We start from the raw sequence: 48,908 nt of genomic DNA, 5'->3' as shown, positions 1-48,908 counted from the left end.
CTGCGCTGGCCAGTGCCACCCCACGCCCGCGCTGGCCGAGCCCCAGAGGGTGCCCCGCTCGCCAGTGCCACCGAGCCGAATTGCGTTTTTCCTCGCCAACCGCTAACTTCCGGGGCTGGCGACGAACTCGGCGAGCGGAGGACGGCACGATGCAAGGTTGGCTTTATCTGTTGGCGGCGATCGTGATGGAGGTCTCGGGCACGACCTGTCTGAAGCTGTCCGAGCAATTCACACGGGTTTGGCCTTCGCTGTTGATGTTCGTGTTTTACGGCCTGTCGCTCGTCGGGTTGAATTTCGCGCTCAAGACGATTGATTTGAGCGTGGCTTATGCCGTTTGGTCGGCGCTGGGGATCATGCTCGTTTCCGTGATCGGCATGGCCTGGTTCCAGGAGCCGGTTTCGGCCTTGAAGCTCGGGTGCCTGCTCTTGGTGGTCGTCGGCGTGGTAGGATTGCAGTTGTCCCAAAAAGGGGTCAGGACTCATTAAATCGAGAGTCGATTCGAGGGCGATCCGCACGCGGCGATTTAATGAGTCCTGACCCCTTTTTCCAGCCGCTGCGGGCGACGCTGCTTTCCGTGCTGATGCCGATCTACAACGAGCGGAGCACGCTAGCGGAAATCGTCCGGCGCGTGTTTCAATCCCCGGTCGATTTGGAGATCGAATTGATCGCCGTCGACGATCATTCCACGGACGGCTCGTGGGAATTGCTCATTGAGTTGGCCGGCCTGGAACCGCGAATCAGGGCCCTGCGTCATCCGGCCAATCGCGGAAAAGGCGCCGCGGTGCGGACCGGACTTGTGCATGCCCGCGGGCAAGTCGTCGTGATTCAAGACGCCGATCTGGAGTATGATCCGGCGATTTATCCGAGGCTGTTAGCGCCGCTCCTCGCCGGCGAGGCCGATGCCATGTTTGGCTCGCGGTTCGCCGGCGAGCATCCGCGCCAGATCGGCGTTTGGAACCGTCTGGCAAACCGGCTGCTCACGCGAGTGGCGAATCGGCTGACCGGGCTCGCGCTCACCGACATGGAAACCGGCGCCAAGATGATTCGCGCCGACGTGCTCAAACGGCTGAAGCTCACCAGCAACACGTTTACCATCGAGCCGGAGCTGACTTGCCGGCTGGCGCAAGCGGGCGCTCGAATCCGCGAAGTGCCGATCGCCTACTCCAGCCGCAATTACGCGGCGGGAAAGAAGATTCGTCCGCGCGATCTGTTCAAGGCCCTGGTGGTGCTGTTGCGCTGCCGATTCACTTGAACTTATTGCATGCCGCTACGGCCAGTTCGTCGCAGCGATCGTTCTCCGGGTGGCCGCTATGGCCGGCGACGCGGGTGAATTTCAGTTGGTGCTGCGCGATGAGTTCGTCCAGCCGTTTCCACAGTTCCAAGTTCTTGATGGCGCCCCCTTTGCTCCGCGGGCCCGTCGCACGCCGCCAGCCGTTGGCTTTCCATTTCGGCATCCAAAGGCTCAAGCCCTGGCGAACATATTCGCTGTCGGTGAACAGCTCGACGTGGGTTGCCCGCTTGAGGGCTTCCAGACCGCGAATCACGGCCATCAATTCCATGCGATTGTTCGTCGTGTCGGCCTCGCCGCCGGAGTGCTCGATTTCCTTGCCCGAGACCGGATGCCTCAGAATGAACGCCCAGCCGCCGGGGCCCGGATTGCCGCTGCACGCGCCGTCGGTGAAGAGCTGCACTTCGGGCGAAACGGCGTGAGCGTGTGTCTTAGAGCCCATCCGAGAACCGCCTGCGGAGAGGGGGACAGTCCCCTTTTGTTCCGAAGACTCCACAAAAGGGGACAGTCCCCGGCGGTTCTCGGATGGGCTCTTCGTCATGCGTCATTCCGGCGCGGCGGGCACGGGGCGTTCGAGCGTGCGCTGCAATTCCTGGCGACGCGGGCGGAGCAATTCGTCGATATTCTCGGCCAGCGGCGAATCCATCCGCGGTTGATCCGCGCGGACCCACGGCAGACGCACGGTGAACGTGCTGCCTTTGCCCAGCTCGCTCTTGAGAGAGACTTCACCGCCGAGCAGTTTGCACAGTTCCTTGACGATCGACAGGCCCAGCCCGGTGCCCGAGTATTCGCGAGTCATCGTATCGCCGCCGGCCAGAGCCGTCTTGCCCTGGCGGAATTTCTCGAAGATGGCGACTTGCTCCTCCTCGGCGATGCCGACGCCGGTGTCGGCGACGGTGAGCACCAGCTCGTCGCGATCGCCCCGGACTTCCGGCCGCGCGCTGACGACGATCCGGCCCCCTTCCGGCGTGAACTTGATCGCGTTGGAGAGCAGATTGTTGAGAATCTGCTGCACTTTGCCTTGGTCCTGAAACAACTCGGGCAAATCCGGGTCGACCTCGATCTCAAGGTCGATGTTCTTTTTCTCCGTGAGCGGCCGGGCCATGTCGCACTGGGCGGAGATGACGTCATCGATGCGAAAATCGCAGAGCCGCAGCTCCATCTTGCCGCTCTCGATTTTGGCCAGATCGAGGATGTCGTTGATCATGTCGAGTAGCACGCGGCCCGATTTCTGGATGTTTTGCACGTAGCGCTTCTGCTTGTCGTCGAGCGAATTGATCGCGCCGAGCACGTCGCTGAAGCCGATGATGCTGTTCAAGGGCGTGCGCAGCTCGTGGCTCATCGTGGCCAGGAAGTCGCTCTTGAGCCGGTTCAATTCGTAGAGCCGCATGTTCAATTGGGCCAGTTCGTCGACTTTCAGATCGAGGTCGGAATTGACCCCCTTCAACTCCTCCTGCACCGAGACTAAGTGACGAAGCATCTTATTGAACGCCGAACCCAACTCCTCGAATTCGTCGGACGTGTGGATTTCGGCGCGCGCCTCAAGATTGCCGCGGCTGACTTCATCGCTCACGTCGCGCAAGTGTTTGAGCGGCTTGACGATCACGTAGCGCACGACGACATACAAGGCGATCATCGCCAGGAAGACGGTGACGATGGCGATGGCGATAAAAATCGCGCGATTCTTATTGAGCGCGGATTGCGTCTCGGCATCGGGAAGCACGATCTCAACGACCGCGACCAAGTCTCCGACCTGCGGCGGGCTAGGACCGGGTAGCCCGGCGCTACTCAACACCAAGTGGGGGCTGGAAGCCGTATGGCAATCCATGCATCCTTCGCGCAGCCGCACGGCCTCAAAATACTGGTATTCGTTCTGGCCATTCAGGCGGTGATCAACGTAGTCAATTGGATCAATGGGGCCCTGTCGGCTGAAGTAATCCAGCGCCTGCATTTCAGTTGGATTTTTGGGGCGGTCATCGCTCTCGCCGGAAGAATTCAGCTTGAATACGTGCGCAGTGTAATCGCCCTGCGCTTCGATGCTTCGAGCCGCTTTGTCAATGAATTCTCGCTGGCTTCGCCGCATTGATTCCGGGACGTTCAGCGGGTCCATCTTCATCCAATGACGATGCAACATCACGGCGGTGACCAAGTCATGAGCGCCTTTGCGGGTGCTCTGGTAAAGGAGATCCTCATTCCGGCTGCCATACCACCAGAAGCTGCCCGTGATCAGGAACAGCAGACAGGCGCCGAAGAGAAAGCGGCATTTGCGCTCGAGGCTGGTCTCGCCGAGCACACGTTTGAATGACCGATAGGACATGCCGTCACGCCGCGCCAAGAGGCCGCAATGTTTGCCAAGCCCTTGCATTGTAGCGCGTCGCACCGCGCGGAACCAGAGGAATTGGGACGCGACTTCCGTCCGCGCGGCGAAGTAGTGGCACAGGCATTCGGCGCCTGTGCCACTCTCGCGTAAACAAACTGTCGCAACGGTTCACGAAACCTACCCTCGGTGTTCCTCGCGGCTAGCGGATCACGATCTGAAACCCGCCGAAGTGTAGTTGCTGGGCCGCGAACTGCGCATCCGCAAAATCGCCGTAACTGCCGTAGGCGACCCATGGGGCGTCGGGCGTCAGCCGGTAATAAACCCACCGGACCGGCGGCAAATAGACGCCGACATGAACTGGGGCAGCCCAAATCGGACCGGCGTGCCGGAAAAACTCGTGGTGTTCAAATTGCTCGTGACGGTCAAAATGATCGCGATGGTCCTCGTGTGCCTGGGCGCTGGACGCTGTTGCAAGAGGCAGCGCGAGCGCGGCGACCGGCACGATCGACAAACTCAGGGTTCGAAGCAGTGACATGGTAACTCTCCTTGCTGCAAACGCAGCATTCATCGGGAAATGTCTGTTTTGGATTCGTTCGAGGTCGCACCGCGGTGGCGTCCTCAACCATTGAATTGCCGTCGGCACGAAATGGCGGACATTTTTTTTGCGGCGCAATTGCCGAGGACAGCCGTAGATCGGTGGCGGGCGAGAATCCATGCCCACGCTAGCAGCGTCGGCCACGGGCCGATTTGGCAGCGGATCAGCCCTCAGATGGAAGGCTCGGTCGGAACGAGAGCACGCCGCTATTTGGTGTCTTGCGGCCGGCCGGCAATCGCCTTTGGTTGCTGCGAGGGAGGAACGACGCTGTCGACATATTGCTGCCATTTGCCGACGTCGTTGCCGAAGTCTCTGCCGGAGACTTCCTTGAGCGATGCGACCGCGCGGAATTGAAGGGCCGGGTTTTGGTCCTTAAGCGCGATCCCCAGGGCGCCGACCGCTCGCGGATCGTTCCTGACCTTGCCCAAGGCCCGCGCCGCGGCCAAACGCACGTCCTCATTTGTATCGCCCGCTAGAGCTTCAGAGAGAAGCCGCGCCGCGGCGTCCGTTTCGCTCGTCTGCGGTGTCGTGCCTCCGCCGGCCTTGGCCGCAATCGCGGCTCGGTCGCCCCAGGCCTTGCAGACGGCAATGCGCACTTCGGGGTCCGGGTCCTTCATGCCGTTGTAAAGCACACTGGCGGCAGATTCATTGGGGATCGTCGCCAAAGTTCGAACCATCTCCATGCGAACCAGAGGATCCTGCTCGGTTTGAATCGAGCGGGCCAAATCGTCCGCGACCTTTTGCTTTTCCTGCGGACCTCCTTCGGCGGCGTACTTGCCTTCCATCTTGATGATCTCGACCCGCTTAAAGGCGACCGGGCCATATTTTTCCAAATTAGCGGCGGCTTCCTCTTTCTCTTTCTTGCTGCCCCACCACGGCACCCCGTTCTTCGATCCCCACGTGCAGCCCTGCGCAGCGGCGATCACGACCAATAGAACGAGAAGCGGCAAGCGGATGCCGTGGGATGCGCGCATCGGTGGTCGCGAGAGTTGAGAGATCAGAAAGACGGCGAGCCAGATGAGAAAGCCATACGTGAGAGGGGCGAACTATAGCAGAATTCCCCGCTTTCGACCAAGAGCGGCTAACAGTTCGGCTGCCGCTGCCCTTATTTCGACGTAATTCCCGGCCGGCTTGATTGTTAGGGCGGCAAATCGTTTGCCAGCATGCAGGCGAAGCTGGTATGATAGCGGCGATTCGAGCGGCGAACAGGCAAGATACGTCCGCAGACTGCGAATAACTCTCGCCGGCAAGTTTGACATATTGGCGGTTGCCGATCGCTTCAATTGATTCGCTGCCAGTGAGATAATTCGTTCTCGCCCGCCGCTGGAACCTATCGCCACGTGGAGGATGCCGTGCCCGAACCTCGCCAGCACATGGAACACCGCAACGCCCTGGAGACGGTGCTCCGCCATATCCCGGGCTTCCGCGGTTATCTCGAAAAGGAATATCGCCGGGACAGCGATGCGCTCGAGCGCACCTGGTTGTCCGACCGACTTCAACAGGCGAAGCGATCGCTCGACACCATCGCATCGCAATTGGCCGACGCCGGTCGGCTCGATTTGCTGACCCAATACGATCGGCTGCGGGCGAAACTCGATTTGACGATCGCCCGCATCCGCGGAGCTTGGCAGGGATACAGCGGCATCTTCGATTTGGTTCGCGTCGACGAGGCTCGGCTCGACCGAGTCTACGAGCACGATGTGGCGCTGATGCAGCGGGTCGAGGAGTTTTCCGAATCGCTCAAGCGGCTGGCCGGATTGCCGGCCAGCAGGCCTGCCGCGGTTGCCGCTGCCGATCCCGCGGCTGCCGCCGGGACGGCAGCTTCCGCCGCGACAAGCATTCCCGCGATGCCCGTCGCGCCGAACGAGTCCGGGCCACCAGATCCGGTCGCGTTTCTACCGCGGTTGAACGAACAACTCGACGCGATTATGCAGCAATGCGACCAGCGCGCGGACGTCCTCAAAGGGCTCGAATAGAAATGACGAATGGCGAACGACGAATCAAATACTGGTAGGGCGCGTCAAGTCCGCGCAAACGCACCGGAACCAGCCCGGAGTCTGGATTGTGTCACTGGCGCGGTGCGTCTGCGCAGAGCCTTGACGCACCCTACGGCTACTAGGAAATACGTTCTCAAAACAAACAACGAGTGAAGCGTGATGGGAATCCGGCTTGAAGTCATACAGTTTTTCGATGAATCGAACCAATCGCTCGTGCAGCGGATTCCGCAGGAAGGCTCGGCGGACATCAAATACGGCGCGCAGTTGATCGTTCAACAGAATCAGGAAGGGATCTTCTTTCGCGACGGCAAAGCGCTCGACTCATTTGCCCCGGGCCGGCACACGCTCACGACCGCCAATGTGCCGATCCTCACGCGACTACTGACGATCCCCTGGGAGAAATCGCCGTTTCAGGCTTCCGTCTACTTTGTGGGCAAGCAGACGTTCGTCGATCAGAAATGGGGCACGCCTCAGCCGATCGTTTTTCGCGACAAGGATTTCGGCATGGTGCGGCTGCGGTCGTTCGGCAAATACTCGCTCCGCGTCGCGGATAGTTCCGTGCTGCTCAACACGCTGGTCGGCACGCAGGGGAAATACACGACCGACGCCGTCACGTCGTTCCTCCGCGACCTGATCGTATCGCGCCTGGCCGATTTGCTCGGCGCTGCCGGCATGAGCCTGCTCGACATGCCGGCGCACTACGAGCAAATCGCCTCCGGCGCGCGGGCGAAAGTCGCCACCGATTTCGCCAAATACGGACTGGAACTGGTCGATTTCTTCATCAACGCGATCACCCCGCCGGACGAGGTCCAGCAGGCGATCGACGCCCGCAGCTCGATGGGCGCCGTCGGCGATTTGAATGCCTTTATGAAGTTCCAAGCCGCCCAGAGCATGGCGAAGATGGCCGAGCAGGGAGGCGGCGGAATGGGTGCGCCGGCGATGGGAATGGGAATGGGCGCCGGTTTTGGAATGATGATGCCCGGCATGATCCGCGAAGCAATGGCCGCGGGCGCCGCGCAACCGCCGCAACCGCAGGCGCCGCAGGCCGCACCGCCGCAAGCCGCGCCGACGATCGCCGCGGCGACGACGAGCGCCGCCGGCGGCGCGTTGCCGAATTTCGACGATCTCGATTTGTCGGGCTCGGTCGATCCGCGGGAGTTGGTGCGAAACGTCGTCAAGGCCGGCGGTTACAAGCTCGACGAAAGCGGCGATTCCTGGCAGGTCACCGTTCCTGTCGGCACCCTGCGGAAGCAAGTCGTCACGATCACCTTTGGCCAGCACGACGAGAGCGGACATCCCACGGTGAACTTCCGCTCGACCTGCGGCGCGGCGACCGAGCAAAACGCGGCGGCCCTGCTTCGCTACAACTCGAAGCTAGTGCACGGGGCGTTCGCCTTCGATAAAGTCGGAGATCAAGAGATGGTCACGTTGCAAGGGAGCATCTTGGCCGACACGCTCACCGGCCCGCTCATTTCGCAGGTGCTCACCGCCATCGCCTGGCAGGCCGACAAGGTGGAAGAGAAACTTACTGGTAGCGATCAGTATTAGAGCCGATCCGAGAACCGCCTAGGGGAAGGGGACAATCCCCTTTTGTTCCCGACCGTCGCGGCGATGGTACCCGCTCCACAAAAGGGGACAGTCTCCGGACGTTCTTGCGCAATGGCGGACGCTCGAAGCTGGTGGCTTGTCGAAAATACGCTGCTCTTGATCGCAGGGACGCTGGCGATCAGCATTCCGCTTGGAACGGCGCTGGCGGTCGCGTTATATCGCACGGACATCTACTTCCGGCGGGCGGCGGTCGCGGTTCTCTGTCTGCTCTTGGTCGTTCCGCTCTATCTTCAAGCGGCGGCTTGGCAGGCCGGGTTTGGCGCCTCGGGCTGGTTCACGCTGCTCACCGCATCGCCATATCAGGCGGGTCTGCTCGAAGGCTGGCGCGGGGCGATCTGGGTCCATGCGGTGGCCGCGATTCCGTGGGTGACGATGATCGTCGGTGCATCGGTACGGCTGGTTGAACCCGGGTTGGAAGAACTGGCGCTTCTAGATGGCGCCCCTTGGCAGGTGTTCATGCGCGTGACGCTTCGCCAAGCGCTGCCGACAATCGGGCTCTCGGCGGTTTGGGTGGCGATCGGCGTGGCGACGGAAATGACCGTGACCGATCTGTTCCAAACCGGCGCGACTCGATTGCGAACGTACGCCGAAGAGATTTACACGCAATTTGCGCTCGGCACGGACCCCGGCCCGCCCCCCACGGCGCTCGTCGGCGTTGCCGTCACCAGTTGCCTTGCGCTGTTCGGGGTGCTGCTCTGCATGGCTGTGGGCCGCTGGCGGCCGCAACTTTCTCAGCGACCGCTGCTCGTCTTTCGATTGGGCCGCTGGCGCGGATTCGCGTCGGGACTCGTGGGGGCGGGCGCACTGGGGACGGTCGGCGTTCCCTTGGTCAGTTTGATCTACAAAGCGGGGGTGACGCTTACGCCCGCCGGCAACGAAATCTCGCGCGGCTGGTCGCTAGTGAAATGCGCAGAATCGGTGGCCGCCAGCCCCGTGCGCTACGATCGCGAATTGTCCTGGTCGCTCGTAATCGCAGTCGTGGCCGCATGCAGCGCGATGGCAGTTGCTCTGCCGCTCGGTTGGCTCGCGCGGCGCGGTCCGTGGGGCGGCCTGCCGGCGCTTATCCTCGCGGTGGCGGCCTTGTCGGTTCCAGGTCCACTCATCGGAATGGCGCTGATCGCGGTTTTCAATTGGCCGTCTTTACCGGCCCTGAATGTCCTATACGACCGCAGCATCGTCGTCGTGAGCAGCGCCCAGGCGATACGGGCGTTTCCGGTGGCGATGTTCATTGTTTGGCACGCGCTGCGATCCATTCCCAACGAATTGCTTGACGCGGCGGCCCTCGATGGCGCGGGACGTTGGACCCGCTTTTGGCGCATCGCCTTCCCGCTCCGCTGGCCTGCACTGGCGGTGGCGTGGCTCGCCGCGTTCGTCGTGGCGATCGGCGAGTTGTCGGCCACGATCATGGTCACGCCGCCGGGAGTCGATACGCTCGGCACCCGCGTCGCCCAGATGTTGCACTTCAACATTCAAAACGAGCTGGCCGCCTTGAGCCTGTTTCTGTTTTTGGCCGGCGGCATTCTTCTGGCAATCTTCTTCGGGATCGTGAGGATCGCCGGCAGGAGTCGGCTTGTGGGATAGGAATGCGAATCCTCAATGGGCCGGCTATAATCAAACGATGCCGAAGCTTTGCCCGAAGAATAACCGACGTTTCGCATGCTTCGCCGCGATTTTGTCCATCGCGCTTCTAGCTGGCAACGCTTTGGCCGCCGATCAGATCACGTTTCGGCGCGGCGGCAAGGAGACTCAAATCTCCGGCAAGCTCATGGTGACGGCCAAGGACGGCGGCGTCATGCTGCTCGCCTCCGACGGAACGCTCTGGAACATCGAGCCACAGGAGATCGTCGATCATAAGCAAGACGCCGAGCCGTTCGCGCCGCTCTCGCAATCCGAGGCCGCGAAGAAGGTTCGCGACGAACTACCCGCCGGCTTCGAGACCTATACGACCGCGCATTATGTTATCTGCCACAACACATCTCGGGCCTACGCCCAATGGGTTGGGGCACTTTACGAGCGGCTGTATACGGCATTTTTGAATTATTGGCGAAATCGTGGCTTTAAGATTCACGATCCGGACTTGCCGCTCTTGGTGCTCGTGTTCGCCACGCGTGACGGTTACGCGGCTCAAGTGCAGCCCGAATTGGGTGCCAGCGCCAGCGCGATCATCGCCTTTTATAGCCTGCGCTCCAATCGCGTGACGATGTACGATCTGACTGGCGTGGAATCGCTGCGACGGAAGGGGGATACACGCGGCTCGCCCCACGAGATCAACTTGATGCTCGCCCGACCGGAGGCCGAGGCGATGGTGGCCACGATCATCCACGAAGCGACGCACCAGCTCGCCTTCAACTGCGGACTGCAAACCCGCTTCGCCGACATTCCGCTGTGGATTCTCGAAGGGCTGGCCGTTTATTTCGAGACCCCTGATTTGGGCAACTCCAAAGGCTGGAAGACGATCGGCGCGGTGAACCGCGCGCGGCTCGATCGGTTTGGGGAGTATTATCAGACCCGGCGGCCGAAAAAATCGCTCCTCTCTCTGATTTCCGACGACACGCGATTTCGCGACCCGCAGCAGGCGGTCGACGCCTATGCAGAGGCCTGGGCGCTGAATTATTATCTAATCCACCAGAAACCGAAGGAGTTTCTGGCGTATATGGAACTGATGGCGGCCAAGAAGACGCTTGTCGTTCCACCGCCCGAACAGCGCGTCGAGTTGCGAATCAAAGAATTCAAGACGGCGTTTGGCGACGATCTGGACCGCCTGGACGCCGATTTTGTGAAATTCATGCAAAGACTTCGCTAGCCCAATCAAGGATTCTCCGCATGTCAAACACTCTCCCGCCGTCTCGCCGTGATTTTCTCAAATCTTCCAGCGTGGTCGCCGCGGGCGGGGCATTGGCCGGAACGCTCGCCATTTCGCGCGCTGCCCACGCCTCAGTCGACGACACGATCAAGGTCGGCCTGATCGGCTGCGGCGGCCGCGGGACGGAGGCTGCCCAGCAAGCGCTCCATGCCGACAACGGATCGAAGCTCGTGGCGATGGGCGATGCCTTTGACGATCGCTTGCAGATGAGCCATCGCATCATCAGCGAGAAATTCAAGGACCAGCCGAACAAATTCGATGTGCCTCCCGATCGCTGCTTCACGGGCTTCGATGCACATAAAGGCGTGCTCGGCGCGGGGATCGATGTCGTCATTTTGACGACCCCACCGCACTTTCGCCCGCTGCACTTCCAAGCCGCCGTCGAGGCGGGCAAGCACATCTTCTGCGAGAAACCGGTCGCGGTTGATGCGCCCGGCATCCGCTCGGTGCTCAAGACGGCCGAGGAAGCAAAGAAGAAAGACCTCTGCGTCGTCTCGGGGCTTTGCTGGCGTTACGATCTTCCGAAGCGAGCAATTGTCGAGAAGATCCACGAGGGCGCGATCGGCGACGTGGTGGCGATGCACTCCACCTATCTGACCGGCCTGCTCTGGCAACGCCCGCGCAAACCCGAGTGGAGCGAAATGGAATACCAGATGCGCAATTGGCTCTACTATACGTGGCTATCGGGAGACCACATCGTCGAGCAGCACATTCATAGTCTCGATAAGGCCGCCTGGATCATGCACGACGAGCCGCCGGCCAGTGCCGTCGGCGTGGGGGGCCGGCAGGTGCGGACCGAAGAGCAATTCGGCAATATCTATGACCACCACGCGGTGACCTACGAATATGCCAACGGCGTGAAGCTCTTCTCCTACTGCCGGCAAATGGGCGATTGTGAACCCGACGTGAACGACCACATCATCGGCGCCAAAGGCTCGGCCCAGCTTATGAACCACACGATCACGGGGGCGGAGAAATGGCGGTATTCCGGCCCGGCGCCGCTTATGTATCAGGTCGAGCACAACGAATTGTTCGCCGCGATTCGCGCCAGCCGGCGGATCGACAACAGCCTCTACATGGCCCGCAGCAGCCTGATGGCCATCATGGGCCGGATGGCGACCTACACCGGCCAGCGAATCACCTGGGACCAGGCATTCAACAGCAAGGAAGATCTCTCGCCGGCGGAATACGCATGGGGTTCGATCCCGGTGCCCGCAGTGGCCAAGCCGGGTAAGACGAAGTTCGTGTAGCGGCTGCCTTCGAGCGCCGAACAAATCCGGCTGGGCAAAGGGGACAGTCCCCGTTTTGCTCCGCGGACTCCGCAAAAGGGGGACAGTCCCCGCCGGATTTGTTCTTCGCTTTTACATGATCGATTTGAGGAAGTCGTCGAGATCGTCGTCTTCGCCCCCCACTTCACTGGACTTCGTGCTCTCTTTCGGCTGAGGAGGAGGGGATTGCTTTTTTGCCTTGGATTTGTCGGTATGGTTCGCGGCGGCGGCGCCTTTCGCGATTTTCGCCACCGTCTCCTGCCGCAGGGTGCCGCTAGCGCCGATCGTCTTGTCCAGCTTGGTGGCGGCCGGAGGTGGCACGCGGTCGATGTCTTTGCCGTAAACCAGGCGGAACATGACCGTGCCGATCATTACGGTGGCGCCGGAGGGGATGGCCGTGTCCACGTCGATCCGCTGCTGGTCGACGAAGGTGCCGTTGAGTGATTCGAGGTCGCGGATCATCAGCTTGTCGCCGTCGACGAACAACTCGCAATGCAAGCGGCTTACCTGGGGATGAACGAGCTTGAGCTTCGCCTCGTGGCCGCGGCCGATTTTGGTGGGCAGCGCAACGTCGTACTCGTTGGGCTTCACCTCGGGCGAAACGATGATCAGCTTAACCTTCATGTCATTCACTATAATGGGGCCAAATACGGGTCGCAACGGGCCGGCAAGGTTGGGAAGCCAGGGACTTGACGAGCCGATGCCGAGGGACTTAACTTGATTGGAACTAGATGATAGCGTTGCCTGCGGCGGTTGGCGGCAACTGCCCTTGCAAGCAGTCACGTCGGGCCTATAATCGCTAGATTCAAGAGTTGTCAACGGACCTGACAATCGCGGATACATCGCAGGACGTGGTCGCGGGTGTAGCTCAGTTGGCAGAGCACGACGTTGCCAACGTCGTTGTCGTGGGTTCGATTCCCATCACCCGCTCTTGAAGACTGGACAATCTCTGGTGTTCCGGCCGGCTGCCCAACGGCCTGCCGGATTTGTTTGTTATTGATCTTCGCACGGCAACAGCAAACCCAAGCGCGGCACGGCCATGGCTCCTGAAGACGCTGAACTGGAAGATGCTGAACTGAAAGACACTGGGGATGAGGCGGAAGGCGCGGAAAAAGAGGAGCGCGAGCCGCTCAAGCTCAATGTCCAGATCGACAGCCCCGGCGCCTGCCAGCGGCACGTTACCGTGACGGTCCCCCGCGACGATATCGAGCGCTATTTCGACAAGGCGTTCGCCGACATGATGCCGACGGCGACAGTGCCCGGCTTTCGCGCCGGCCGTGCTCCGCGGAAACTCGTCGAGCATCGCTTTCGCAAGGATGTGGCCGACCAGGTCAAGGGCTCGCTCTTGATGGACAGCTTGAGCCAGGTGACGGAGGAACAGAACCTGGCGGCGATCAGCGAGCCGGACCTCGATCCGGCGGCGATTGAGCTGCCCGACGAGGGGCCAATGAGCTTCGAGTTCGATATCGAGGTCCGCCCCGAGTTCGATCTGCCGCACTGGAAAGGATTGACGATCGAGCGACCCGTGCGCCAGATCAGCGCGAAGGACATCGATCAGGAATTGGGGCGTTTGCTGGCTTCGCGGGGCCGGCTAGTTCCGGTGAATGGCCCGGCTTCTCCCGGCGACTACATCACGGCGAATATTGCGGTCAAAGACGGTGACGAGACGATCACTGAGATTCCCGAGAAGACCGTGAAGCTCGCGTCGATGCTCAGTTTCCGCGACGGTAAGATCGAGAATTTCGCCAAGGGATTGAAGGGAGTCGAGGCGGGCCAATCGCGAACCCTGCCGATTCAATTCTCCGACGAAGCGCCGAATGAGCGGGTCCGTGGCCGGCAGATTTCGGCCGTCGTTGATGTGCTCGAGGTGAAAAAGCTCGCGCTCCCCGAAATGACACCCGAGTTGCTCGCCGAGTTCGACTGCAATGCCGAAGGGGATTTGCGCGACGCGGTGGAAGCGACGCTCAAGCGCCAGTTGGTCTATCACCAGCAGCAGCGCGTGCGGCGGCAAGTGACTTCGTTGTTGGTCGCCGCGGCCAATTGGGACCTTCCCCCGGAGATGCTCAAGCGGCAGAGCCGTCGCGAACTCGAGCGGGCCAAACTCGAATTGCAGCGCAGCGGCTTTAGCGACGAGCAGATTCTCGCGCACGAGAACCGGCTCCGCCAGAGCACCGCCGAGAACACGGCCCGCGCGCTCAAGGAGCATTTCATCCTCGAACGGATCGCCGAAGAAGAGAAAATCGAAGAAAGCCCCCAGGATTACGACGACGAAATCAAGTTGATCGCGCGGCAAAGCGGCGAGAGTCCGCGCCGGGTGCGCGCCCAACTTGAGCGGCAAGACCTGATGGACGTGTTGCGAAACCAAATCATCGAAAACAAGACGATTGAACTCATCTTGTCGCACGCCAATTTCAAGGATGTGCCGTTTGAGCCGGATCGGACGGACACGGAGTCCGTCGATCAAACGGCCGGCGGCGGCGAGGAAGAGGAATCGGAAATTCCCGAGGCCAAGCATGGAGGCGACGCCGAGCCGCTACGCGGAATGGACCAGCGCGCGTAGAATTAGCACGTCAGCGCCGGGTGGCACTGGCCAACCGGTGGCACTGGCCAGCAACGTCGGCCAGTGCTGGCAAGCCAGTCGGCAACGACCCGTGCAGGCGATCTGACAGCGTGCGTAACGAGTTGTCGATCCAGAGCAGGTCGATCGACCCGCGAAATGGCCCCGAACGCTGCGGCCGCGATGGCAATGGCCTCAAGCTCATTCATTTCTTTAGTTTTTAAGGGATTGTGCATGTCAAGTTTCCGCCCGCCCCGGCTCGATGCTCAGGCGTCCTCGTATCGCGACTACCAGCGGCAGCGGCAGTTGACGCTGGGTGATTTGCTGCTGGAGAACCGCATCATTCTCCTCCAGGGGGAGATCTACGACGGCAACGCCAACGAAGTCGTGATGAAGCTGCTCTACCTGCAAAGCGAGAATCGCCGCAAAGACATCCATTTTTACATCAACAGCCCCGGCGGCAGCGTCACCGCCACGATGGCCATTTACGACACGATGCAAATCCTTTCCTGCCCGGTGGGCACGTATTGCGTCGGCCTGGCCGCTAGCGGCGGGGCCGTGCTGTTGGCCGGCGGCACGAAGGGAAAACGGTTCGCCCTGCCGCATGCCAAAGTGATGATCCATCAGCCGTATGGCCAGGTCGGCGGGCAAGTCTCCGACATTGAAATCCAGGCCGACGAAATCCTCCGCACCCGCGAGGTGCTGAACGACATCCTCGCCAAGCATACCGGCCAGCCGATCGAACAGATCGCCAAAGACACCGATCGCGACCGATACCTCACGGCCGCGCAGGCCAAGGAATACGGCCTGGTGGACGACATCCTCAATCGGCCCCCCATTGCGACCGACGAAGACGAAAACGAATAGCGCCGAATTAATCCATCTCAACCGAGTTCATAGCCATGCCATTGATTCCTTATGTGATCGAAAAGAGCGGCCGCGAAGAGCGGGCGATGGATATCTACAGCCGTCTGCTGAAGGACCGCATCATCTTCCTCGGATCGGCCATCAACGACGACGTGGCCAACTCGATCGTCGCGCAGATGCTGTTCCTGCAATCGGAAGATCCCAAGTCGGATATCCATCTGTATCTCAATTCGCCGGGCGGAAGCGTCACCGCCGGACTGGCCATTTACGATACGATGCAGTTTGTCACCTGCGACGTGAGCACCTATTGCATCGGCCAGTGCGCCTCGATGGGGGCCGTGCTGCTCACGGCCGGCGCCCGCGGCAAGCGCCGGGCCTTGCCCAACTCGCGGATTATGATCCATCAACCGCTGGCCGGCATGGAAGGCACGGCCGAGGAAATCATGATCCACGCCAAGGAATTCAAGAACATCAAGCAGCGCCTGAACGCGATCCTGCTCAAGCACACCGGGCATCCGCTCGAGAAGATCGAGCAAGATACCGATCGCGATCGGTTCATGTCGGCCGAGGAAGCCATGGACTACAAGCTGATCGATCGCGTGATCGAGCACATGGAAGTGAAGGTGGATGGTAAGTAGCGGGCGAAACCAGAGGTCGGAGGTCGGATATCGGAGGTCGCTCGTTAGCCGGTTCGCTTGCGAACCGAATTCGGCGGAGGTCAGAGATCGGAAGTCGGAGATCGGAGTCGGGATTTAGCCCCGGCGTTTGCGCCGGGCTCATCGCCGAAGGATTCGGCGGCTGTTTGTGGGCGATTTTTTCGCATGAGGCGAATATGAAATCGATCCTTGTCGCGGCACTTTGTCTCGGATTTCTTGCCGCCGCTGGTTGTCGCAGCGATGCGAATCGCGAGCTGCTCGAGCGCGAGTTGCGCGATCACGAAGATCAAATCTACGAGTTGCAAGACCAGTGCGATGACCTCCATCACCAATTGGAAGCTTGCCGCCACGAGAACGAGAAGCTGAAGGGGGGCGCGGCCGCCACGGAGCCGGGCGACAGCGCCTTGCCGCCGCCCCGCGTCACGCCGCCGCCGCCCGACGTCCCGGCGATCCCCAAAATCGATCTCGGCACACCAGACGATCCGCCGCCGGTCAAAGGAAATCGCGATCCATCGGCGCCGAACGACCCGCCGCGAGCCAGGAAGCCAGCCGAATTACCCCCGCCGAGCAATGCAAAGGCTGCCTCCGCCCGGCCAGCGTCGTTGCTTACAGATTCATCCAGCAGTGAGAACGTCTCGTCTGCCGGCAGTTCGCAGAGTGACGGGAAAATCGCGCGGCTTGCCATCAGCCGGCTTATGACCGGCGGGCATTCCTTTAGCGGCAAGCCGGGAGATGACGGGCTGCTGGTCGTCTTCACGCCGCGCAATTCGTCGGGCCGGCCGGTTCGCGTGGCCGGCGATGTTTCGATCGTGGCGATCGACCCGCAAGCGGCGGGCGCCGCAGCCCGCGTGGCGCGCTGGGACTTTGCCGCGGCCGAAACGGGGGCCCATTACCGCCAAGGGGTTCTCGGAAGCGCCCTCCACTTCGAGCTGCTCTGGCCGGAGCGACCGCCCGAACATACCGAGCTTAAACTCTTCGTCCGCCTGACGACGCCCGAAGGAGACCGTTTCGACGACAACCAGACCATCCGCGTCCGCTTGGCGGGCAACCCCGAACCCGCGCAAACTTGGGCCAAGCCCGAAGCTCCAAATCGCTGGGAACGGGCAACCTTGCCGAGCGGAGCTGAATTCGATCCAAGCGGTGAATCGGCCGCGGCGAATCCTCCACCCCCCGATCGTTTGACTGCGAAGAACGGTCCGCCGATCGATGCCAATTCCGCCGATGGCGATTCAACTTCGCGCACCGCGGGCCGTCGCTCGGCATGGTCGCCGAACCGCTGACGACTCAAATCTTCGCGATCTTGGCGATCAGATCGACCGTCCGGCAGCTATAGCCCCATTCGTTGTCGTACCAGCTTACGACTTTGGCGAAGTTGCCGTCGAGCACTTGGGTCCAATCGGCCGTGAAGATCGAGCTATGGGAATCGCCGATGATGTCGCTCGAAACGATCGGGTCTTCGGTATAGGCTAGGATTCCCTTGAGCGGCCCCTCAGCGGCGGCACGCATCGCCGCGTTGATCTCCTCTTTGGTCGCGTTGCGCTTCAAGAGCGTCGTCAAATCGACGACGCTGCCGGTCGGCACGGGCACGCGGAGCGAGATGCCGGTGAGCTTCCCTTTCAATTCGGGAATCACCAGCCCGACCGCGGAGGCGGCCCCAGTCGTGGTCGGGATGATGTTTTGCGACGCGGCGCGGGCGCGGTAGGGATCGCTGTGCGGCAGGTCCTGCACGCGCTGGTCGTTCGTGTAGGCGTGAACGGTGGTCATCAGCCCCTTCTCGATGCCGAACTTTTCGTGCAACACCTTGGCAACCGGGGCGAGACAGTTGGTCGTGCAGCTTGCATTGGAGATGCACTTCATCGCCGACGTGATTTTGTCGTCGTTCACCCCCAGCACGCAAGTGAGGTCCGCGCCGTCCTTGGCAGGAGCGCTGAGTACGACTTTCTTTGCCCCCGCCTTGAGGTGCGTGTCGTAGCCAGGTTTGCCGTCCTTCGCCCGAGCGGTGAACAGGCCCGTGCTCTCGACGACAATATCGGCCTGCAACACACCCCAGGGAAGTTCCGCCGGATCCTTGATCTTCGTGGCTCGAATCTTGCGACCGTTCACGATCAGGTTGTCGTCGTCGTGGGCCACCGTGCCATTGAATCGGCGATGCACGCTGTCGTATTTCAGGAGCGTGGCGAGCGTGCGGGTATCGGTGATGTCATTGATCCCGACCACCTCGAATTCGCTCGACCGAGCGGCCAGAATCCGAAACACCAATCGCCCGATCCGTCCAAACCCGTTGATTCCCACACGAATGGCCACGGCAATCTCCTTCCATCTTATAGCGAACAGGATTTACAACGGCCGTATTATAAGAATCGAGGCTGCGGCCGACAACGGGCTAGATGGACCGCATGATCGCTGGAAATAAAAAAGGCCACCGTTTTCGGTGGCCTCATTTTCGCATTAGCGGCAGTGATCGCCGACCGCCGCAATCAATTGGTCTGACGACGCCTTCGAAACATGATGGCGCCGCCGACGCAACCGATTACAGACAAGAGCAAGGTCGTCGGCTCGGGAACCAAGGGGCCATAGACCATGGACGTGCCGCCTGGGCCACCGTCCAGCAGTGATACGTCGGTCAAGGCGAATCTCTTCGCGTTCGTGGCAACCCAGATGAGTGCTGAGGTGTTCTGATTCGGCGACTCCAACGAAGTTCCCAAGCCAAGCTGGGAAAACTGAGCCGCGACACTGCTGAATATGCCGTCGCGCTCGATATCATACGGACTTCCATCGGCCCAACCCGCTCCCACCGGAGTCGAGACGCCGCTGGCATCGGAGCCGGAGTCGAAAATGTTGACTCCGGTCCACGGATGGCTCGGGTCGTCGATCGAAACTCGGTTGATTTCGTTGGCAATCGGACTGAGATTATTGAAACGATAGCCGAACGCCAAGTTCCCGGTGTTCGGGTCTCTTAGAACCTCGCTGCTCGCGAAGCCGGTGAAAGTGCCGACGTACGGAACATTGGTGAGTGGGACAGCAACCACCGAGAAATTCGCCGGGATGCCAGAGGGGAAGGTGTAATCCGGAGCAGGCAGCCCCGGTCTTCGGTTGGCGCCGCCGGGGGCAAGAGGGGCAGCTCCCCAGGAGGTCGATTGATTGACAGCGAACACGGCAATCGCGATAGCCACCGCCCATGCCAGCGGCGAGAGACGCATTGAATGATGACTCACGGGCGGTTCTCCTGCGATGTTTCTAGATGCCGAATCGTTCGTTAGCAAACTCCACAAAGCCTCAACTCGTGGCAAACGATGCCCCGCGTCCGATGCCCTTGATGGCTCAGGGGCGATTTAGTCGGTACCCCCTCGGTGCCCCCCCATTGTAATCATCAGTCGCTGCAACGCAAGGAAATTTAGGCAGATAACACAAACTCACAAACTTCAGGTTTCGTGCGGGGCGACCTCCCCGGCGGCAATCATTTCCCATTTCGAGACCCCGTCCAACTAATACTCGCCGCTGGTTGCGTCGCGTTGGATCGGTCATACTACAACGCACTTGCGGCGATTATCGGCCGCGATTTCTTGCTCCGATGCTCGGCCGCCCTCCTCCATGCCGCGATCTCCAAATCAACGCTCGCGCAGTCCATGTCCGATCTGGCAACTTCCGCCGGGTGTGACCCGGGGGATGTGGGAATATGCCCAGGCCGAGCACATCGCCCGCGATTATGACGATTACTTCGCCCAGAATCGGCTGTTCGAGTTCGACGAGGAGATTCTGGCCCATCACCTAGCGCGGCCGGGCTGCGTCGTCGATTTGGGCGCCGGGACTGGCCGAGCGCTCGTTCCGCTGGCGCGGCGCGGGCATCGCGGCGTGGCGGTCGATTTGTCCGTCGAGATGCTCGACGTGATCGGCGAGAAGGCCGAGGAGGAATACCTGCCAATCGACCGCGTTCTGGCGAATATGGTCGAGCTGGATTGCCTTTCCGATGGAATCGCCGAGTATTGCATCTGCCTGTTCAGCACCCTTGGGATGATTCGCGGCCGAGAGAATCGCCAGCGGGCGCTCGGCCACGTCCATCGAATCCTCAAGCCGGGCGGCCTATTCGTCGTACACGTGCACAACTTTTGGTACAACCTCTACGATCCGGGGGGCCCGTGGTGGGTGCTGAAGAGCCTCGTTCGTTCGCTCGTCGCGCGGGATTTCGAGGCGGGAGATAAGTTCTTCGATTATCGGAGAATTCCGAACATGTATCTGCACGTCTTTCGCCGCCGCGAATTGATCGGCGCGCTCCGCCGAGCCGGTTTCCGCATCGTGGAGCTGATTCACCTCGATCCGCGACGAACTAGGGCCCTCCGCAGACCATGGCTGTTCGGCGATCTGCGAGCGAACGGCTGGATCGTGGTCTGCGAAGCTGCGGCACGGCGCGTTCGTCGAGTATAATGGCGAACTGTAGGAGCACCGCGCCACAAGTCTCGGAGCTACGCAATGCCCACCGATCGCGAACGACTTAATGCCACGTTGAATGAACTGCTCGCCGAGCTATCCGAAGTCGACCAGCTCGATTCCGAGGTGGACAAGCGGTTGCGCGGGGCGCTGGCCGAGATTCAAACGGTTTTAGATAAGAAGCAGCAGCCCGCCGCTTCGCGAGCGAGTTCGAGCGGCCTGATCGATCGGCTGGGTGATACGGCTCGGCGGCTGGAACCGTCGCATCCGGCGCTATCCAGCGCGATCGGCAATCTGGCTGGCATGTTAGGGCAGATGGGCTTCTAGCGGCCGCTATCCGGCAAACCATGGCGCCTTGCAATCCTGACTTTCGTCCCACCGCCAATTGGGCGAATCTGCGATTGCGCGCCGAGCTGCTTCGGAAGACGAGAGAGTTCTTTCACGATCGTGGATTTCTTGAGGTCGAAACGCCGCTCTTGTCCGCCGATGTCGTCGTCGATCGGCATCTCGATCCGATTCCCGTAACGCTGGCCGACGATCCGTGCCGGCCCAATATCGGCCGGCGGATGTGGCTGCAAACCTCGCCGGAATTCGGAATGAAGCGGTTGCTCGCGGCCGGCGCACCGGCCATCTATCAAATCACTCGAGCGTTTCGCAACGCCGAGATCGGCCCGCTGCACAATCCGGAATTCACGATGCTCGAATGGTATCGGGCGGGAGACGGGATGCACGAGGGGATGGCGTTGCTCGGCGAATTGTGTGAATGCTTGCTCGCGCGCGGTTCCGTCGAGCGAATGAGCTATGGGGACGCATTTGCACGCCACGTCGGAGTCGATCCGCACTGCGCGTCAATCGCCGATCTGCGAGCCGCCGCGGATCGATATGGGGGCGTCGCGCCGGCCGGTTTGGGCGACGACCGAGACGGCTGGCTCGACCTGCTGCTTGTCGAGCGAGTGCAGCCGCACTTGGGCCGGCCGCGACCGACGATCTTGTTCGACTATCCGGCCAGCCAGGCGGCACTCGCGCGGATTCGCGAGCAACCGCGGCCTGTCGCCGAGCGATTCGAACTCTATGTAGATGGGGTCGAGTTGGCCAACGGTTACCATGAACTCTTGGACGCCGCGGTCCTGCGGCAGCGGATCGCAGCCGCCAATGTGCGGCGCGCCGCCGACGGCAAGCCGCAATTGCCGTCCGAAAGCCGGCTCTTGGACGCGATGGAGGCCGGCCTGCCCCCCTGCTCCGGCGTCGCGCTCGGCTTCGATCGGCTCGTCATGGTCGCCGCCGGCGCCCGCACGTTGGCGGAAGTAATGCCCTTTCCAATTGATCGCGCGTGATATTGTGGACCGGCCGAGAGAGCGTAGCGGAATTCGCCAGAATTCCGTCATCGCCGCTGAAGTTGCAGGGAGTGTCGAGCGAAGCGATGACGCATCGAACGTCGCGCGAAATACGGTGCGTCTGCGCGGACTTGACGCACGCTACTTTTGCGAACTCGTCTACGGGACTGAACGATGAAAATGGACGTGTTTCCAGCGCCCGTCGATGCGCTGCCAGATGCGGGTCTCTTCGGAGCAGGCGGTCACCGGCGCGTCGACTCCGTCGAGGCGCTGCACGAGCCGCACGTAGGCGACCACGGCCGAATCGTTACCCAGCATTCGCACTTGCGGCGAAGCCATCGTGGTGGTGCGCGGCTGAGAACCGGCGCCAAGATCGAAATAGAACTTGTGGAACGCCATTCCCTGAATCAATTGCCCGCGGGCTTCCGGCTCGAAGCACGTCAAGTCTGGAGCGCACAGCTCCTGATACGTGCTCCAGTCCGCGGCCGCAATGCTGTCCAGCAGCCGTTGATTGAGTTCCAACAACTCCGCCCGCATGGGTTGATCGGTCATGAGAAGGACTTCCCAAAATGTTTCGCCAAGCGGGCGATTGTTTTCTCCACCTCGGCCATCGGTGGCCCGGACATCCGCCTAGATTGGACCAATAGCTGAGCCAGCTCGTCAAGGCACGCCCGCGAGAGTCGCGGATGATAGAGCAACATCAGCCGCCGTTCGACGAGGTCGTCGAGCGTCGTCGCCCATTCGTGGTCGATGATCCAGCGCACGAAGCGGCGCGGCAGCGACGTGCCCGGCAGGCATTCGCTGTCGAGGCTTCCCGCCCTCGATAAGTCCGCGAGGATCGTCTCCGAGCGCGTGCCGACGAGCGACCAGATCGTTTCGACCGCCCGCCGGTCCAGCGAGAATCGCTGCGCGATCCGGTCCCACTCTGCGGCGAGCGAAACCGAGTCGCGGGGATAGGACTCGCCGCCGGGCAGAGGCCGGTCGCGAGAGTTCGATCGTTGTTCAAGCCCGAGTCGCGCGAGGATCGTGCCGGCCGCGTCCTCGGCCAATGAGCGGCAAGTCGTGAGCTTGCCGCCGATGATGGAATAGAGCGGGACCGCGCTCTGGTTGTTCGGCTCCAGCCAATGCCGCCGCGTCACGGCCGCCGTTGCCGAGGCGTCCGAGACCGGCAGTGGCCGGACGCCGCTGTAGTGCAATGCGATATCAGCGGTCGAAAGCCGCAAATCGGGGAACAGCTCATTGACGGCTTCGACGAGATACTGCAACTCCTCCGGCGCGGCGACTGCGTTGGCGGGGTCGTCGGCAAATGGCAGGTCGGTCGTCCCGACGAGCGTCGCCTGGCCGAACGGCAACACGAACACCGGGCGGCCGTCGGCAGCCTCGACGTAAATCGCCCGGCCGGCAAGCCGCGCGCGAAGCGGCTCGTGATGCGTTATGAAATGACTCCCCTTCGTTCCGCCCATCAGCGGCTTTGATGGAACATTCAGGGCCGAAAGCGTTCGATCCACCCACGCACCCGTGGCGTTGATTACGGCGGAGGGCTGAAATGAAAATGCCGTTTCGTCCGGCCGATCGAGCGGATGAACGGTTGCGGTTTGGCCGTCGATCGTTACCCGATGATAGGTGAATATCCGCAGCGGAATTCCCGCGGCTTCCGCGATTTGCCGAGCATCTTCCAAGAGTGCGAGCGTGAACCGCTCCGGATAAACGATCTGTGCATCAGAGAATGCGTACATCCAGCGGTATTTCGTCGAATCAATGCGAACGACGTCGGGCGAGCGCGATTTATAGAGCCGGCGGCGCGGGAGCGTGGGATCGTGGGCGTACACGTCGTAGAGCCAAAGCCCGAGGCGGACGGACCATAACCCATGATGCTTGACGCGCTGGCTGCCGCCCCGTCGGGGCTTCATGCCGAGAAACTTTCTTGCACCCGCGATCAATCCACCACGGCGGCTGCGGATCGGAATGAATAGCCGCAGCGGGCGGACAAATTGCGGCGCCAGTCGCAGCCAGCGCGTTCGCTCTTCGAGCGATTCGCGGACCAGATCGAATTCGCCGTATTCGAGGTATCGCAGGCCGCCGTGAATCAATCTCGACGAATAGGCGGTTGCACCGGATGCAATGTCATGAATATCCACGATCACCGAGCCGACGCCGTTGAGCGCCAGCTCGCGCGCGAGCGCCGCGCCATTGATGCCGGCGCCGAGGATCAGGACGGGTTGCGCCATTTCGGATTTTCGATTTTGGATTGAGTGAGATGGGAGGTCGATAAATGATTCGCAAGATACATTGGTCACGGTCGATTGGGCAAACGAATCGCGTGCGGGAGTTCACAAAAAAATTCTCGCCAGTGCCAATCGAAGTATTCGGAAAACGCAAAAAGCCTCGGGAAACGCAGCATTTTTTGGCGTTTCGTCAATGGCATTTTCCGGCGTTGACCCTGCCGGAGGGCGTTCCTATAATCGCCCCACTGTCATGGATGGCAAGGCCAGTTTTTTGTGCTAAAACTGGTTAGATGGGTCAAGGTGGACCCGCCGGCCGCCGCGGCCGAATCCACCTCTTCGACAGCGCGGTTCGATCGGGGGTCCAGGGTGGCTTCGCGAACGTCGTTCGACGACAAAGAGCGGGTCCGGCAGGCGATCGACATCGTCGATCTGGCCGGCAGCTATCTGCAATTGCGCCGCGAAGGGCGCGGATATAAGGCCCTTTGCCCCTGGCACGACGACACGCGCCCCAGCCTGCAAGTCAATCCGGAACGCCAGTCGTTCAAGTGCTGGGTCTGCGACATCGGCGGCGACATTTTCAGCTTCATGATGAAGATGGAGAACGTCGAGTTTCCCGAGGCGCTGTCGATGCTCGCCGACCGGGCGGGAATTCAACTCACACCATATCGCGCGAGTGGCGGCGCGGCAGTGGGCGCCAGCGGGATCAGCGGTAGTGCCGACGACAAGCGCACACTGTATCAGGCCGCCGCCTGGGCCGAGCAAGCGTTTCACGAGTGTCTGCTGAATTCCGCGGAAGCCGAGCCGGCGCGCAAGTATCTCCGTGATCGCGGCATCGACGGCGATAGCGTGCGCCGTTTTCACCTCGGTTTCGCTCCCGATCGCTGGGACTGGCTGATCCAACAATCGCTGAAGAGCAGAATTTCGCCGAAGGTCCTCGAACGGATTGGCTTGTTGGTGCACAAGGATGGCGGCGGGCATTACGACCGCTTCAAAGGTCGAGTATTGTTCTCGATCCGCGACGCGCAAGCCCGCGCCATTGCCGTCGGCGGGCGCATCTTGCCGGAAGCTGCCGCCACGAATCCAGCCAAATACATCAACTCGCCCGAATCGCCGCTGTTTTCCAAGAGCAACATGCTGTACGGGCTCGATTTGGCCCGCGATGCGATCACCAAGAGCCACATCGCCATCGTGATGGAAGGCTACACGGACTGCATCATGACGCGACAGTTCGGATGCGAGAACGTGGTTGCTGTGCTCGGCACGGCACTTGGCGACCGGCACATCCGCTTGCTGCGGCGGTTTGCCGACACGATCGTGCTGGTACTCGATGGTGATAAGGCGGGCCAAAAGCGGACGGGCGAAATCCTGTCGCTGTTCGTCGCTGAGCAAGTCGATCTGCGGATCGTCATCTTGCCCGACGAACTCGATCCGTGCGATTTCCTGCTGACCCACGGCGCGGATGCATTTCGTGCGCGATTGAGCGCTGCCGTCGATGGGCTGGAGCACGCGTTCCGCATGGCCACGCGCGGGCTGGACATCCAGAAGCAGCCCCACGAGGCCAGCAAAGCGCTCGACGGCCTCCTGCAAACGATCGCCAAGGCGCCTCGGTTGCGCGAAGGATCGACCAGCGAGACGCGCGTTCGCGAATGGACGATGCTCTCTCGACTGGCCCGGATGTTCGACGTTGACGAAGTCGTATTGCGGCAGCGGGTCGGCGAATTGCGCGGCAAGCAGCGAACCACCAAACCAATTTCCGCCGCGGCAGGCCAGCCTGTCGCGCCGACCGAGCCCCTGAGCATCTGGGATCGAGAACTGCTGGAGATTTTGCTCTTGGAGCCTGAATCGGTCCGCGCCGTCGCCGAGGTGATCCGCCCCGAGCATCTCGCTTCGGAGGCTTGCCGGCGGATCTTCGCGACCTGCTGCTCGCTTTCCGCGGCGGGCGTGACGCCGAGCTTTGATCGCATGCTATTGGAATTCGACGAGCCGCATTACAAAAACCTACTCGTGCAACTGGACGAGAATGGGCAGAACAAGGGGACTCACGATGTCGCTTTGCGATTGCGTGAGTTGTTGGAAGGGTTCCGTCGCCGCGACGGCGAGCGGCAGGTCCGCGCCCAAACGCGGGTCTTGCAGGAAGGCAAGCTCGACGCGGCCGAGGAATTGACCATGCTGCAACAACTGATCGACCAAGAGAGACGTCGCCAAGGCATTTCCGCGCCCACGGAGGGGTAGGATGCTTTGCACCGAACAGGTTTTGACCCAGATGTTCCCGTAATTTGCATCTCAGTCCATACCTGCCTCGGCGGATTTCGAGCGACCGATGGAGCGAAGTCACGGATGAATCGCGCACCCAGCGATCCACGACGGCTCCCGTCGCGCGCTCACGGCACCCAGTCCGCGCGCAAGATGCGCGGGAGGAGGATCTGATGGACCAGATCGACACCGAACTGAACGAATTAGTTGCCAAGGGAAAGTCCCAGGGCTATTTGACCTACGACGAAGTCAACGATTATTTGCCCGACGAGGCGGTCACTCCCGAGAAGCTCGACAACCTGCTGATAGCGCTCGACGAACTGGGGATTGAACTCGTCACCGAGCCGCCGGCCGAGGCGCTCTGCGCGATGGACGATGCAGCCGGCGAATCGGCCCGCGATTTCGAGGCTGTTGCGAGCGAGGGCCGCCGCGCAGCCGAGATCGACCGCCCGCTCTCCGCCGAGCAGTTGCCGAAACTGAGCGACGATCCGGTGCGGATGTATCTATCGCAAATGGCGATCATCCCGCTTTTGACCCGCGAAGAGGAAATCTCGCTGGCCAAAAAGATCGAAGTCACGCGGAAGCGATTCCGCCGATCCGTGCTGGGCTGCAATTTCGCGATGCAGGGCACGATCGAGACGCTGGAAAAGGTTTATAAGGGAGTCCTCCCGTTCGATCGCACGATCAAGGTCTCGCTCACCGAACGGTTGACCAAAGAGCAGATCATGGCCCGCATGCCGCACAATCTGGCGACGCTCAAGCAACTGCTGGCGGCGAATAGGGAAGACTTCCGCAAATTGTTGAGTCGCAAAACGCCGCGGGGCGAATGGATCGAGGCCCGCCGCCGCTTCTGCCGCCGCCGCAGCAAGGCCCTGACGCTCGTCGAAGAGCTGAGCCTTCGCACGCGACGCGTTCAGCAGATGGTCAAGCAGATGAATGAAGTGTCGCGGCGGATGGATTTTCTCCGGGCTCGGATTCACGAGCTGCGGAATCTGCCAGGCGCGAAAGACCAGCTCGGCCTTTGTCGCAAGGAATTGCACGACCTGATGCTCCTCGCGCAAGAGAGCCCCCGCAGCCTTCGCAATCGCCGCGAGACAATGGGGCAGCAGTTCCAGGATTTCGAGCAGGTCAAGCGGCAACTATCCAGCGGCAATTTGCGGCTGGTCGTTTCCATCGCCAAGAAATACCGCAATCGCGGCCTCAGCTTCCTCGACCTGATTCAGGAGGGGAACACGGGGCTGATGCGGGCCGTGGACAAGTATGAATACCGCCGCGGCTATAAATTCTCGACCTATGCCACCTGGTGGATTCGTCAAGCGATCACTCGGGCGATCGCCGATCAGGCCCGCACGATCCGCATCCCGGTCCACATGATCGACGTGCTCTCGCGGTTGCGAAACGTGTCGAAGCGGCTGCAACAAGAGATGGGGCGCGAGCCGACGACCGAGGAAATCGCCCGGTCCGCCGACATGCCGATCGAAGAAGTCCGCCGCGTGCTGAACATCGGGCGGCACCCGGTGAGCCTGGATCGCCCGGTCGGCGAGAGCGAAGACAGCAGCTTCGGCGAATTCATCGAAGACGGCGGGACGGAAAGCCCAATTATTTCGGCCTCCCACGGCATGTTGCGGCAAAAGGTCGAAGGGCTGCTTAAGACCCTCACGTTCCGCGAGCGCGAAATTGTCCGTCTGCGCTACGGATTGGGAGACGGCTACACCTATACTCTGGAAGAGGTGGGCCGAATTTTCAAGATCACGCGCGAGCGCGTGCGGCAGATCGAGGCCAAAGCGCTCCGCAAGCTCCAGCATCCCGTACGCAGCAAGCAGCTCGAGGGCTTCCTCGGCGAGGCCGCCGAACAATGCGCGGCGCTGCAGCAGAGCGCGTAGGGGAATTCGCCAAAATTCCGAACTCGTGAATAATTCACGCACCTGAATTCCCGAGAATTCAGTTCGGAGCAAAACAACTTGAGCCGCCGGTCTCTTGGGACCGGCGGCTTTTTTCATGCGCTTCCAACAGTTGGCTGTTTGAAGTAGCGAGCCACAGCAGCCGTAGGATGCGTAAAGTTTGCGCGGACGCACCGGGACCCGGCAAACCCGCCGTGCTACTCGGCGCGTCTGCGCTTTGCTTGACACACCCTGATCGCGTGAATGCCCTCCGCGGCCAGTTTGCCGCTGGGCGCGTCTTGCACTGCGGCGTATGCTTATAAGTACGAGATCCAACGGGAGGCATCATCATGGCGTTCAATGCGGCCGCGCTTCGCGAATTGCACCGAATCCATCGGCAATTGTCCGATCTTCGCGAGCGACTTGAAAGCGGCCCCAAGCAAATCAAGGCGCGGCAGGCGGCCCTAGCCGCGGCGGAAGAGCGGCTGGCGAAGACCCAGACCGAGGTCAAGGCCGCTCGCATGGCCGTCGATCAAAAGCAATTACTGCTCAAGTCGGGAGAAGGAAAGATCATCGATCTCAAGGTGAAGCTGAACGCATGTAGCACCAATCGCGAGTATCAGGCCCTGCGCGAGCAGATATTGGCCGATGAGATGGCCAATAGCGTGCTGGCCGATGAGATTCTCGAAGCCATGGAACAGGTCGATCAGCTCAAGCAGGCGATCGTCGAGGCCGACCAACAGATGGTCAAGGTGAAAGAGGAAACGGTGAAAGTGCAGCAAGCTGTCCGCTCGCGGGAAGAGTCGCTGCTGGCAGATGTCCAGCGGTTGGAAGAGGAATTGCGGGTGGCGGAGACCGGGCTGCCGGCCGAGCTGCGCGACGTTTACAATCGCGTCGTCAAGGCCAAGGGGGAAGACGCCATGGCGCAGGTCGAGGGAGAAAGCTGCGGCGGCTGCCACCAGCAACTCACCCCCAATATCATGAGCCAACTGCACGGATCGACCGTGGTTTTTTGCAAGTCCTGCGGCCGGCTCCTCTACTTTCCCGAGGATCGCACTCCCGGCCGCAAATGACTAGAATCATCGCATCGGTCTCCAGCGTATCGGAGGCCGCGTTTTTTTTGCGATCGTTCGTTTTCGAGGGAACCATGTCCGATTTAGTCCCAATGACTCGTACCGGGTACGACAAGCTCAAGGGAGAGCTTGACCACATGGAGCAGGTGGAGATGCCCAAGCTGGCGCAGCGCGTGGCCGCCGCGCGCAGCGAGGGAGATCTCAGCGAGAATGCCGAATATCACGGCGCCCGCGAGTCGCAGGGGTTGTTGCAAGCCAAGATCAATCTGCTCCGCGACAAGCTGGCGCGGGCTTCGATTGTCGATCCCTCGCGGCTGCCGAAGGACGAGATCGTGTTCGGGGCGACGGTGGTCGTCAAGGACCTCGATTTCGGCGACGAGGAAATCTTCACGCTCGTCGGCGCCGGAGAAGAGGACTACGACACGGGCAAGATCCTCGTCACCAGCCCGCTGGCTCAAGGGCTGCTGGGTAAAAAGATCGGGCAAAAGGTGGAGATTCCCGTCCCGGCCGGAACGATGAAGTTCGAGATCGTGGAAATCCGGTTTGAGTGAGTCGCGTGCGGCGGAGGACTTGGCTTGGCGCTCCAGGACTGCCGGCCTCCGAAAGATAGCTTGGCGACGCGAAACCGTTCAGAATACTTGCAGTTCCGGGCCCCGTTGTCTACTTTGTAGTTCCGAATCGGCTTTGCGCTAGGCACTGTGGACCGCCACGGTCCGAGCAATCCGTTTGCGAGGCGAACCTATTCGATCAACTGAAAAAGCGAGGCGCCATTGTAAAGGGGATTCCCATGTACGGCTGGCACGGGTATCGCGATTGCAATCTGGTCCGCATGGTTTTGGAAACAGTTCGGTGTTGCGGATTGACGGCATTGATCGGGTTGGGACTCTTGGCCGGCAACGGACGCGCCATGAATAGCGTTTGGACTCCGCAGTCGCAGCCCAATCTGGAGTTTCCGCTCGACGCGTCATGGTTCGATGGATCGAATTGGAGCGCCGGATTTCCGGGCGCTTCCGACCGCGCCGTCTTCAACGCGGTGAATCCTCCCCCGAATAGCCCATTCCGGGTTTATTTCGGTGACTTCAACAAGCAAATCATCAATCCGCCGCAGACGATCCCCTTTGCGGCCGGCACGGCTACCGTCGCTGCGCTCGATGTGCAGAACAACACCTGGGTTTTCAACTTCGATGCGTTCAACGCTCCTCCTAATGCCGCGACCGGTAATCTCACGGTGACCGGCGCGGGGAGCTTCGTCATTGGTTCGCTGATCGACGGCGGCGGACTGGGGGGCGCCTCCTTGACGGTGACCGGATCGGGCACGCTGACCAGCAATGGCGCATCGCTCGGCCTCGATTCGGCCACCAGCGGCACCGTGATCCTCACGGGCTCCAGCACTCTTTGGAACGACTCGAATTCCAACGGCATCAATGTCGGCGTCAACGGGCTCGGCACGCTAAACGTCAATAACGGCGCCCAACTCAATGCGAACCTGCTCACGGCCGCGGCCGCCAGCGGATCGGTCGGAGACATCTCGATCAATGGCGGAACGTGCTCTGGCCCGCTCACACTCGGTGGCCACGGCCAAGCGTCGTTGACGGTCAACAGCGGCGGGGCGTCGCTAACCAACGTCAACGTGGCCTTATTCAGCGACAGCACGGCGACTATCACCGTCACCGGCGCCAGTTCGACGCTCGACGCCTCGACCGCGATATCGCTCGGCACGGGCGGCCACGGAACGCTCAACATCGGAAGCGGCGCCCAAGTCACTACGCCTTTCCTTTCCACGGCCCTGGCAAGCGGCTCGGTCGGCGACATCTCCCTCAGCGGCGCCGGTTCTCAACTCAATGTTTCGAATTCGCTGTCGGTCGGCACCGCCGGTCAGGGGACGCTTACCATCGGCAGCGGCGCCCAAGTCACCACGCCGCTGCTCTCCACCGCCGCGGCCAGCGGGTCCGTCGGCGATATCGTCATCAATGGCGGCACACTCTCCAGCGGCCTCTCGCTTGGGGGCCATGGTCAGTCGTCGCTAACGATCAACAGCGGCGCCGCGATGCTCACCAACGCGAACGTGGCCCTCTCCAGCGACAGCACGGCCACCATCACCGTCACCGGCGCCAATTCCTCGCTCAATGCATCGAGCGCACTGTCTATCGGCAGCGCCGGCCACGGGACGCTCAACATCAACAACGGCGCCCAAGTCACCACACCGCTGCTCAGCACCGCCCTGGCCAGCGGTGCGATCGGCGACATTTCCCTCAGCGGCGCCGGTTCTCAACTCAACGTTTCGAATTCGCTGTCGGTCGGCACGGACGGTCAGGGGACTCTTACCATCGGCAGCGGCGCCCAAGTCACTACTCCGCTGCTATCGACCGCCGCCGCCAGCGGCTCCGTCGGCGATATCGTTATCAATGGCGGCACGCTCTCCGGCGGCCTCTCGCTTGGGGGCCATGGTCAGTCGTCGCTAACGATCAACAGCGGCGCCGCGATGCTCACTAACGCGAACGTGGCCCTCTCCAGCGACAGCACGGCCACCATCACCGTAACCGGCGCCAATTCCTCGCTCAATGCATCGAGCGCACTGTCTATCGGCAACGCCGGCCACGGGACGCTCAACATCAACAACGGCGCCCAAGTCACCACACCAATCCTCTCCACCGCCGCCGCCAGCGGTTCCGTCGGCAACGTCGTCATCAATGGCGGCACTTTCTCCGGAGGCCTCACGCTCGGAGGCGAAGGTCAGTCGTCGCTGACAATCACCAGCGGCACGGCCTCGATCACAGGTTCGAACGTCGCGCTCGATGCGGACAGCACGGCGTCGATCACCGTGAGCGGCCCGAACTCGAAAATGGACATTGCGCAGTTTCTTGCCGTCGCCACCGGCGGCCGCGCGACGGCCCAGTTCAGCGGCGGCGCGGCGGTTACTGGCCAAGGGGGGGCCCTCGTCGGGGCCTCCGCCGGCAGCCAAGGGGATCTGACCATTACGGATGCCGGCACGACTTGGACCATTGCCGAACAGATGGATGTTGGCAATAGCGGAGCCGGTTCGCTGACCATCGCCGCGGGCGCTGTGTTTTCGACCGGTTCGACGGGGTCTCCCACCGGAACGAGCGGGGTGATCGGGGGAAACACGGGCGGCACCGGCACGGTAACGGTTACCGGTGCCGGTTCGACCTGGACCCAGAATGGTGGCCTGTCCGTTGGCTTTGATGGGCAAGGCACGATGATGGTCGAAGCGGGAGGATTGGTCCACTCCGCCAGCGGCTACGTTGGCCGCTTCTCCGGCGCCGTCGGCCATGCGACCGTAACCGGCACGAATTCGACTTGGAACGTGGACGGCTCCCTCTTCATAGCCAGTGACGGCAGCGGTTCCGGCGGGAGTGGCTCGGGCGGCAACGGCTCGCTGGTCGTCGCCTCGAATGGCGCAGTCACTGTCGGTAGCGAGCTACAAATCGGCGCTCAAGGAACGGTCAATGTCACAGGGGGACGAATGGCAGTCGGGTCGGGCGGCTTGCCAGCCGCCGCTGGAACTTTGCACGTCGGTCCCAACGGGTTGCTCGAGGGCATCGGCACGATTATCGGGCATGTAGTCAACGACGGCAGCGCGAAGGTCGCAGAAACCAGTCGAATCATGGGTGGACTCGATGGCACTGGCATAACGCAGGTGAACGCCGGTGGCAGTCTCACCGCCGACCACATCATCCAGAATGCTTTGTTCGTCGGGGGCGCATCCGGCAGCCCGGCCCTGGTGACGATCGACGCCTCGGATTCCAACGGCAATCCGCTGGCAAGCGACATGTCGTTAGCCGGTTCGCTCTCGCCGAGCGATCCGTTTGGCGCGGGGCTGGGTTCCAGCGCCTTGATCGGCGACACGGCTAGCAGCGACTCGATGGGCACGGACCTCGCGCTTTCGCTGAATAATCCGAGCGCCGAATTCGCATCCGCAACGGTGCCGGAGCCCACGACGATCGTGCTGCTGGCGATCGCAATGATCGGTCTGCTCAGCCATGAAAGAAAGACTTCGCGATTTGCGAAACCGAGAAACTATTAGTTGCGCGGCCTTCGAGAACGCGGCCCAGCACGAATTCCACTACAGTCCGGCTTAGGGTTGCTTGAAATTCCATTCGGCTGACGGTAGGCTGCGTGTTCCGCCGTCGCCGGCGCCTGCCCATAACCCACGACACTTTCGTCCCGCCCGATAGGAGATACCTTCATGTTCAGAATCTTCGTGCTCGCCGCATTTACAGGAGTATTTGCCTTGGCCACTGGAATTACCGCTGCTGTCGAGAAGACCCCGACTGCTTTGAGCTTCACGATGAATTCGCTCGACGGCAAGCATGTCGACTTGAGTCAGTATCACGGTAAGGTGGTGATGATCGTGAACGTAGCGAGCAAGTGCGGGCTGACTCCACAATACAAGCCGCTGGAGGCCCTGCACGAAAAATATGAGAAGGACGGACTGGCGATTCTCGGCTTCCCCTGCAACCAATTTGCCGGGCAAGAGCCGGGCACGGCGGAGGAGATTTCCAAGTTCTGCACGACCAAATACAACATCAGCTTCCCGATGTTCGCCAAAATCGAGGTCAATGGAGACGGCGCCTGCCCACTCTACAAGTATTTGAAATCGCTCGATGTGAAGCCAAAGGGGAAGGGAGATGTGAGCTGGAACTTTGAGAAGTTCATCATCGGCCGCGACGGAGGAGTTGTCGCCCGATTCGAGCCGCGAACGAAACCCGACTCGCCGGAAGTCGTGAGCGTGATCGAGGCCGAATTGGCGAAGAAGTGAGACGGGACGCGCCGGAAAAAGATTTCCAGGATTTCCCAATCGCACCAGTTTATCGTTTCAGTCAGTTGGGGTGCTGCCGGTTCCCTTTCGTACTTCGCACTTTGTACTTCGTACCTGTACCTGCCGCCCTTGCTCGGCTTTAGCGCGATCCCTATACTCCCGCGCCGGCCCAGACGGGCCGTTTGTTTGCACTTTCGTTCAGCAAGGAGGCTGACCGATGCTCGCCTCGTCGAAAGCCCTGCTGGTGGGCGTCGCTGCCAGCCTGATGTTCGCTTGTTTCGCCCGCGGGCAAGCCCCCGGCCCGCTAAATCCTGGTCCTGCGGTCCCACTGCCGACCATGGGTTCCGTTGGACCGTCGACCGACAACGGCGCCGATACGAGCCATTCCATGTGGCGGTCGCCATCGGCCGCCGCATCGAACAGCGCTCCCTCGTCGAATTACTCCATCCCGCCGGCTACGCGCGCTAGTGCCACGGCGACTCCCGCCATGCAGCGCGCTCCGATCGCCAAGGTGACCAACGGCAACGGTACGCTCCCCAACGACAAGGGCCAAATCTGGCGCGAATATGACATCACCCCCTATACGCTCCGCGTCACATCCACGAATCGTCCCGAGCAGGCGATCGTCGATTGGATTCTTCGCGAAACGGGCTACGAGGCCTGGCATTCCGATCCGGTCGGCCTATTGAGCGCCGACCATCGCACGCTCCGCGTCTATCACACGCCGGAAATGCAGGCAGTGGTTTCCGAGATGGTCGATCGGTTCGTCAACAGCGAGGCGGATACGCAATCGTTCGGCCTGCGGATCGCCAGCATCGGCACGCCGAGTTGGCGGGCGAAGGCCCAAAAGATGCTGCATCCTGTGACCGTCCAGTCGCAGGGGATTCAGGCCTGGATTCTCGCTAAGGAAGATGCGTCGTTGCTGGTGGCCGATATGCGCAAGCGGAGTGATTTCCGCGAATACAACTCCCCCTATTTACTCGTGAACAACGGCCAATCGACGGTCGTCTCGACGATGCGCCCGCGAAACTATTCGAGCGCCGTAATTCTGCACCCCGAGCAGGCCCATCCCGGCTTCGAGCCGCAGATTTCGCAATTCGAGGAGGGTTTCTCGCTGGAGTTCAGCCCGCTCCTATCGCTCGATGGCAAATCGATCGACGCGATGCTCAAGTGCCACGTCGATCAACTCGAAAAGATGGTCCCGGTGACGATCGACGTGCCCACGGTCATCTCGCCGCGGCAGCATACGGACATCGACGTGCCGCAGTGGGCCAGCTATCGAGTCCACGAGCGGTTCCATTGGCCGAACGACCAGGTGCTGCTAATCAGCTTCGGCGTGATCGCGACGCCGTTGACGCCGGAACCAAGCGTCAGACTGCCGCTCATAACGCAGTCACCGCGAGCGGAGCTGCTCGTCTTCGTCGATAATCGCGGGGCGAACGGCAAGCCCCCCGTCGCGCCGCCGCGCACCGGCCAACGCGACAATTCGATGTACCGCGGCCGCTACTAACAAGTACGAAGTACGAAGGACAGAGTACGAAGTACAAATCGATCGGGGATGGCGAGAACGCTGATTCTGACCTCTGTCGATGGCCGCTTTCCACTATCCCGGCAAAATGGGTGCGTTATACTGGTCGGCGAGGATTTGACGCCGGAAAAGCCGGCGGATCGATACTTGCCGAGCAAATACAGGTCGCGATTCGACGTCCTGTCTCGGCTTTGTACTTCGCCCTTTGTACTTCGTATTTAAGATCATGGTTCGTCGCGTCGTTATCACCGGCATCGGCCTGGTCAGCCCGTTGGGCAATTCGAAGGAGGCCCTCTGGGATGCGCTCGTTTCCGGTCGCAGCGGTGTAGGGCCGTTCAACAGCCCACTGGTCGAGGCGTTGCCGGCCCGATTTGCCGCGGAGGCCAAGTTCTCCGGCGATATCGAGGAATTCGGCCCGCTCGACAAAGAGCAGAAAAAGGCGATTCGCAAGGGGCTGAAGCTGATGTGCCGCGAATCGCAGATGGGGGTAGCCGCGGCGCAATTGGCCTTGGCCGACGCGAAGATTGCGGTCGGCGGCGTCGATCCCGAGCGGATTGGCTGCGTGTTCGGCACCGACTACATGCTCACGCTGCCGGAGGATTTCAGCGCGGCGGTGAATCGTTGTCGGTCGGAACAGGGCGTCTTTGATTATTCGCGCTGGGGTAAGGAGGGGATGGCCGAGATCACTCCCCTGTGGCTGCTCAAGTATCTGCCGAACATGCCGGCCAGCCACGTGGCGATCTACAACGACCTTCGTGGCCCGAACAACTCGATCACGCATCGCGAGGCGGCCGCCAATCTGGCCGTGGCCGAGGCGTTTCACACGATCACTCGCGGTAGCGCTGACATCATGGCGGCCGGCGCGACGGGCACACGGGTCCATCCGATGAAATCGGTCCACGCCGCGCAGCAGGAAGAGTTGGCCTCGAACGGCGTCGATCCGGCCCGAGCCAGCCGTCCGTTCGATCTCAATCGGAGCGGCATGGTGCTCGGCGAAGGGGCGGCGCTCGTCGTGCTGGAGGAACTGGGCTCGGCAGAAGCCCGCGGCGCGATGATTTACGCTGAGATCGTCGGGACCGGATCGTCGCAGGCCACCGATAAGAACTATGTCGCTCACCGCGATGTAGCGCTGGCCAACGTGATCCGCCGCTCGCTCGCCGAGGCCGGCGCGCCCCCCGACGACGTTGGCCACATTCACGCCCACGGTCTTTCAACGCGCACGAGCGATGCCGATGAAGCCCGGGCAATCCGCGAAGTGTTCGGCGAGCGGGCCAACCGGATCCCGGTCACGGCCGCCAAGAGCTTTTTCGGCAACCTCGGAGCAGGGAGCGGCATGGTCGAGCTGATCGCCAGCGTGCTGGCCCTGTCGAACGATTGCTTGCCACCCATCTTGAACTACGAGACTCCCGATCCCGAATGCCGGATCACGCCGGCGGGTCCCGCTCACTCCGAGCCCGGCCGCAGCTTCATCAATCTGAGCGTCACGCCGCAAGGCCAAGCCAGCGCCGTGATGGTCCGGCGGTTTGAGTGAGCGGTGTTTGAACCGGCTGGCAATGTCCCGTTAACCGGTTCGCTTGCGAACCGACGCGCAAAGCGCCCACCGGATCGCAAGCGAGCGGGCTAACGAAACGTCAGCGTCGCAATTGACATTTGACTTTCAACTATCTCTCGCCACCTTTCCCATGGCAAAAGCTCCGAAAACTGCGATCACTCCCACTCGCGAAGCAGACTATCCAGAATGGTATCAGCAGGTCGTCAAGGCCGCCGATCTGGCGGAAATCTCGCCCGTCCGCGGTTGCATGGTCATCAAGCCTTGGGGCTACGCGATCTGGGAAAACATCCAGCGCACGCTCGACCGGATGTTCAAGGAGACCGGGCATCAGAACGCCTACTTTCCACTTTTCATCCCGCTGAGTTACTTGGAAAAGGAGGCGCAGCACGTCGAGGGTTTTGCCAAGGAATGCGCCGTGGTCACCCACCATCGGCTTGAGGCCGGCCCTGGCGGCGGGCTAGTTCCTACCGGAAAGCTCGAAGAGCCGCTCGTCATTCGGCCCACGAGCGAAACGATTATCGGCGCGATGTATGCCAAGTGGGTGCAATCGTATCGCGATCTGCCGATCCTGATCAATCAATGGGCGAACGTCGTGCGCTGGGAGATGCGCACCCGCCTCTTTCTCCGCACGACCGAATTCTTGTGGCAGGAAGGTCACACGGCCCACGCGACCGAGGCCGAGGCGATGGAGGAGACGCTCAAGATTCTCGATCTTTATGCGACGTTCGCCCAAGACTACATGGCAATGCCGGTCATCAAGGGAGAAAAGACTGCCGGCGAGCGATTCCCCGGCGCGGTGAATACCTACAGCATCGAGGCGATGATGCAGGACCGCAAAGCGCTTCAGGCCGGCACGTCGCACTTTCTCGGGCAGAACTTCTCGCGGGCCCAGGAGATCAAGTTTCTCAATCAGGAAGGCAAGGAAACGTTCGCCTGGACCACTTCCTGGGGCGTTTCGACTCGGCTGGTCGGCGCGCTGATCATGACCCATAGCGACGACGATGGGCTGGTGCTTCCGCCGCGATTGGCCCCAGCGCATGTCGTCATTCTGCCGATCTTCCGCACGGACGAAGAGCAAAGCGCGGTGCTCGACTATTGCCGCCGCGTGCAACAAGAATTGGCGACTAAGACCTACGACGGCGAGAGAATTCGGGTGATCTTCGACACCCGCGATTTGCGCGGCGGGGAGAAAACCTGGCAGCACATCAAGAAAGGAGTGCCATTGCGGCTGGAGATCGGGCCGCGCGACGTGGCCGGCGATTCGCTCTTCGTCGGCCGCCGCGACACACAGGAAAAGAAATCCGTCCCTCGCGGCGAGTTTGTCGCCACCGTCGATCAGCGGCTTGGCGAGATTCAAACCGCACTCTTTCAGAGGGCGCTTGCGGCGCGCGAAGCCAACACGCGCGAATTCAACGACCGCGACGAGTTTATCCGCTACTTCACGCCGAAAAACGAGGAGCAGCCAGAGATCCACGGCGGCTTCGCCTTGGCTCACGTGGCCGAAGATCCAGCGGTGGATCAACTCTTGAAGGACCTCAAGGTGACGATCCGCTGCGTGTCGCGACTCGGCGAAATCGGCGGCGATGGCGGCGACGGGCGCTGCATCTTTACCGGCAAACGCGGCCGCCGCGTCGTGCTGGCGAAAGCGTATTGAGCTCCGTCGTTAATGTCCAGGCGAAAAAACTGCCCGTCAGGGGCTTGTGTTCGCGAGGCACTTTGTGCCATATTTCACGATCTCAAGTGCCATGCCCAAACCGAGTTCCATCCGCTTCTGAGAATGGGTTGCGGCTGGGGCGCACGAACACAAGCCGGGAAGTGGGCGGCGAGGACTTCCAGCGCCGCAGACCGCCGCTTTCCCGTTCAAATACGACGCAGACGCGGTGGCCGAATTCTTTATCAATTCGTGGGGATGGTGGTCCTGGCTGAGCTACGCCTTGGCCGCGGTGATCCACGGGACCCTGCTGATCAATGTGGTCGCCGTCGGCGCCCTGTTTTTCATTTGGCTGGAGCGAAAGGTCTCCGGCCGCATTCAGGATCGGCTGGGGCCAACGCGCGTCGGCGGTAAATTCGGCTGGCTCCAATCGCTAGCCGACGGTCTGAAGTTGATCACGAAAGAAGACCTGATGCCCGAGGGGGCGGACGGGATGCTCTTTCGCGTCGCCCCGTATGTCAGCTTTTGCGCCTCGTTCGCGGCGTATTTCGCCCTTCCATTCGCCGACAACTGGGTCGGGCTGCGGCTGAATGTGGCGGTATTCTTCATCATCGCCGTGCTGGGGCTGGAAGTCTTCGGCGTGATCCTGGCCGGATACTCGTCGGCCTCGAAGTGGTCGCTATTCGGGGCGATGCGCGAGGCGGCCCAAGTGGTGAGCTACGAGGTGCCGCTGGGGATGTGCATCGTCGTGCCGGTGCTTATCGCGGGCTCGATGGATCTGGTAACGATCGGCGAGATGCAGCGGGGATGGTTCACGCATTGGTTTATATTCCACGATCCATTCACGTTCATCATCTTCTGGGTGTACTTCACCTGCGCGACCGCCAGCGTCAACCGTGCCCCGTTCGATCTGGCGGAGGCCGAGAGTGAGTTGGTCGCCGGTTTCCACACCGAGTATTCCGGCCTGCGGTGGAGCTTTTTCTTCATGGCCGAGTATGGGTCGATGTTTGCCGTAAGCGGATTGGCATCGATCCTGTTCTTCGGCGGCTGGAACGGCCCCGTGCCGATCACGCAGTGGCTTGGCCTGGCCCATTCCACAAATCCCCTGCTGCATTACTTTGGCAACTTGCTCGGGATGCTCAATTTCATGTTCAAATGCAGCCTGGGCATCACGCTGATGATGTGGGTCCGCTGGACGTTGCCGCGGCTGCGCATCGATCAGGTGATGAAGACCTGCTTGAAATACTGCACGCCGATCGCCGCCGTCATGTTCTTGGGTGCGATGCTCTGGAAATACGAGTTGCCAGGCGGCCTTGGAATTTTGCGATCGACGCCGATGGCCGAAGTCCGCGAGGGCTGGCTGGCTGACGGCGCGCAAGTACAAAGTACGAAGGTCGAAGGCGACGCCCCTCACCCTAACCCTCTCCCAAAGGGAGAGGGGACTGCAAAACGCGCCGCGGCGAGCTTCGCGTCTAGGTTAGCTGACTCACGGGAGAGGCGCTGACGTGCAAGCGATCAACTGGCACTCGTTCATGTTCCTGCTCTTCTCGCTGCTCGCCTGCGCGTTTGCGCTGGCCGTCGTGTTCTCCAGCAATATCGTTCGGATGGCGTTCTATTTGGTGCTTTCGCTGGGCGCGACGGCGGGGCTGTTCTTCCTGGCGGGGGCCGATTTCGTCGGAGCGATGCAAATTCTGATCTACGTTGGCGGCACGCTTGTGCTGCTCGTATTCGGCGTGATGCTCACCGCGCAAGGCCCCTTCATTTCGATGAAAACCTCTGGCGGAGAATGGATCCTGACGGCGTTCGTCGGCGGATCGCTTCTGGCCGTGTTGCTGCCGACGGCGTTCAAAATCGGGGACTGGAATCAGGGGGCGCAAACGAAAGCCGCGGCCGCGATAAATTCTCTTCCACAAGCGCAACCCACCTCGACGCGCCTCGGACTCGGGCTGCTCGGGGCGCGCGTGGATCAGTTGGACGAACCGGATACTGGACCCAGAGGAACGCTATCGGGCTATTTGCTGCCATTTGAAATCGTGTCCGTGCATCTGCTGGTTGTGTTGATCGGCGCGGCGTACCTGGCCCGAGCCAAGCGCCGCGCCAAGCCGCGCGGCACGATCGGCATCGAATCTTGAAATCCAAAATCGCATGAACCTCTTGACCGAACCCATCGGCGTCTCGCACTACCTGGTCGTCGGTGCGATCCTGTTCGTCGCCGGCGTGGTGTGCATGGCCACGAAGCGCAATGCGCTCGGCGTCTTGATGGGGATCGAGTTGGTGCTCAACGGAGCGAACGTGAACTTCGTAGCCTTCGGGAGCAAGTTTCTCCAGGCCAATCCAACTTTTTCAATCGGCTTGGACGGCAGCCTGATCGCGCTGTTCGTCATCGTGTTGGCGGCGGCCGAGGCTGCGGTGGCATTGGCGATCACGCTCAACTTCTATAACAACCACTCGACGGTCGACGTGGATCGCGCGGATGAACTCAAGGGTTAAGTACGAAGTGCGAAGTACAAAGTACGAAGCGATCAAGTCACGCCACGCATGAATCTTGCCGCGACATTACCGGTGCTGTTGGGACTGGCCTGGCTCTTGCCGCTGGTCTCGTTCGCGCTGATCGTGTTCTTCGGTCCGCGGATGGGCAAGCACGGCCGGAAGGCAGCCTGGGTGGCCACCGGGGCGATTCTGACGGGCTTTGTCCTGTCGGTCGTGGCTTTGATCGGCTGGGTTTCACAGCATCCGGTAGTGTCGGCGCGGCAGAAAGCGATCGCGGCGGCAAATGAGAGCGGCGCCGTCGATAAGGCTACAGCCGTCGATAAGGCCGCTGCGAGCGAAGGAACTGCCGGCAAGCAGTCCGCCGGTGGCGATGAATCTGAACCTGTCGCGCCTCCGGCCTACTACAGCGGCGAGTGGTACACGGTCGCCGTCATCGGGCCGCTCAAGCTTACCATCGGCTACTACATCGACGCCCTGACGATCGTCATGTTCGCGATGATCACGCTCATCGCGACGTGCATCCACTTTTACGCCTCGGGCTACATGCACGACGAGTTGCACGACGTGACCGATCACGAGGTGACGCTCTCCGACGGCCACCACCTGCAGCGCCACGGGCGCTACCCGCGCTTCTTTCAGTACTTCTCGCTCTTCTGCTTCAGCATGCTCGGGCTGGTGATCGCCGGCAACATCTTCATGGTGTTCGTGTTCTGGGAGCTGGTGGGAATCTGCTCTTACTTCTTGATCGGTTTCTACTATGAGCGCAAGAGCGCCTCGAACGCCGGCAACAAAGCCTTCATCGTCAACCGCGTCGGCGATTTCGGCATGATCATCGGCCTGATGGCGCTCTGGGGAACGCTGGGCACGTTTGCCTTCGGCGACAGCAAAGACGCGAGCGGGAAAATCGAGTCGCGCGGCATCTTCAGCCTCGTTCGAGCGCCGGAGAACAATTATGCCCTCAAGGCGACCGACCGCATGGTTCGCGACGACGCGGGGAGCCCCGCGGTAAAGCTGCGGCGGCAAGTTCTGAAGGAACATGCGGCCGATCCGCGCCATCCTACCAAAGAGGAAATCGCCGCCACGGAGTCCGAAGTCGAAAGCGAGCTGCACGACTGGCGCGACGGCAAGCGCGTCATCGTCAATTCCGACGGCAGCGAAACTCCCGATCCCATCCATTATGGCCATCGCCTGTTGCTGATCGCCGGCTTGGGCATCTTCTGCGGCTGCGTGGGCAAGAGCGCGCAATTCCCGCTGCACGTTTGGCTCCCCGATGCGATGGAAGGGCCCACGCCCGTTTCCGCTCTAGTTCACTCGGCGACGATGGTCGCGGCCGGAGTTTATCTCGTCGGCCGCTTCTATCCCGTTTTCACGCCGGAGGTGCTGCTGGTGATCGCCATCATCGGCTGCATCACGCTCGCGCTGGCCGCCACGATCGCCATCACGGCCGTCGATATCAAGCGGGTGCTGGCCTATTCGACGGTCAGCCAACTCGGCTATATGATGCTGGCGCTAGGGGTCGGCGGCTGGCTGGCTGGACTATTCCATCTCATCACGCACGCATTTTTCAAGAGCCTGCTGTTCCTTTGCTCCGGCTCGGTGATCCACGCTTGCCATACGAACGACATGACGAAGATGGGCGGGCTGCGGAAAAAGATGCCCTGGACCGCTTACACGATGCTCGTCGGCTGTCTGGCGATCATCGGGGGCGGGATTCCATTCTTGATCGGCCTGAGCGGCTATTACTCCAAGGACTCGATCATCGCCCAAACTTTGTCGTTCAAGAACAGCAATCCGAATCCGTTGTGCGGCGTGTTCTTTTTTGTGGCCGCCGCCGGGGCATCGGTCACGGCATTCTACATGTTCCGACTGTGGTACATGACGTTCGTCGGTGCGCCTCGCGATCATCATGTCCACGATCATGTCCATGAATCGCCGAAGGTGATGTATATCCCGCTGGTCGTGCTGGCGGTATTTGCCGTTTGCATCGGCTGGCCGATTTTCGGTGTGCCTGATCTTTTGGAACAAGCGCGGCCAGCGGGGACTGCCGCCACGATCAACGGCGGCGTCTTCATGCCTTGGCTCGTTCACCCGGCGGAGCATCTGAGCCACGAAGTAGCGGTGCACATCTCCGCAACGATGGTCGCGAGCACGACGGCGCTGGCCGGCTTTTTGCTCGCCACGGTGATTTACGCCTGGAAACTGCTCAACCCCGACGAGATTTGCAATCAGTTCCGCTGGATCTACCGGCTGCTGTGGAACAAGTGGTATTTCGACGAGTTGTATCAAACGATCTTCGTCCGCCCGGTGATGTTCGTTTCGCGCCGCGTGGCCGATTTCGACAAACAAGTGATCGACCCGTTCATCAACGGCTGCGCGCTCGCCGTGCGCAGCGTCTCGGTGCTCGACGACTTGATCGATCGGCTGTTCGTCGATGGATTGGTCAATGCGACGGCCCGCTGGATTCATTCGACCGGCCTGCGGCTGCGCGGCGTGCAGACGGGCCGGCTGCGGCAATACGTGGTGCTGATCGTGGTTGGCACCGTCGGCCTATTCATCCTAATCAGCTTCTTCTGGAATTCGGCATGGGGTGCGTCCAGCCCCTGACCATTGACCAATAGTTGGAGTTCAGGCTTTAGCCTGCCGCCGCCTAAAGGCTGAACTCCAACAATCCGACCTCCGACCTCCGACCTCCGACCTCTGACCTCCGGCCTATGTCCAATCAATACACTACGCTCCTGACGCTGGTCGTCTTCCTGCCCGCCTTGGGCGCGCTGGCCTTGGCGTTCTTTCCTAAGGACCGGCCCGAGGCGATGCGGCTCTTTTCGCTGATCGTAACAGGCGCGGTGTTCCTGCTGACGGTGCTCTTGGCGTGGCCGTCGGCATCTGGCGCGAATGGTGCGGCGGGAAGCACCGGCTTCTCAGTCGGGCAAGCCGCGATGCAGGATACGTTCTCCTTGCCTTGGATCAGCTCGTTCAAGATCTTCTACTTCATGGGGCTCGACGGCATCAGCCTGCCGCTGGTGCTGCTCACGTCGTTCTTGAGCATGCTGGCGATGGCTGCAAGCTGGCCGATCACGAAGGCGATGCGGGCGTATTGCATCCTGTTTCTGCTCTTGGAAACAGGGATGCTCGGTGTCTTTCTCGCGCTCGATTTCTTTCTGTTCTATGTGTTTTGGGAAGTGATGCTGCTGCCGATGTATTTCCTGATCGGCGTTTGGGGCGGCCCGCGGCGCGAGTACGCGGCAATCAAGTTCTTCCTGTACACGTTGCTCGGCAGCGTGTTTATGTTGATCGCCATTTTGATGCTGTATTTCAATAGCGACCTGCGGCTGCTCTCGGCGGATCAATTGGTCGTGGCGAAGGTGGCCGACACTCCCGAGGCTGCCAGTTCCATTCGGTCCTCGACGGAGCCACAGCACACGTTCAATATCCTGGCCCTCACCAAAATGGGGCAGCTTGCGGAATCGCCGTTCAGCGGCGAGATGGTCGACGGCAAATACATTCACAAGCCGCTGCTGTGGGGCAAGAACCTGCAATGGTGGGCCTTCTTGCTGCTCTTCATCGGCTTCGCGATCAAGGTGCCGGCCGTGCCGCTGCACACCTGGCTCCCCGATGCGCACGTCGAGGCCCCGACCCCGATATCGATGATCCTCGCCGGCGTGCTCTTGAAGATGGGAGGCTACGGCATCATCCGCATTTGCTATCCGATCTGCCCCGACGCCGGTTACGATCTGGCCTGGTTTGTCTGCGGCGTCGGCGTGGTGAGCATGATCTACGGGGCGTTCGCCGCGATGGCCCAGAAGGATTTCAAGCGCTTGGTGGCCTATAGCTCGGTGAGCCACATGGGATACGTCGTGCTCGGCCTCGGAGTTTGGAGCGCCACGAGAAAGTACGATTTCAACCCGGATTACTGGGCGCAAGGCGTCAACGGCGCGATGTTCCAGATGATTGCCCACGGCATCAGCTCGGCCGGCATGTTCTTTCTGGTCGGCGTGATCTACGACCGAGTGCATCATCGCAATCTCGACCAGTTCGGCGGGCTGTTCGCAAAGATGCCCGTCTACAGCGGCATCGCGATCGGCATTTTCTTCGCCGGGTTGGGGCTGCCGGGCCTGTGCGGATTCATCGGCGAGGTGCTGGTGACACTCTCGGTCTGGAACTTCAGCCATACGCTGGCCGTTTTGTCCGCCTCGGTGGTGATTCTCACGGCGGGCTACATTTTGTGGACGATCCAGCGCGTTTATCTTGGCCCCGAATATAAGGGCCCGCACGGCGATCACCTTACTCCGATGACGAGGCGCGAGTTGGCGATCGCCGCGCCGCTATTGGCCTTTGCGATTCTGCTAGGCGTCTATCCGCAGGCGATTTTCAATTACATGACCCCCAGCGTGAACAAGTCGGTCACTGACCTCGCCGAGTGGACGAAGACCGTGAAAGACGCGCCGACCGAATCCGGCGGAACGACCGCTAGCGCGGAATTACGGACAAGTGCTACTCTCGCCGCCGAGACCGCGTCCGCGCACCATAACTGACAACAAGACGTGAATTCACTTTCGCAACTCGTCGATTCACTGCTGCACAATACCGTGGCGCTGAGCTTGCCGGCTTTCCGCACGGAGCTGGCGATCTGCGCGACGATCGTGCTGATGCTCTTGCTGCGCGTGTTCCGCGGCCTCGAGCGGATCGATGCCTTTTATATCGCGCTGGCGGGCTCGCTCGTCGGGCTGTGGCTGGCGCTACCGTGGACGCAGCCCGAGTCGCTCCTGGCCGCGGACGGCCACGTGGTGCGACATGAGTTGTTCACCGGTATGTTGACATACGACTCGTTCACGCTATTCTTCCGCGGCTTGCTGATGTTCTTCGCCGTCGTGTTCGTGACACTTACGCGGCTCTCTGGCATTCCCGATCGCGAAGACGCTCCGGACTTCTATTCGCTCGTGCTCGGGGCGACTCTCGGCATGTGCATCATGGCCTCGGCCAATCACGTCGTGACGATCTTCTTGGGCGTTGAGATGGCGAGCGTGCCTTCATATGCCTTGGCGGGCATGCTCAAGGGGCGGCGCAAGAGCAGCGAGGCGGCCCTGAAGTATTCGATCTATGGGGCGGGAGCGGCCGGGATAATGCTTTACGGCCTTAGCCTGCTGGCGGGCGTGCTCGGCTCGTGTCACCTGCCGACGATGACCAATCAATTGGCGGAGTTCATCCAGGCGGGCACGATCGGCGACCGCACCATGGTGCTAGTGCTTGGCGGGCTGATGGTGATGGTCGGGCTGGCGTTCAAGCTCTCGGCGGTGCCGTTTCATTTCTGGTGCCCCGATGTGTTCGAGGGGGCCAGCGCCGAGGTGAATGCCTTTCTGTCCGTGGCCTCGAAGGCGGCGGCGCTGGCGCTTCTGATCCGCGTGACGGTCGGGTTCGGCTTTGTCGAGCCATCCGCCAAACCGGCGGTTCCGGTAACGGCACTCGTGACCGCATTGAAACCGGTTACGAATTCGATGACGGGAAGATTGGCGACCGCAAATCCGGTGGCTTACGCCACCGGCTCAAATTCGGACGCTGGGTCGCCTTCCTTTGCCGACGTACGAGCCGGTGGCCGTAAGGCCCCGGAGGGCGCAGCCAATCGAACCACTGACCCGCGCATCGCGGCCCTCAATCCGGTCCGCAGCTACATGGCCGTGCTCGTCGGCTTCATCGCCGCGATCACATGCACGTTCGGCAATCTGGCCGCGTACGGCCAGACGAATATCAAGCGGCTCTTGGCGTATTCCACCATTGCGCACGCCGGGTACATGATGATGCCGGTCGCGGCCGGATTGGTGCTGGCTGGAAAGAACCCGGCGGCGGCCGAGGCCGCCTTCGCCGCCGTGCCGCTATATGCCGGAGTTTATTTGTTCATGAACCTCGGCGCCTTCGCGATCGTCGCCTTCCTTCGCAATACGCTCCGCAGCGAAGAAATCGCCGACTACGCCGGCCTGATCCGCACTTCGCCAGGGCTGGTGATCTGCTTCGGCACGATCCTATTTAGCCTCGTCGGCATGCCGCCGCTAGCGGGTTTCTCGGGAAAGTTCGTGATTTTCTCGACGCTTGTCGATGGAATTCAAAACGACGCCGCTCGCGGGATGATGATCACGCTATTGGTCGTGGGCGGCCTGAACACGGCCGTGAGCCTGTTCTACTATTTGCGGGTGGTGAAAGTGATGGCGTTCGAGCCGGAGCCGAAGGACCGCCCGCCGTTCACCTTCCCGCTCGTCTCGTTCCCCGGGGCCTACGTGGTGGCGATTACCCTGCCGGTTCTGCTGCTGGGGCTCTGGTGGAACGATTTATACGAATGGGCGCACCGCGCCGCGTCGCAGCTCTTGTGGTGAAACGTGCGAAGGCGTGAAGGCGTGAAAAAGGGGACAGGTCCAATTAAGTCGGCACGGGAGCCTGTCACCTCGATTTTTCCATAAGCCGACTTAATTGGACCTGTCCCCTTTTTCACGTCCACGCATGCATCAAGTTCGACCCGATTCGATCGATGTTCTCGGCCGGCTGTTTCGCATCCTCTACCGGTCGCTGCCGATGTATCTGGCGGGGGCCGATCCGTGGACGCATATCGGCGATGAGCCTGCCGCGAAGGTGCTCGCCGACATCGTGGCCGACCAGCAACTCTACGCCGGCCGGATCGCCGAGGCGATCTTGCAGAAGCGTGGCCGCGTCGATAACGGCGATTTTCCGATGGAATTCACCGAGCTGAACATGCTCTCGTTCGACTTCCTGCTCACGGAGATGGCCCGCCGCCAAAAACAGGACGTCGGGGCGATCGAGCGCTGCGTGGCCGATCTGGCCGGCGATCTGGAGCTGCAAGTGCTGGCCGAAGAGGTCCTCGGCAACTCCCGCGGCCATCTCGAATCGCTGGAAGAGGTGGTCAAACACCGCAGCGACGACAAGCTGAAACTGGCAACGCCGTAACATCATCCTGTAAATCCTGTTAATCCTGTCTGAAACTTGCTTGACAGGAATTACAGGATGGGTTTCATGTCGCTCATCGATACGCACGCGCATCTGGATTCTGAGGATTTCGACGCGGATCGCCCGGCCGTAATCGAGCGGGCGAAGGCTGCCGGCGTCGAGCGGATTGTCGTCATCGCGGTCACGGCCGATTCGAGCGCCGCGGTCGTGCGGCTGGCGGCAGAGCATGACGCTTTGTACGCGGCCGTCGGAATCCATCCCAATTACACGGCCGAAGCGCAGGAGGAAGATTGGGACCGCGTGGTCGCGCTCGCCGGCTCTCCGCGGGTCGTGGCCCTGGGCGAGACCGGCCTCGACCGGTTTCGCGACCATTCTCCTTTCCCGTTGCAGCAGGAATATTTCGACCGGCATATCCGCCTGTCGCAAGAACTGGGTTTGCCGTTCATCGTCCACATGCGGCAATGCGAGGCCGACGTCTTGGAGATACTCCGCGAAGCCCGCCGCCGCGGCCCGCTCACGGGCGTGATGCACTCGTTCACGGGCGATGCGGCGATGGCCGAGGAGTGCTTGGGGCTTGGTCTGTGCATCAGCTTCGCGGGAATGGTGACTTACAAGAAGTCGGCCGACCTGCGCGCCGTGGCCGCGACGATTCCGGCCGACCGCATCCTTGTGGAGACCGACAGCCCCTATCTGGCCCCGGAGCCGCTGCGCGGCAAACGCAACGAACCGGCGAACGTCGTCCACACCGCC

The 48,908-nt window shown here is 61.3% G+C and carries 40 protein-coding genes and 1 tRNA gene; 32 read left to right on the top strand and 9 right to left on the bottom strand.

What is annotated here, in order from left to right; genetic code table 11:
* Nucleotides 1-149 precede the first annotated feature (149 nt).
* On the top strand, nucleotides 150-485 hold the full coding sequence (locus VGY55_03105) for a multidrug efflux SMR transporter (protein ID HEV2968950.1): 336 nt from the start codon (nucleotides 150-152) through the stop codon (nucleotides 483-485).
* Nucleotides 486-526: 41 nt separating this feature from the next.
* Nucleotides 527-1,252, top strand: coding sequence for a glycosyltransferase family 2 protein (locus VGY55_03100; GenBank protein HEV2968949.1), 726 nt, complete (start codon nucleotides 527-529; stop codon nucleotides 1,250-1,252).
* Here the strand turns inward: VGY55_03100 and rnhA are convergent.
* From rnhA to VGY55_03080, 4 genes are all read right to left on the bottom strand, one after another.
* Nucleotides 1,245-1,829 carry a ribonuclease HI gene (gene rnhA / locus VGY55_03095; GenBank protein ID HEV2968948.1) on the bottom strand — a complete coding sequence of 195 codons (585 nt, stop codon included), beginning with the start codon at nucleotides 1,827-1,829 and terminating at the stop codon, nucleotides 1,245-1,247. The genes VGY55_03100 and rnhA overlap by 8 nt on opposite strands.
* Before the next feature lie 3 nt (nucleotides 1,830-1,832).
* Nucleotides 1,833-3,605, bottom strand: a complete 1,773-nt coding sequence (locus tag VGY55_03090) for an ATP-binding protein (GenBank protein HEV2968947.1) — start codon at nucleotides 3,603-3,605, stop codon at nucleotides 1,833-1,835.
* Nucleotides 3,606-3,807: 202 nt separating this feature from the next.
* Entirely contained in the window at nucleotides 3,808-4,143 is a 336-nt protein-coding gene (locus VGY55_03085; GenBank protein HEV2968946.1) for a hypothetical protein, read from the bottom strand.
* Nucleotides 4,144-4,409: 266 nt separating this feature from the next.
* The gene (locus VGY55_03080) at nucleotides 4,410-5,177 is read right to left on the bottom strand and encodes a HEAT repeat domain-containing protein (GenBank protein HEV2968945.1); all 768 of its coding nucleotides are present in this window, start codon (nucleotides 5,175-5,177) and stop codon (nucleotides 4,410-4,412) included.
* A 378-nt stretch (nucleotides 5,178-5,555) separates the two neighbouring features.
* Here VGY55_03080 and VGY55_03075 point away from each other — a divergent pair, with 378 nt between their 5' ends.
* From VGY55_03075 to VGY55_03055, 5 genes are all read left to right on the top strand, one after another.
* Complete coding sequence (locus VGY55_03075) at nucleotides 5,556-6,179, top strand: hypothetical protein (GenBank protein HEV2968944.1); 624 nt, start codon at nucleotides 5,556-5,558, stop codon at nucleotides 6,177-6,179.
* Between the two features lie 180 nt (nucleotides 6,180-6,359).
* Complete coding sequence (locus VGY55_03070; protein HEV2968943.1) at nucleotides 6,360-7,748, top strand: SPFH domain-containing protein; 1,389 nt, start codon at nucleotides 6,360-6,362, stop codon at nucleotides 7,746-7,748.
* Between the two features lie 111 nt (nucleotides 7,749-7,859).
* Nucleotides 7,860-9,389: an ABC transporter permease subunit gene (locus VGY55_03065; protein ID HEV2968942.1), complete on the top strand. Its 1,530-nt coding sequence runs from the start codon at nucleotides 7,860-7,862 to the stop codon at nucleotides 9,387-9,389.
* Between the two features lie 37 nt (nucleotides 9,390-9,426).
* Nucleotides 9,427-10,611 (top strand): DUF1570 domain-containing protein, encoded by a 1,185-nt coding sequence (locus tag VGY55_03060; protein HEV2968941.1) that lies wholly within the window; start codon nucleotides 9,427-9,429, stop codon nucleotides 10,609-10,611.
* Between the two features lie 20 nt (nucleotides 10,612-10,631).
* Nucleotides 10,632-11,921: a Gfo/Idh/MocA family oxidoreductase gene (locus VGY55_03055; protein ID HEV2968940.1), complete on the top strand. Its 1,290-nt coding sequence runs from the start codon at nucleotides 10,632-10,634 to the stop codon at nucleotides 11,919-11,921.
* A gap of 111 nt (nucleotides 11,922-12,032) precedes the next feature.
* Here the strand turns inward: VGY55_03055 and VGY55_03050 are convergent, their stop codons facing one another.
* Nucleotides 12,033-12,563: an FHA domain-containing protein gene (locus VGY55_03050; protein HEV2968939.1), complete on the bottom strand. Its 531-nt coding sequence runs from the start codon at nucleotides 12,561-12,563 to the stop codon at nucleotides 12,033-12,035.
* 233 nt (nucleotides 12,564-12,796) lie between these two features.
* Here VGY55_03050 and VGY55_03045 point away from each other — a divergent pair.
* The 5 genes from VGY55_03045 (at nucleotide 12,797) to VGY55_03025 (ending at nucleotide 17,299) form a co-directional block, all read left to right on the top strand.
* Nucleotides 12,797-12,869: transfer RNA gene (locus tag VGY55_03045), tRNA-Gly, on the top strand.
* 109 nt (nucleotides 12,870-12,978) lie between these two features.
* Nucleotides 12,979-14,499, top strand: coding sequence for a trigger factor (gene tig, locus VGY55_03040; protein HEV2968938.1), 1,521 nt, complete (start codon nucleotides 12,979-12,981; stop codon nucleotides 14,497-14,499).
* A gap of 231 nt (nucleotides 14,500-14,730) precedes the next feature.
* A complete protein-coding gene (locus VGY55_03035; GenBank protein ID HEV2968937.1) occupies nucleotides 14,731-15,363 on the top strand; it encodes an ATP-dependent Clp protease proteolytic subunit in 633 nt (210 codons plus the stop codon).
* Between the two features lie 35 nt (nucleotides 15,364-15,398).
* Nucleotides 15,399-16,001 carry an ATP-dependent Clp protease proteolytic subunit gene (locus tag VGY55_03030; protein ID HEV2968936.1) on the top strand — a complete coding sequence of 201 codons (603 nt, stop codon included), beginning with the start codon at nucleotides 15,399-15,401 and terminating at the stop codon, nucleotides 15,999-16,001.
* A 194-nt stretch (nucleotides 16,002-16,195) separates the two neighbouring features.
* Nucleotides 16,196-17,299: a hypothetical protein gene (locus VGY55_03025; GenBank protein HEV2968935.1), complete on the top strand. Its 1,104-nt coding sequence runs from the start codon at nucleotides 16,196-16,198 to the stop codon at nucleotides 17,297-17,299.
* Nucleotides 17,300-17,303: 4 nt separating this feature from the next.
* Here the strand turns inward: VGY55_03025 and gap are convergent, their stop codons facing one another.
* Complete coding sequence (gene gap, locus VGY55_03020) at nucleotides 17,304-18,323, bottom strand: type I glyceraldehyde-3-phosphate dehydrogenase (protein ID HEV2968934.1); 1,020 nt, start codon at nucleotides 18,321-18,323, stop codon at nucleotides 17,304-17,306.
* Between the two features lie 173 nt (nucleotides 18,324-18,496).
* Nucleotides 18,497-19,234 carry a PEP-CTERM sorting domain-containing protein gene (locus tag VGY55_03015; protein HEV2968933.1) on the bottom strand — a complete coding sequence of 246 codons (738 nt, stop codon included), beginning with the start codon at nucleotides 19,232-19,234 and terminating at the stop codon, nucleotides 18,497-18,499.
* Between the two features lie 451 nt (nucleotides 19,235-19,685).
* Here VGY55_03015 and VGY55_03010 point away from each other — a divergent pair, with 451 nt between their 5' ends.
* The 3 genes from VGY55_03010 to epmA are packed head-to-tail and all read left to right on the top strand — an operon-like array spanning nucleotide 19,686 to nucleotide 21,778.
* Nucleotides 19,686-20,441 (top strand): class I SAM-dependent methyltransferase, encoded by a 756-nt coding sequence (locus VGY55_03010; GenBank protein ID HEV2968932.1) that lies wholly within the window; start codon nucleotides 19,686-19,688, stop codon nucleotides 20,439-20,441.
* A 45-nt stretch (nucleotides 20,442-20,486) separates the two neighbouring features.
* Nucleotides 20,487-20,771: a DUF4404 family protein gene (locus VGY55_03005; protein ID HEV2968931.1), complete on the top strand. Its 285-nt coding sequence runs from the start codon at nucleotides 20,487-20,489 to the stop codon at nucleotides 20,769-20,771.
* 20 nt (nucleotides 20,772-20,791) lie between these two features.
* Complete coding sequence (epmA, locus tag VGY55_03000; GenBank protein ID HEV2968930.1) at nucleotides 20,792-21,778, top strand: EF-P lysine aminoacylase EpmA; 987 nt, start codon at nucleotides 20,792-20,794, stop codon at nucleotides 21,776-21,778.
* Between the two features lie 159 nt (nucleotides 21,779-21,937).
* Here the strand turns inward: epmA and VGY55_02995 are convergent, their stop codons facing one another.
* Both VGY55_02995 and VGY55_02990 read right to left on the bottom strand, forming a co-directional pair.
* A complete protein-coding gene (locus VGY55_02995) occupies nucleotides 21,938-22,330 on the bottom strand; it encodes a DUF4440 domain-containing protein (GenBank protein HEV2968929.1) in 393 nt (130 codons plus the stop codon).
* Nucleotides 22,327-24,006: a glycerol-3-phosphate dehydrogenase/oxidase gene (locus VGY55_02990; GenBank protein ID HEV2968928.1), complete on the bottom strand. Its 1,680-nt coding sequence runs from the start codon at nucleotides 24,004-24,006 to the stop codon at nucleotides 22,327-22,329. Before VGY55_02990 ends, VGY55_02995 begins: the two co-directional genes overlap by 4 nt.
* A gap of 363 nt (nucleotides 24,007-24,369) precedes the next feature.
* Between VGY55_02990 and dnaG the strand changes: the two genes are divergently transcribed.
* The 17 genes from dnaG to VGY55_02905 form a co-directional block, all read left to right on the top strand.
* Nucleotides 24,370-26,235, top strand: coding sequence for a DNA primase (gene dnaG, locus VGY55_02985; protein HEV2968927.1), 1,866 nt, complete (start codon nucleotides 24,370-24,372; stop codon nucleotides 26,233-26,235).
* A gap of 194 nt (nucleotides 26,236-26,429) precedes the next feature.
* Complete coding sequence (locus VGY55_02980) at nucleotides 26,430-28,139, top strand: sigma-70 family RNA polymerase sigma factor (protein ID HEV2968926.1); 1,710 nt, start codon at nucleotides 26,430-26,432, stop codon at nucleotides 28,137-28,139.
* Nucleotides 28,140-28,486: 347 nt separating this feature from the next.
* Nucleotides 28,487-29,209 (top strand): C4-type zinc ribbon domain-containing protein, encoded by a 723-nt coding sequence (locus VGY55_02975; GenBank protein ID HEV2968925.1) that lies wholly within the window; start codon nucleotides 28,487-28,489, stop codon nucleotides 29,207-29,209.
* A gap of 74 nt (nucleotides 29,210-29,283) precedes the next feature.
* A complete protein-coding gene (greA, locus tag VGY55_02970) occupies nucleotides 29,284-29,760 on the top strand; it encodes a transcription elongation factor GreA (GenBank protein ID HEV2968924.1) in 477 nt (158 codons plus the stop codon).
* Nucleotides 29,761-29,996: 236 nt separating this feature from the next.
* A complete protein-coding gene (locus tag VGY55_02965) occupies nucleotides 29,997-33,254 on the top strand; it encodes a PEP-CTERM sorting domain-containing protein (GenBank protein HEV2968923.1) in 3,258 nt (1,085 codons plus the stop codon).
* A gap of 162 nt (nucleotides 33,255-33,416) precedes the next feature.
* Complete coding sequence (locus VGY55_02960; protein HEV2968922.1) at nucleotides 33,417-33,989, top strand: glutathione peroxidase; 573 nt, start codon at nucleotides 33,417-33,419, stop codon at nucleotides 33,987-33,989.
* Between the two features lie 217 nt (nucleotides 33,990-34,206).
* Complete coding sequence (locus VGY55_02955) at nucleotides 34,207-35,499, top strand: hypothetical protein (protein HEV2968921.1); 1,293 nt, start codon at nucleotides 34,207-34,209, stop codon at nucleotides 35,497-35,499.
* A gap of 244 nt (nucleotides 35,500-35,743) precedes the next feature.
* Nucleotides 35,744-37,048 carry a beta-ketoacyl-[acyl-carrier-protein] synthase family protein gene (locus VGY55_02950; protein HEV2968920.1) on the top strand — a complete coding sequence of 435 codons (1,305 nt, stop codon included), beginning with the start codon at nucleotides 35,744-35,746 and terminating at the stop codon, nucleotides 37,046-37,048.
* Between the two features lie 151 nt (nucleotides 37,049-37,199).
* Entirely contained in the window at nucleotides 37,200-38,723 is a 1,524-nt protein-coding gene (proS, locus tag VGY55_02945; protein HEV2968919.1) for a proline--tRNA ligase, read from the top strand.
* Between the two features lie 226 nt (nucleotides 38,724-38,949).
* The gene (gene nuoH / locus VGY55_02940) at nucleotides 38,950-40,224 is read left to right on the top strand and encodes an NADH-quinone oxidoreductase subunit NuoH (protein HEV2968918.1); all 1,275 of its coding nucleotides are present in this window, start codon (nucleotides 38,950-38,952) and stop codon (nucleotides 40,222-40,224) included.
* 1 nt (nucleotide 40,225) lies between these two features.
* On the top strand, nucleotides 40,226-40,852 hold the full coding sequence (locus tag VGY55_02935) for an NADH-quinone oxidoreductase subunit J (protein ID HEV2968917.1): 627 nt from the start codon (nucleotides 40,226-40,228) through the stop codon (nucleotides 40,850-40,852).
* A gap of 13 nt (nucleotides 40,853-40,865) precedes the next feature.
* Nucleotides 40,866-41,210, top strand: a complete 345-nt coding sequence (nuoK, locus tag VGY55_02930; GenBank protein HEV2968916.1) for an NADH-quinone oxidoreductase subunit NuoK — start codon at nucleotides 40,866-40,868, stop codon at nucleotides 41,208-41,210.
* A 48-nt stretch (nucleotides 41,211-41,258) separates the two neighbouring features.
* Complete coding sequence (locus tag VGY55_02925) at nucleotides 41,259-43,814, top strand: NADH-quinone oxidoreductase subunit L (GenBank protein ID HEV2968915.1); 2,556 nt, start codon at nucleotides 41,259-41,261, stop codon at nucleotides 43,812-43,814.
* Between the two features lie 107 nt (nucleotides 43,815-43,921).
* Nucleotides 43,922-45,742, top strand: coding sequence for an NADH-quinone oxidoreductase subunit M (locus VGY55_02920; GenBank protein HEV2968914.1), 1,821 nt, complete (start codon nucleotides 43,922-43,924; stop codon nucleotides 45,740-45,742).
* A gap of 9 nt (nucleotides 45,743-45,751) precedes the next feature.
* Nucleotides 45,752-47,572 carry an NADH-quinone oxidoreductase subunit N gene (locus tag VGY55_02915; GenBank protein HEV2968913.1) on the top strand — a complete coding sequence of 607 codons (1,821 nt, stop codon included), beginning with the start codon at nucleotides 45,752-45,754 and terminating at the stop codon, nucleotides 47,570-47,572.
* A gap of 124 nt (nucleotides 47,573-47,696) precedes the next feature.
* The gene (locus tag VGY55_02910) at nucleotides 47,697-48,158 is read left to right on the top strand and encodes a hypothetical protein (protein ID HEV2968912.1); all 462 of its coding nucleotides are present in this window, start codon (nucleotides 47,697-47,699) and stop codon (nucleotides 48,156-48,158) included.
* 66 nt (nucleotides 48,159-48,224) lie between these two features.
* Nucleotides 48,225-48,908, top strand: a 684-nt coding sequence (locus VGY55_02905; GenBank protein HEV2968911.1) for a TatD family hydrolase, incomplete at its 3' end; no start/stop codon positions are given.

This window comes from Pirellulales bacterium, from assembly GCA_035939775.1.
In the GTDB taxonomy this organism is placed as follows: Bacteria; Planctomycetota; Planctomycetia; order Pirellulales; family DATAWG01; genus DASZFO01.
This window is presented reverse-complemented; position numbering and strand designations above follow the sequence as displayed.

Coding starts and splice junctions, on each gene's coding strand:
- VGY55_03105 (HEV2968950.1), top strand. CDS start 150: ATGCAAGGTTGGCTTTATCTGTTGGCGGCGATCGTGATGGAGGTCTCG.
- VGY55_03100 (HEV2968949.1), top strand. CDS start 527: ATGAGTCCTGACCCCTTTTTCCAGCCGCTGCGGGCGACGCTGCTTTCC.
- rnhA (HEV2968948.1), bottom strand. CDS start 1,829: ATGACGAAGAGCCCATCCGAGAACCGCCGGGGACTGTCCCCTTTTGTG.
- VGY55_03090 (HEV2968947.1), bottom strand. CDS start 3,605: ATGTCCTATCGGTCATTCAAACGTGTGCTCGGCGAGACCAGCCTCGAG.
- VGY55_03085 (HEV2968946.1), bottom strand. CDS start 4,143: ATGTCACTGCTTCGAACCCTGAGTTTGTCGATCGTGCCGGTCGCCGCG.
- VGY55_03080 (HEV2968945.1), bottom strand. CDS start 5,177: ATGCGCGCATCCCACGGCATCCGCTTGCCGCTTCTCGTTCTATTGGTC.
- VGY55_03070 (HEV2968943.1), top strand. CDS start 6,360: ATGGGAATCCGGCTTGAAGTCATACAGTTTTTCGATGAATCGAACCAA.
- VGY55_03065 (HEV2968942.1), top strand. CDS start 7,860: ATGGCGGACGCTCGAAGCTGGTGGCTTGTCGAAAATACGCTGCTCTTG.
- VGY55_03060 (HEV2968941.1), top strand. CDS start 9,427: ATGCCGAAGCTTTGCCCGAAGAATAACCGACGTTTCGCATGCTTCGCC.
- VGY55_03055 (HEV2968940.1), top strand. CDS start 10,632: ATGTCAAACACTCTCCCGCCGTCTCGCCGTGATTTTCTCAAATCTTCC.
- VGY55_03050 (HEV2968939.1), bottom strand. CDS start 12,563: ATGAAGGTTAAGCTGATCATCGTTTCGCCCGAGGTGAAGCCCAACGAG.
- tig (HEV2968938.1), top strand. CDS start 12,979: ATGGCTCCTGAAGACGCTGAACTGGAAGATGCTGAACTGAAAGACACT.
- VGY55_03035 (HEV2968937.1), top strand. CDS start 14,731: ATGTCAAGTTTCCGCCCGCCCCGGCTCGATGCTCAGGCGTCCTCGTAT.
- VGY55_03030 (HEV2968936.1), top strand. CDS start 15,399: ATGCCATTGATTCCTTATGTGATCGAAAAGAGCGGCCGCGAAGAGCGG.
- VGY55_03025 (HEV2968935.1), top strand. CDS start 16,196: ATGAAATCGATCCTTGTCGCGGCACTTTGTCTCGGATTTCTTGCCGCC.
- VGY55_03010 (HEV2968932.1), top strand. CDS start 19,686: ATGTGGGAATATGCCCAGGCCGAGCACATCGCCCGCGATTATGACGAT.
- VGY55_03005 (HEV2968931.1), top strand. CDS start 20,487: ATGCCCACCGATCGCGAACGACTTAATGCCACGTTGAATGAACTGCTC.
- epmA (HEV2968930.1), top strand. CDS start 20,792: ATGGCGCCTTGCAATCCTGACTTTCGTCCCACCGCCAATTGGGCGAAT.
- VGY55_02995 (HEV2968929.1), bottom strand. CDS start 22,330: ATGACCGATCAACCCATGCGGGCGGAGTTGTTGGAACTCAATCAACGG.
- VGY55_02990 (HEV2968928.1), bottom strand. CDS start 24,006: ATGGCGCAACCCGTCCTGATCCTCGGCGCCGGCATCAATGGCGCGGCG.
- VGY55_02980 (HEV2968926.1), top strand. CDS start 26,430: ATGGACCAGATCGACACCGAACTGAACGAATTAGTTGCCAAGGGAAAG.
- VGY55_02975 (HEV2968925.1), top strand. CDS start 28,487: ATGGCGTTCAATGCGGCCGCGCTTCGCGAATTGCACCGAATCCATCGG.
- greA (HEV2968924.1), top strand. CDS start 29,284: ATGTCCGATTTAGTCCCAATGACTCGTACCGGGTACGACAAGCTCAAG.
- VGY55_02965 (HEV2968923.1), top strand. CDS start 29,997: ATGTACGGCTGGCACGGGTATCGCGATTGCAATCTGGTCCGCATGGTT.
- VGY55_02960 (HEV2968922.1), top strand. CDS start 33,417: ATGTTCAGAATCTTCGTGCTCGCCGCATTTACAGGAGTATTTGCCTTG.
- VGY55_02955 (HEV2968921.1), top strand. CDS start 34,207: ATGCTCGCCTCGTCGAAAGCCCTGCTGGTGGGCGTCGCTGCCAGCCTG.
- VGY55_02950 (HEV2968920.1), top strand. CDS start 35,744: ATGGTTCGTCGCGTCGTTATCACCGGCATCGGCCTGGTCAGCCCGTTG.
- proS (HEV2968919.1), top strand. CDS start 37,200: ATGGCAAAAGCTCCGAAAACTGCGATCACTCCCACTCGCGAAGCAGAC.
- nuoK (HEV2968916.1), top strand. CDS start 40,866: ATGAACCTCTTGACCGAACCCATCGGCGTCTCGCACTACCTGGTCGTC.
- VGY55_02925 (HEV2968915.1), top strand. CDS start 41,259: ATGAATCTTGCCGCGACATTACCGGTGCTGTTGGGACTGGCCTGGCTC.
- VGY55_02920 (HEV2968914.1), top strand. CDS start 43,922: ATGTCCAATCAATACACTACGCTCCTGACGCTGGTCGTCTTCCTGCCC.
- VGY55_02910 (HEV2968912.1), top strand. CDS start 47,697: ATGCATCAAGTTCGACCCGATTCGATCGATGTTCTCGGCCGGCTGTTT.